This is a genomic window from Anaeromyxobacter sp. SG17, from assembly GCF_022690695.1.
Lineage (GTDB): Bacteria > Myxococcota > Myxococcia > Myxococcales > Anaeromyxobacteraceae > Anaeromyxobacter > Anaeromyxobacter soli.
This window is the reverse complement of the sequence record NZ_JALCYX010000030.1, coordinates 1-51,762: the sequence shown is the minus strand read 5'-3', so window position 1 is coordinate 51,762 and position 51,762 is coordinate 1. Positions and strand designations below refer to the sequence as shown.

The window sequence follows — 51,762 nt, the reverse complement described above, 5'->3', positions numbered from 1 at the left end:
CGAGTCAGCGGGCCTCGTCCGGCGGCGCGCCCGCCGGCGTGCCCATGAGGTCGCGCGTCCCGCCTCGGGCGGCGAACGCGACCCCGAGCAAGGCCACAGGCACGACGTGCACGAGGTGGAAGCCGAGCGCGTAGGCGAGGGCGAGCTCCCGGTCGACGCCGAGCGCCTCCAGCGCGACGACGGCCGCGAGCTCGAAGACGCCGGCGTTCCCCGGCGAGACCGACACCGCCGAGGAGAGCGTCGTCGCCACCACCATGAGCACCGCCACCGTGAGCGAGGCGGGCATGTGCAGCGCGGGGAGGCAGAGGAGCGCGACGAGGGTCTCCGCCGTCCAGCCGAGGAGCGCGGCGGCGAGCGATCTCGCGACGACGCGCGGGTCGCCCGCCGCCGTGAGGCCGCTCCTCAGGCGCGCCCAGGTCCGGGCGAGCCACCCCGCGTGCGCGGCGGCCCCCTCGCGCCGCGCCAGGAGCGCCGCGAGGGCGGCGGCGGCGGTCGCGACGGCGAGGGTGGACCACGCGGCGGAGCGAGCCCAGCCGGGCAGGGGCGCGAACAGGCCGAAGAGCCCGAGCCCGCCCAGGAAGGCGAACGAGGCGGTGAGGTGATCGAGGCCGACGGTGGCGAGGAGCGTGGCGGTGGGGCTCCCGCTCGCGCGCGCGTGCAGGTGGGCGCGGGCGGGGTCGGCGGCGCGCGCCGGCAGCACGAGGCCGAGCGCGTAGCCGCCGACGAGGGCGCGGAAGCTCGCGCCGTAGGTCGCGCGTGGCGCCACGGGACGGACGAGCACGTGCCAGCGCAGCGCCTGCGCCGCGAGCCCGCCCACGTTCGCGAGCGCCGCCGCGAGGAGCAGCGCCGGGTCGGCGCCGGCGAGCGCGCGCGCGACGCCCCGGACGTCGGCGTGACGCAGCCCGAGCGTCACCAGGAGGGCCAGGACGGCGAGCCCGCCGAGCCGCGCGGCGAGGCCACCGCCCGCGGCGCGCGGAGATCGCTCGAGCCGGTCGAGCGTCACGAAGCGAAACCCCGCGGCGCGCCAGCGGCGGACGAGCTCGGGGATCGCCTCGGCCGTCTGCTCCCGGCGTCGCGCCGGCGCGGGGTCGCGCTCGCCGGCCGCCTCGCCGGCGCCGTCGTGGAGCAGCAGGATCTCGCCGCCGCGCATCCGGGCGCAGGCGCGATCCGCGATCGCCGCGGCGCCCGGCCGCTCCGTGTCCCAGACGCCGCGCGTCCACGCGACGAGCACGAGGCCGCGTCTCCGCAGGGCCCGGCGGAGCAGCGCCGACTTGAAGCCGTGCGGCGCGCGGAAGAACGGCGCCGGCTCGACCCCCGCCGCGCGGATCGCGGCGGCGCCGCGGTCGAGCTCCGCCGCGAGGGTGGCCGGCCCCGCGAGGTGGAGCTTCACGTGGCCGTGGCCGTGCTGTGCGACGAGGTGCCCACGCCGGGCCGTCTCGCGCACGAGCTCGGGGGCCGCCTCGGCGGCGCGGCCGAGCACGAAGAAGGTGGCCTTCACGCCGGCGCGGTCGAGGGCGTCGAGCACCGCGCCCGTGTCCGGCCCCGGCCCATCGTCGAAGGTGAGGGCGACCTCGGGGCGATCGCGGCGCCCGGCGCGCAGGCTCGTCCCGCCGGGATCGAACGACGGCCACAGCGCGTCGGCGGCGGCCGCGGCGAGCGCGAGGGTGACCGCCGCGAGCCCGAGCCCCGCAAATGGGCTGCCGCGCACGGCGAGGAGCGCGGCGCCGCCGAGGAGGGCGGCGAGCGCGGCGACGGCGACCGCGAGGAGGGCCTGCTTGCGGAGCGGCATCGGGTCCCCGGAGAATCCTATACGACGGCGCGCGCGATCACCCGAGGTGCCGCTCAGGCCGCGCCGACCGCGCGGTACAGCTCGAGCACCTGGCGCGCCACCCGCGGCCACGCGTACCGCGTCGCGGTGAGCTTGCCGCGCGCACCGTAGGCCGCCGCGAGCGCGCGGTCCGACGCGAGCCGCGCGAGCGCGCGCGCCCACGCCGCCGGGTCGGCCGGCGGGAGGAGCTCTCCCTCGCGCTCGTGCTGCATGACCTCGCGGAAGCCGGCGATGTCCGACGCCAGGACGGGCTTCCCGGCGCTCATCGCCTCGAGGAGCGTCACCCCGAACGACGCGATGCGGGTGGGCGCGCAGTAGACGTCCGCGGTCGCGTACCAGTCCGGCCGGTCGTCACGGGAGACGCCCGCGAACACGATCTCGTCGCGGAGCTCCGGCGGGACCCGGTCCTCGTAGCGGCCGCGGAGCGGACCGTCCCCGACGACGAGGAGCCGCGCGGGCAAGGAGCGGCGGAGGAGGGCGAACGCCTCGATCATCACGTCGAGGCCGTTGCGCGGCTCGAGCCGCCCCACCCAGAGCACGTTGAGGCGTCCGTCGTCGAAGCGTTCGAGCCGCTGGCCCGAGCCGAAGCGCTCCGTGTCCACGCCGTTCGGGATGATGCGGAAGCTGGCGCGCAGCCGCTGCTCGTACGGCCCTGCCGCCGCGTGGGACACCGCGACGGCCGCGTCGAGCCGCTCGAGGTAGCGGCGCTGCCAGAGCTGCGTGAGCGCCCAGGCGCGGCCGGGGCGGAAGTTCGTGTGGAAGGTCCCGACCACCGGGCAGCGCGCGTGGTGGATCGCGAGCCAGGGGAGGACCGGGGTGAGCGGGCAGTGCACGTGCACGACGTCGAACCGCTCCCGCTCGAGCGTCTCGCGCACCGTCCGGGAGAGGCCATAGCCGACGGACACGCGTCCGAAGCCGCCGTTCAGGTACAGCGGGACGCTCCGCCCCACGCGCAGCACGTCCGGTGCCTCGGCGACGCCCGGGCCGCCGGCGGCGCCGGCCGCGGCGAGATCCGGCATCTCGCTCGTGACGATGCGCGCCACGTGGCCGAGGCGGCGCGCCTCGCGGGCGAAGTGGTGGACGTGCTCCTGAACGCCGCCGATGCTCGGGTAGTAGTACTCGGTGACGATGCCGATGCGCATTCGGGGGCTCAGGCCTGCGAGGCGCGGCGGTCGGTGGGCGGCGTCGGGGCGACCGCGTCGCCCGGGTGCAGCTCGCGGCCGAGCGGGCGCCGGCGCCGGAGGATCGGGAGCATCGCGGCGCTCGCTCCCAGGAAGGCGACGACGTCCATCCACGCGACGCGGGCGACCGCGCGGACGACGCGCGCGCGCGCCCAGCGCCGCGAGCGCGGCGGCGGGGCAGGGGCTCGAGGATCGGCGGGTGACATGGTCACCGAGCGTAAGATGTGGCGCTCGCGCCGGCACGTCACGGAGAAGCCGGCCGAGTGGGTTGCGGCCGATCGAGCGGCGTGGCCCCGCCCGAGCGGTCGGGGTCGGGGAGAACGGGGACGGTTCGCGCCCGCGGCGGGGAGATTCTCCCCGACGAGGGACGCCGCCGCTGCCCGGAGGGGGCGCGCGCTCCTGGCGAGCAGTCCACCGCGTGCGGGAACGCGCGCGCCGGTTGACGCCTGCGACAAACCGGATTAAGTCGGGTTCATAAGTTGAACGGAGATTCATCGAATGACCCGCTCCTCAGTCCACCCCCGCCTGCGCGACCGCCTCCGCGAGGAGACCAGCCGCGCCATCCTCGAGGCGGCGGAGCACGAGTTCGCGGGCGAGGGGCTGCACGCCGCGCGCATGGAGCGGATCGCCTCGCGGGCCGGCGTCGCGGTGGGCACCCTCTACAACCACTTCGCGGATCGCGAGGCGCTGCTCGGCGCGCTCGCGCGCTCGCGGCGCGAGCGGCTGCTCGCCCGCGTCGACGCGGCGATCGCGGCCGTGAGGGGCGAGCCGGTCGCGACCCAGCTCCGCGCCTACCTCGAGGCCGTCAGCGAGCACGCGGCGGCCCATGGGCCGTTCCTCACCGTGCTCGTGCAGGCGGGCGAGGGGCCGGCGCGGGCGCGGCCGGCGCGGCTCGGCGACGAGCTCACGGCGCGGGTCGAGGCCGTCGTCCGGCGGGCGATCGCGTCCGGAGAGCTCCGGAAGGACGAGGCCGGCGTGTTCGCGCTCGCCTTCGTGGGCATGGTCCGGATCGTGCTCACCCGCACCATCGAGGAGCACGCACCCTTCGATCGCGCGGCGGCCGCGCTGCTCGAGCTCTTCCTGGAGGGAGCACGCCGGTGAGCACCGCCACGCTCTCCGCGCCGATGGCCGCCGCCCGGCCGGTGCCGAACAAGTGGCTCGTGACCGTCTCGGTGACGTTCGGGACGCTCATGGGCGCGATCGACTCGTCGATCGTGAACGTCGCGCTGCCGCAGATCCGCGGGGCCGTCGGGGCGACGGTCCAGGAGATCACCTGGATCACGACCGGCTTCGTCATCGCGACGGTCATCGTGATGCCCCTCACGGCGTTCCTCGGCCGGCTCTTCGGCCAGAAGCGCGTGTACCTGGCGAGCCTCGTGCTCTTCCTCGCCGGGTCGGCGCTGTGCGGCGTCGCCTCGAGCCTCCCCGAGCTCGTCCTGTTCCGCGCGCTCCAGGGGCTCGGGGCGGGGGCGCTGCAGCCCACCGAGCAGGCCATCCTGCGCCAGACCTTCCCGCCGAAGGAGCAGGGGATGGCGATGGCGCTCTTCGGGATGGCCGTGATGGTCGGCCCCGCGATCGGCCCGACGCTGGGCGGCTACATCGTCGACAACTATCACTGGTCGTGGATCTTCTTCATCAACCTGCCCGTCGGCGCGCTCGGCCTGTTCATGGTCTGGCAGTTCGTGCAGGAGCCGGAGGACATCCGCGCCGCGAACGCCGCCGCGGCGGCCGAGCAGCGGCGGAACCTCGACTGGCTCGGCATCGCGCTCCTCGCCGTCGGCCTCGCCGCCCTGCAGTTCTTCCTCGAGGAGGGCCAGCAGGAGGACTGGTTCCAGTCCGGGCTCATCGTCGCCGCCGCGGCGGTGGCGGTCGTCGGCCTCGCGCTGTTCGTGTGGCGCGAGCTCACCGCGAAGGCCCCCGCCGTGAACCTCCGCCTCTTCAAGGATCCGGTCTTCACCTCCGGGACCCTGATCGGCGCGGTGATGTTCTCGATCCTCATGGCGAGCATGTTCCTCCTGCCGCTCTTCATGCAGGAGCTGCTCGGGTTCACCGCGATGCAGTCGGGGCTCGCGCTCATGCCCCGCGTGCTCGTCATGATGGCGGTGACGCCGATCGTGGGGCGGCTCTACGGCAAGGTGTCGGCGCGGCTCCTCATCGCGATCGGGGTGCTCCTCGTCGCCTACGGCGCCTTCGCGGTGTCGCACGTGACGCTGGCCACCTCCGCCGCGGGCATCACCCACGCGATCCTGGTCCAGGGCGTGGGGTTCAGCTTCCTGTTCGTGCCCCTCACCACGGTCGCGCTGTCGAACGTCCCGCGCATGCGGCTCGCGGACGCGACGGGCCTGAACTCGCTGCTCCGCCAGGTGGGCGCCTCGATGGGCCTCGCGGTGTTCGCGACCTTGCTCTCCCGCTACGGCGTCCACGCGCGCGCCGCCGTCGCGAGCCACCTCACGGTGGACCGGCCCGAGGTGCAGTCGCGCCTCGCGCAGCTCGCGGCGGGGTTCCAGCAGCGCGGCTTCGACCCGGTCGCCGCGCGCGAGGCCGCGCTCCGCGCCCTCGACGGCATCGTCCGGCGGCAGGCGATGGTGCTGTCCTTCGAGAAGGTGCTGCTCCTCACCGGCCTCCTCTTCCTCTGCGTCCTGCCGCTGCTCTTCTTCCTCAAGGCCAGGCGTGGCTCCGGCGAGCCGGTGCACGTCGAGATGGAGATGTAGAAGATGACCCCTTCCGATCCGAAGCTCCACGAGGTCAGGCCGCTCCCCGCGGCGCCTCCCCCGGCGGCCGCCGCGCCCGCTCCGGGGCGATCGCGGCGCCGCGTGATCCTGGGCGGCGCCGCCCTGGCGCTCCTGCTCCTCGGCGGGTTCGCCGGCTGGGAGTACCTGCACCGCGGGGAGGAGGTGACGGACGACGCGCAGGTCGAGGCGGACGTGGTCGCCCTCGCGGCGCGCGTCGGCGGTCCCGTCGCCGAGCTGCTCGTGAAGGACGACGCCCCGGTGAAGGCGGGCCAGCCCATCCTGCGGCTCGACCCCGCCGACTACGAGCTGCGCGTCCGGCAGGCCGAGGCGGAGCTCGCGACCGCGCGCGCCCAGGGTCAGGCCGCCGACGCCCAGGTGGGCGCCGCCCGGGCCACCGTCACCCGCGGGGAGGCCGAGGCGGAGAAGGCCCTGTCGGACCTGCGGCGGGCCGACGAGCTCAAGAAGGGCGAGGCCATCGCGGCGAGCCAGTACGACGCGACGCGCGTGTCGAGCGAGACCGCGCGTGCGGGCGCCGGCGCGAACCGCGCGCAGTACGCCGCAGCGCTCGCGAACGCCGAGCTCGCCCAGGCGCGCGAGAAGAGCGCCGAGGCCGCGCTCGCGCTCGCGAAGCTCCAGCTCGGCTACACGGAGGTCCGCGCTCCCGCCGACGGCGTCGTCTCGCGGCTCGGCGCGCGCGTCGGCCAGATCGTGGCGCCCGGGCAGGTGCTGGGGCAGCTCGTGCCGGATCGCACCTACGTCGTCGCGAACTTCAAGGAGACGCAGACCGGCGCGCTCCGCCCCGGGCAGAAGGTGGAGGTCGAGGTGGACGCCTACTCGGGCCGGACGATCGAGGGGCGAGTCGAGAGCATCTCCGGCGGCACCGGCGCGCGCTTCGCGCTGCTCCCGCCGGACAACGCCTCCGGCAACTTCGTGAAGGTCGTCGAGCGCGTGCCCGTCCGGATCGCCTGGGTGTCTCCTCCGCCGGACCTCTCGCTCCGCGCGGGCCTCTCCGCGGTCGTGACGGTCCACACGCGCTGAGGGGAGGCGGAGGCGGGCGCGGTCGCGTCCGCCGGGGGGCGGGGGGCGGGGGTCGGGGTCGGGGTCGAGGAGGTCGGGGTCGAGGGTCGCCGGTCCTACTGCGCCGTGTACCCTCCGTCGATCACCGCGGTCGCCCCGGTGATTCCCGCGGCGCCGTCGCTCGTGAGGAACAGCGCGTACTCGGCCACCTCGCGCGGCGTGAGCAGCCGCCTGAGCGGCACGAGGGGGTAGATGACCTCCTCGAGGACGCGCTCGAGCGGCACGCCGCGCGTGCGGGCGAGGTCCGCGAGCTGGTTGCGGACGAGGGGGGTCTCCACGTAGCCCGGGCAGAGGGCGTTCACGGTGATGCCGTGCGGGGCGCCCTCGAGGGCCGCGACCTTCGTGAGCCCGATGAGGCCGTGCTTCGCGCTGTTGTAGGCGGACTTTCCCGCGAAGCCGACGAGGCCGTTCACCGACGCGACGTTCAGGATCCGGCCGAAGCCCTGGCGCTTCATCACCGGGAAGGCGTGCTTCGTCGCGAGGAACGGCGCGACGAGCATCACGCGCAGGAGCAGCTCGAAGCGCTCGGTGGGGAACTCCTCGACGGGCGCGACGTGCTGCAGCCCCGCGTTGTTCACGAGCACGTCGAGGCGCCCGTCCTCGGCGACCACCTCCTCGAGGACGGCGCTCACCTCCGCCTCGCTCGTCACGTCGCAGGCGACGCCGCGCACCGCGAAGCCGGCCTCGGCGATCGCGCCCGCCGCCGCGGCGGCGGCGGGGCCGTTCAGGTCCGCGAGCGTCACGCGCGCGCCCGCCTGCGCGAGCTGTGTCGCGATCTCGAGCCCGATGCCGCTCGCGGCGCCGGTCACCACCGCGATGCGACCCTGGATCTCCACCGTCATGGCTTCCCTCCGATGAACGAGCGGCGCACCAGCGCGCGCACCTCGCCGACGATGCCGCGCCGGAACGCGAGCACGCACGCGACGAACACCGCGCCGGTGATGACCGTCACCCACGATCCCACGTCGGCGAGGTAGTTCTCGAGGGTGACGACGAGCAGCGCTCCGACCGACGGCCCCAGCACCGTCCCCATGCCGCCGAGCAGCGTCATGAGCACGACCTCGCCGGAGCGGTGCCAGTGGACGTCGGAGAGCGACGCGAACTGGAGCACCACCGCCTTGAGCGACCCTGCGAGGCCCGAGAGGGCGGCCGAGAGGACGAACGCGAGCAGCTTGTAGCGCGCGACGTCGTAGCCGAGCGACAGCGCCCGCGGCTCGTTCTCGCGGATCGCGCGGAGCACGTGGCCGAAGGGCGAGTGGATGGCCCGCTGGATGAGCCAGAAGCCGGCGAGGAACGCCGCGTAGACGAAGTAGTAGGTCGTGATCGGCCCGTCGAGCGCGAGGACGCCGAGCGCCTTGCCGCGGGGGATCCCCTGCAGCCCGTCCTCGCCCCCGGTCCAGGGCAGCTGGACGACGAGGAAGTAGACGAGCTGCGCGAAGCCGAGCGTGATCATCGCGAAGTAGATCCCGGAGCGCCGGATCGCCAGCGCGCCGAACACGAGCCCGAGCAGGGTCGCGACCGCGGTGCCCGCGAGGACGCCGAGCTCCGTCGGCAGCCCCCAGGTGCGCAGCGTGATCCCCGTGACGTAGGCCGCGGAGCCGAGGAACGCCGCGTGGCCGAAGGAGAGGAGCCCGGCGTAGCCGAGCAGGAGGTTGAACGCGCTCGCGAACAGAGCGAGGCAGAGCACGTTCATCGCGAAGACCGGGTAGACGAGGTACGGCGCGGCGAGGCCCAGCAGCACCATCGCCGCCCACGCCCAGGCCCGCAGCGCGCGGCCGCTCATCGCTGCCTCCCGAACAGCCCGGCCGGGCGGACGAGCAGGACGAGCGCCATCACCACGAACACGACCACGCTCGAGGCCTCCGGGTAGAGGTAGCGCGTGAGCCCCTCCACGAGCCCGATGCCGATGCCGGTGAAGATCGAGCCCGCGATGGAGCCCATGCCGCCGATCACGACCACCGCGAACACCACCATGATGACCGAGCTCCCCATGAGCGGGGTCACCTGGTAGACCGGCGCCGCCATCACCCCGGCGAAGGCCGCGAGCGCCACGCCGAAGCCGTAGGTGAGCGTGAACATGAGCGGCACGTTGACGCCGAAGGCCTGCAGGAGCCTCGGGTTCTCCGTGCCCGCCCGCAGGTACGCGCCGAGCTTGGTCCGCTCGATGACGAACCAGCTCGCCGCGCACACGACGACGGACACGACCACCACCCAGGCCCGGTAGAGGGGCAGGTACATGAACCCGAGGTTCACGCCGCCCCGGAGGGCGGCGGGCACCGGGTAGGTGCTCCCGGAGTTCCCGTAGGCCTGGTGGAACAGGCCCTCGGCGATGAGCGTGAGGCCGAAGGTGAGGAGGAGGCCGTACAGGTTGTCGAGCCCGTACAGCCTCCGCAGGAGCAGCCGCTCCACGGCGACGCCCACGAGGCCCATCGCCGCGGGCACGAGCAGGAGCGCCCAGAAGTAGCCGACCCCGAGGTACGTCGCCGCCATCCACGCGGCGAAGGCGCCCATCATGTACTGCGCGCCGTGCGCGAAGTTCACGACGTTGAGCAGCCCGAAGATGATCGCGAGCCCCAGCGACAGGAGCGCGTAGAACGACCCGTTGATGAGGCCGACGAGGAGCTGCCCGAAGAGCGCCTGCATCGCGCGACGCTACTTCTTCATCACCGCGGGCGAGGCGGACTTCGCGAGCGGGCAGGCCTGCTGCTCGACGGTCGGGAACGCCTCGGCGGCCGGGATCGTCTTCACGATCTCGTAGTAGTCCCAAGGCTTCTTGGACGCGCCCGGCGCCTTCACGCGGGCGAGGTACATGTCGTGGCGGAGGAGCCCGTCGGGCCCGATGCGCGCGTTCTTCGCGAAGAAGTCGTTCACCGGCGTGGCCTTCATCTTCGCCATCACCGCGTCCGCGTCGTCGGTGCCCGCCGCCTGCACCGCCTTCAGGTAGTGCATGACCGACGAGTACACGCCCGCCTGGACCATGGTCGGCATCTTCTTGTGCTTCGCGAAGAAGCGCTCCGACCACTTGCGCGTCTCGTCGTTCATGTCCCAGTAGAACGCGGTGGTGAGGTACATGCCCTTCGCGGTGTCGAGCCCGAGGCTGTGGACGTCGGTGATGAAGACGAGCAGGCCCGCGAGGCTCTGCTTGGGCGTGACGCCGAACTCGTTCGCCTGCTTGATGCAGTTCACGGTGTCGGCGCCGGCGTTCGCGAGGCCGACGATCTTCGCGCCGGACGACTGCGCCTGCAGCAGGTAGCTCGAGAAGTCGGTCGTGCCCGGCGAGGGGTGCCGGGCGAACCCGAGCACCTTGCCGCCCGCGGCCTTCACCACCTTCGTGGTGTCCTCCTCGAGCGAGCGGCCGAAGATGTAGTCGGCCGTGACGAAGTACCAGGTGTCGCCGCCCTGGCGCACCACCTCGCGCCCCGTGCCGTTCGCGAGCGCCCAGTTGTTGTACGTCCAGTGGACGTTGTAGGCGGTGCACTTCTCGCCGGTGAACGCGGTCGTGCCCGGGCCGGAGAGCAGGGTGATGCGCTTCTTCTCCGCCGCGACGGGCATGACCGCGCCCGCCGTGGACGACGAGACCAGGTCGGCGATCACGTCCACCTGCTCCTGGTCGAACCACTTGCGGGCGGTGTTGGAGGCGACGTCCGCCTTGAGCTGGTGGTCGGCCGAGACGAGCTGGACGGGCTTGCCGAGGACCTTGCCGCCGAAGTCCTCGATGGCCATCCGCGCGGCGAGCACGGAGCCCGGGCCGGCGAGGTCGGAGTAGTAGCCCGTCATGTCGGTGAGGACGCCGATCTTGACGACGCCGTCCGAGACCTTGTCGGCGGCGAGGGTGGGCGCCGCGAGCAGCGCGGCGAGGCAGCAGGCGACTCGGGGGATCCGGCTCATGTGCCCTCCTTCGTGGTTGGGCGGCGCTAGACGCCCAGGAAGCGGTGCAGCGACTCCAGCTTTCCCGGGAGCTCGTCCCGGGTGATCGTGTCCACCACGCGCCCGCGCTCGAGCAGCACGTGACGGTCCGCGAGCGGGGCGACGAAGCGGAAGTTCTGCTCGACCAGGATCACCGTGAACCCGCGGTCGCGGAGCGCGCGCACGGCGCGCCCGAGGGCCTGCACGATGACGGGCGCGAGCCCCTCGGTGATCTCGTCGAGGAGGAGCAGCCGCGCCCCGGTCCGGAGGATCCGGGCCATCGCGAGCATCTGCTGCTCTCCGCCGGAGAGCCGGGAGCCGGGGCTCCTCCGGCGCTCCCGGAGGTTCGGGAACATCTCGTAGATCTCCTCGAGCGACATGCCCCCCGAGCGGACGACCGGCGGGAGCGTCAGGTTCTCCTCCGCCGTGAGGCTCGCGAAGATGCCGCGCTCCTCGGGGCAGAACCCGAGGCCGAGCTGGACGATGCGGTGGGTCGGCAGCCCGATGGTCTCGCGCCCGCTCACCATGATCGAGCCCGTGCGCCGCCCCACGAGCCCCAGGATGGCCTTGAGGGTGGTCGTGCGCCCGGAGCCGTTCCTGCCGAGGAGCGTGACGAGCTCGCCCGCGCTCACGGCGAAGTCGACGCCGTGCAGCACGTGGGACTCTCCGTAGAACGCGTGGAGGCCGGCGAGGCGCAGGAGCTCGGGGCGCGCGGGCTCGATCAAGGGGTCGCTCCGATGTACGCCTCGAGGACGGCGGGATCGCGCGAGACCTCGTCGTAGCTCCCCTCCGCGAGCACCGCGCCGCGCGCGAGCACCGTCACGCGCCGCGCGAGGTCCTGCACCACCGAGAGGTTGTGCTCGACGAGCAGCACCGTCCGACCGGCCGCGACGCGCCGGATGAGCGCGACCACGCGGCCCACGTCCTCGTGGCCCATCCCCTGGGTCGGCTCGTCGAGGAGCAGCAGCTCCGGATCGAGGGCGAGCGTGGTGGCGAGCTCGAGGGCGCGCTTGCGTCCGTAGGGCAGCTCGACCGCGACGGTGTCGCGGTCGGCCTCGAGCCCGACCGCCGCGAGGAGCTCGACGGCGCGCGCCTCGAGCGCGTCCAGCGTCCGCTCCGAGCGCCAGAAGTGGAAGGAGGTGCCGAGCGGACGCTGCAGCGCGACGCGCACGTTCTCGAGCGCGGTGAGCGCCGGGAACACCGCGGACATCTGGAAGGACCGGACGATGCCGCGCCGCGCCACCTCGGCGGGCCGCGCGTGCGTGACGTCGTCCCCCTTGAACAGGATCGCGCCGCGCGTCGCAGGGAGGAACCGGGTGAGGAGGTTGAAGACCGTCGTCTTGCCCGCACCGTTCGGGCCGATGAGCGCGTGGATGCTGCCGCGCGCGACGCGCAGCGACACGCCGTTCACGGCGACGAAGCCGGCGAACTCCTTCACGAGGTCGCGCGTCTCGAGGATCGTCTCCTCGGGCATCCGGCCTCCGGCGTGGAACCCAGGTGGAGAGCGAACCTTTACAGCTTGTGGGGTGCGCCGAAACGCCCCAGGGGGAGGGGAGGGTTCTCGATGGCCGCAGGAAGGAGGTCCGCGCGCGGCCCGGCGACGCGGCGCGTCTAGAGCAGTCGCGCAGCAGCCTCTCCGGCGATCCCGCTCGAAAAAAAAACGCGCGGGCCCGGAGGCCCGCGCGCGATGCACGCCGTCCTGTGAAGGTCGGGCCGGCAGAAGCCGGCCCGACCGCGCCGTCAGGGCACGACGGGGTAGCAGAGCGTTGCGCCGGTGGTGCCGAACGACGCCGACACCGTCTTCGCCGCCGTCATCGTGACGGTGCACGTCCCCGTCCCGGTGCACCCTCCGCCCGACCAGCCCGCGAAGGTGTCGCAGGTGGAGCTGGGCGAGGCGGAGAGCGTCACCGTGGTGCCGGTGTCGATCGCCGCCGTGCAGCCGTCGGGCGAGCCCGACGTGCACGCGATGCCGGGCCCGCTCACCGTGCCGTGCCCCAGCCCCGTGGTCGTCACGGTGAGCGTGAACGTGGCGGGCTGGAACGTCGCGGTCACGGTCTTCGCGCTCGTCATGGTGACGGAGCAGCTCGCGCCGTCGACGGCCGTGCAGCCCGTCCAGCTCTTGAAGATCGAGCCGGGGGCGGCCGCGGCGAGGAGCGTGACGGTCGCGCCGTTCGGGACGGTCGTCGAGCACCCCGTCGTCGCGCCGGGGACGCAGGAGATCCCCGGCCCGCTCACGGTTCCGCTCGCGCCGTAGGTCCCCGTGACGGAGACGGTCAGCGGGTACTCGCTCGGCATGAACGCCGCGGTCACCGTCTTCGCGGCCGTCATGGTGACGGTGCAGCTCGTGCCGCTCACGGAGGTGCAGTTCGTCCAGCTCTTGAAGAGAGAGCCGGCGGCGGGCTCCGCGACGAGCGTGATCGTGTCGCCGTTCGCGACGGAGCTGGAGCAGCCGGTCGTCGCGCCGGGCGTGCAGCTGATGCCCGGGCCGCTCACCGATCCGCTCGCGCCCGACGTGCCGGTGATGGAGACCGTGAGCGGGAACTCGCTCGGCTGGAACGTCGCCGTCACCGTCTTCGCGGCCGTCATGGTGACGTTGCAGCTCGTGCCGCTCACGGAGGTGCAGTTCGTCCAGCTCTTGAAGATCGAGCCGGCGGCGGGCTCCGCGACGAGGGTGATCGTGGTCCCCGTCGCGACCGAGGTGGAGCAGCCCGTCGTCGCGCCCGGCGTGCAGGTGATGCCCGGGCCGCTGACGCTGCCGCTCGAGCCGTACATGTTCGAGATGGAGACGGTGAGCGGGTACTCGCTCGGCTGGAACGTCGCGGTCGCGGTCTTCGCGCTCGTCATGGAGACCGAGCAGGTCGCGCCGTCGACGCTCGTGCACCCGGCCCAGCTCTTGAAGATGGAGCCGGCGGCGGGCTCGGCGACGAGCGTGACGGTGGCGCCGTTGGCCACCATCGTCGAGCAGCCATCCGTCGCGCCAGGCTGGCACGCGATGCCAGGACCGCTCACGGAGCCGCTCGCGCCCGAGACGCCCGAGACCGCGACCGAGAGCTTGTACTGGGCCGGCTCGAAGTAGGCCGTGGCGGTCTTGGCGCTCGTCATGGTGACGGTGCAGGTGGCGCCGTCCGAGGTGGCGCACCCGCTCCACCGCCTGAAGATCGAGCTCGCGTCGGGCGTGGCGGTGAGCGTCACCGTCGCGCCGTTCGCGATCATGGCGGAGCAGCCGTCCGTGGATCCCGTGGTGCAGGCGAGCCCGGCGCCCGTGACGGTGCCGCCGGCGTTCGTCCCGGACGTCGTCACGGTGAGCTTGTACTGGGCGGGCTCGAAGTAGGCCGTGGCGGTCTTGGCGCCCGTCATGGTGACGGTGCAGGTGGCGCCGTCGTAGGTCGTGCACCCGCTCCAGCGCTTGAACACGGACGTCGCGTCGGGCGCCGCCGTGAGGATGACGGTGTCGCCGTTCCCGACGATGGCCGAGCAGCCCGCCGTGGAGCCCGTCGTGCAGCTCAGCCCGGGGCCCGTGACCGTCCCGCCCGCGCCGCCGGAGCCGGAGGTCGTGACGGTGAGGGGATACGTGCTCGGCTGGATCACCGCGTTCACGTTCTTCGCGGAGGAGACGGTGACGGAGCACGTGTTGCCGGACGAGCTCGTGCACCCGCTCCAGCTCTTGAACACCGAGCTCGCGTCGGGCGTGGCGGTCAGGGTCAGCACCGTGGACGGCGTCGTGTTGGCCACCACCGCGGAGCAGCCGGTGGTGGAGCCCGTGGTGCAGGAGATGCCCTCACCGGTGATGGTGCCGACGCCGCCGCCGGAGCTGCTCACCTTCACCGTGTAGGTCGAGGGCTGGAAGCTGGCGGTCACCGTCTTCGCGGCGCTCATCGTGAGCGTGCAGTCGCCGAGACCCGTGCACCCGCCGGTCCAGCCCTTGAACACGGCGTCCGTGCCCGGCGCGGCGCGCAGGGTGACGGAGTCACCGCTCGCCACGAGCGCGGTGCAGCCCGTGGTGGAGCCGGTGGTGCACGCGATCGTGCCCGTCCCCACGGGACCGGTGGCGCCGCCGCTCACCGTGCCGGTCGCTCCGCCGATGTTGGACACGGTGAGCTTGTAGCCCGGGACGAACGTCGCGGTGACCGACTGCGCGGCGCTCATCGGGACGACGCAGGTCCCCGTCCCCGAGCAGGCGCCGGACCAGCCCGCGAACACGGAGGTGGCGCTGGGCGTGGCGGAGAGCGTCACGACCGTGCCCTCGACGAGGTCCGCCGCGCAGGTCGCGCCGCAGGCGATGCCGGCCGGATCCGAGGTGACGTCCCCGGTCCCGGCCCCCGCCCGCGTGACGGTGAGCGCGTACAGCGGAGAGAACTTCGCGATGGCGAGGCGAGACTCGTCCACCGTCAGCGTGCAGGGCCCGAGCCCCGCCTCGGCGCAGGCGCCGGACCACCCGACGAACGCCGAGCCGGCCGCCGCCGAGGGCGTGAGGGTGACCACCGTGGGCGCGTCGAACATCGCGGCGCAGGTCGCGCCGCAGTCGACGCCCGCCGGCTCGGAGACGACGGACCCCGAGCCGTTCCCGATGAGCGAGGCCGTGAGCTCCGCGCGGACCGTGATCGCCTGCGTCCGGACGCGCGAGACGGTGGTGAGGGGGTCGACGGCCAGCAGGGCGTCGAACGCGACGAGCACGCGGCCCGCGCGGTCGGAGGAGACGGAGGTCGTGACCCCACCCGTGCCCGTCCCGACGAGGAAGCCCGAGGGGTCGATCACCGCGCCTGCGCTCGTGACGCGAGCCGCGTAGACGTCGAACGCGGTGCCGCTGCGGCGATCGTGCCACGCGACCACGTAGTACGCCCCCTCGAAGCCGACGTCCGGCGTCTGCTGTGCGTCCGCCGCGGCGGCGATCGCGAGGCCGGACGCGTCGAGCACTTGGCCGGACGCGCTGACGCGGCTGCCGAACACGTCGCTCGTCCCCGAGCGCGTGTCGTTCCAGGCCACGAGGAAGCCGCTCCCGTCCGAGGCGATCGCCGGGCGGCCCTGGCTGCTGCCCGCCAGCGAGATCGGCAGGCCGTCGGGGTCCGTCACGGTGGAACCGGCCACGCGCGCGCCGTACACGTCAGGTCTACCCGCGCGGCCGTCGCGCCACGCCACGAGGCAGGTGCCGGTCGCGCACGCGACGGCGGGCTGCGTCTGGTGCAGCGGCGCCCCGGAGATGACGAGGTCCGTGGCGAGGACCGTGCCGTCCGGTGCGACGCGCGCGCCGCGCACGTCGCCGAAGCCGGTCCGGCGGTCCTCCCAGACCACGAGGTAGCTCGTGCCGTCGAAGGCCACCGCGGGCTCGACCTGATGATCGAGCGCGGTGCTGATCGGGATGCCGCCCGGATCCAGGACCGTTCCGTCCGGCGTGACGCGCGCGCCGTAGACGTCGCGCCCGGTGGCGCCGCGCGAGTCCTGCCAGACCACGAGGTAGTTCGCCCCGTCGAACGCCACGCTCGCCTCGACCTGGTCGCCGGCGGCCGCGGAGATGACGATCGGCGCGGAGCCGAGCACGACGCCGGCCTTGCTCACCCGCGCGCCGTACAGATCCTGGCCGGTGCCGCCCCGCGCGTCGGACCAGACCACGAGGTGGTTCGTCCCGTCGGACGCGGCGGCGGGCGCGGCCTGGGAGCCGGTGGGAGGCGGGAACACGTCCGCGCCCGTCTGGTTCACCACGGCGAAATCGGTCGATTCCAGCGCGGCGGGTGCCGGGTCGCCCGCGCCGTTGCACGCGAGCAGCGCGACCACCCACAGCAGCGACAGCAGCGAGAGCTTCCCCCTCATGACGCACTCCTCCCTTTCGGAGCGCCGACCGAGATCCCCGGTTTGGGTGATCCCTTGTCGGTGACGGCGCACCCTAAGTGGACAATTCACGACATGTCCTGATCCCGAACGGGGTGAGTCTAGCGTGACCTGCGACCGTAAGGGAAGAGTGCCGGGTCGCCGCGTGGTTGCTGAGAGGCAAATCCGCGTGGGTGATATCGCCCAGCAACCTTTAGTGAACGCCGGGAGCGTCCGGATCCGCACGAGAACGGGCCGACGCGCGCGTCACGCCGCGGCGCCGCGGCGGGCCGCTCCGGGGACGTGGATTCACGCTGGGTGATTTACACCGAACGTCTCGAGCGCGCAGGCCGGACGGCCGCGCGAGGTTCACGCGTCGCGAAGCTCGGACCTAGCCGGAGAACGCCTCGTCGATGCGCCGCAGCACCTCGGGCGCGAGCTTCACGCCGGACGCCCTCGCGTTCTCCGTCACCTGCTCGGGCCGCGAGGCGCCGATGATCGCGGACGAGACCTCCCGACGTCGGAGCACCCACGCGAGCGCGAGCTGGGAGAGCGTGATCCCGAGCTCGGCCGCGATCGGCCGGAGCCGCTGCACGCCCTCCAGGACGCGGTCGTCGAGCCGCCGCTGGATGAAGGTGCCCATCGTCGCGCTCGCCGCGCGCGAGCCGGGGGGGACGGCGGCGCCGGGCGCGTACTTCCCGGTGAGGATCCCCTGCGCGAGCGGGGACCAGACGATCTGGCCGATCCCGTTCGCCGCGCACAGCGGGAAGATCTCCGCCTCCGGCTCGCGCCAGAGGATCGAGTACTGCGGCTGGCTCGACACGAAGCGCTCGCCGGGGAGCGCCAGCGCCGCGCGGACCTGGTCCGCGCTCCACTCCGAGAACCCCAGGTAGCGGGTCTTGCCCTGCCGCACCGCCTCGGTGAGCGCCGCCATCGTCTCCTCGAGCGGGGTCTCCGGGTCGTAGCGGTGGCACTGGTACAGGTCGACGTGGTCGAGGCGGAGGCGCCGGAGCGAGGCGTCGAGCTGCTTGCGGATCTGCGCGGCGGACAGGCCGCGGTCCGTCTCGGACATGGGAAAGTAGAGCTTCGTCGCGAGGACGTAGGAGTCGCGCGGCACGCCCCGGAGCACCTCCCCGAGGAGCTCCTCCGCCCGCCCGCCGGAGTAGACGTTGGCGGTGTCGATGAAGTTGATGCCCGCCTCGAAGGCGGCGCGGACGCAGCCCTCCGCCTCCGCGCGCGCCACGCCGCCGCCGTAGGTGAGCCACGAGCCGAGCGAGATCTCCGACACGACGAGGTCGCTGTTGCCGAGCTTGCGGTACTCCATCGGTTCCCCTCCGTTGCCGGGCGGCTCCTGCGCGGGCGCCCACGCGGGCGCGGCGCAGAGCGTTCCGAGCCATGAATACGACGCGGAGCGGGCCGACGCACGCATCGTGACCGCGAGGCCCGCGACCCGATGGAGCGGCGAGCCTCCGCGCCTTGACGCGCCGCCCGCCCGCCGCTAGACGAGCGGGTGCATGTCGTCCATCGCCTGCCATCGCCCGCGCCCTTCCGCGCACCCGCAGCCGCGGCGGCAGGTGGCCCCGCGCGCGCCGGGCTCGGCGCGCGCTCGCGAGACGGCCTGCCTCCTCGCCCGCGCCTCGCGCTCCCCGCTGTAGCGAGGGCGAGGCGCCACCCCGGCAGCGTCCCCCGACCGGCGCGTCACGCGCCGGATCCAAGCCACCCCCCGTCGCCCCCGCGCTGGCCGCGCGGGCGACCTCCGAAGGAGCCGTCATGTCCGCGCCCGTCCGCAAGCCCATCCACGTCCTCCGCGCCGATCTCGACCGCCTGCGCGCGCTCGTCGACCAGCACCTCGCGAGCCGCGACGCCGCCGCCGCCGAGCAGCTCGACGCCGAGCTCGACCGCGCGATCCCGGTGGAGGTCGCGCCGCCCGACGTCGTCACGCTCGACGCGCGCGTCGCGTTCGTGGACGAGGCGACGGGGGTGCGTCGCGAGGTCGTGCTCGTCTACCCGCGGGACGCCGACGCCTCCTCGGGCCGCATCTCGGTGCTCGCGCCCATCGGCGCGGCCCTGCTCGGGCTCGCCGTCGGCGACGACATCGCCTGGCCACTGCCGGACGGGCGCGTCGCGCGGCTCCGCATCCTCTCGGTCGCGCAGCCCGCCCAGGCGTCAGCGGCTCCCGCCTCGGCCTGAGCCCTCCGGCGGGTCGCCGATCTGCGCGCGGTACGCGTCGCCGCCGAGCGTGCGATCGAGGATCGGGAAGAGGACGTGCTCCTCGAGCTCGAAGTGCGCGAGCACGACCCCGAGCAGGCGATCCGCGTGCCGGACGAAGGCGCGCGGGTCGCCACCCGCCCGCCGCGCGAGCTCCGCGCTCCAGCGGTGGATGATGTCGTGCTCGTAGCGCATCGACGCGCTGAACGCGGCGGGGCCCTCGCAGGCGTACTTGTCCACGACGGGGTGCAGGGTGCGCTCCTCCCAGGCGAGGTGCGGCCTGAGGCACGCGTCGAGCGCGCTCACGACGGCGCGCATCTCGGCGACGGCGGCGTCCACCTCCAGGCCGGCGAGCGCGCCGACGCGATGGTCTATCGCCGCCAGGGTCTCGCGCAGGCGGGCGCGCTGCGCGCGGAGCGGAGCGGTGACCGCCGGGGGCGACGTGCTCAGCACCGGGCTCCCCGCGCCGCGACGAACCGCGGCATGAGGACGTGGTTCTCGAGGTGGACGTGGCGGAGCACGTCGCCCTCGAGCGCCTCGAGCTCGCTCATGAGGACCCGATAGGAGGAGCAGGCCCACTCCGGCGTCGCGTACCCGTCGGCGAGCGCCCGCATCCGCGCGAGCAGCGTCCCGACCGCGACGTGCTCCTCGTACATGCGCTCGAGCTCGCGGCGGACGAGCGCCGGGTCCGGGCTGCGCGACATGAGCGCCGGGAAGAGCACCTGCTCCTCGTCGTCGAGGTGCGGCTCGAGGGCGTCCGCCAGCTCCGCGAAGGTGAGGCGAAGCTCCTCGAGCTTCTCGTTCCTCGGCCCGTGGACGCGGGCGACCTTGTCCGCGAGGGGGGCGATGAACGGGATCGCCCGCCTCAGGTAGGCGTGGTGGTGCGAGACGATGTGAGCCACGAGCGCGGGGACCGGGAGCGAGCGGGGGTCCGCCTCGAGCGAGGCCTCGCCGCTCGCCGGGAGGGCTGCCTCGAGCTCCGCGAACACCGCGTCGGGGTCGAGCTCCCGGCCCGCGCAGGCCTCCGGGAGGGTGACGTTCCCGTGGCAGCAGAAGTCGATCTGGTGCTTCTGGAAGACGCGGGCGGCGACGGCGTGGTCGGCGACGATCTGGGCGACGGTGGCGCTGCGGTCGAGGTGGGGCATTTCGGTCGTGTTTCCTTTCGGGGCTCCCGAGGAGCACGCGGCGTGCCGCGCGGGAACGCTCGCCGATCGCGCGGTTGTGGGGCGTCGCGGGCGCCGTTAAGCACCGGATTGGAACACCATGGAACGCTCCCTGCCGCCGCTCCACGTGCACGACGCCTGCGAGGTCTGCGGGCTCGACACCGTCGTCCCGCGCATCGCGCGCACGGCCCACCTCGTCGCCGAGGGTCCCGCCATGCAGGCGGCCCTCCGTCGCGCCCACGACTTCGCGGACTCCGACGCGCCGGTGGTGGTGCTCGGCGAGAGCGGCACCGGGAAGGAGGTCGTCGCGCGCGCCCTCCACGCCGCGAGCCCGCGCGGCGCCCGGCCGTTCGTGCCGGTGAACGTGGCGGCCCTTCCGGCGGAGCTGCTCGAGTCGGAGCTGTTCGGGCACGTGCGCGGCGCGTTCACCGGCGCGACCGCCGAGAAGGAGGGGCTCTTCGAGGCGGCCGACGGTGGGACGCTCTTCCTCGACGAGATCGCCGAGATGCCGCTCGTCCTCCAGGCCAAGCTCCTGCGGGCGCTCGAGGACGGCGAGATCCGGCGCGTGGGCGACACGCGCGCGTTCGGGGTGGACGTCCGGATCGTCTGCGCGACGCACCGCGACCTCCCCCAGCGCGTGGCGGAGGGCCGCTTCCGCGAGGATCTCTACTACCGCCTCAAGGTGCTCGTGCTCCGGCTGCCCCCCCTGCGCGAGCGGCGCGAGGACGTCCTCCCCCTCGCGCGCCAGTTCCTCTCGGCGGAGCGGCGCCCTCCCGCGGGCCTCGCGCCGGACGCCGAGCGGCTGCTCCTCGCCTACGCGTGGCCTGGCAACGTCCGCGAGCTCCAGAACGTGATGCGCCACGCGGCGGTGCTCGCCCGCGGCGGCGAGATCCGGCCCGAGCACCTGCCCGAGGAGCTCCTGCGCCCCGCCGCCCGCGCGGAGTCGCCGGCGCGCACGCTCGCCGAGGTCGAGCGCGAGCACGTGCTGCGGGTCCTCGAGGCGTGCGGCGGCTCTCAGGTCGAGGCGGCGCGCGCGCTCGGCATCGGCCGGAACACGCTCTGGCGGAAGCTGCGGGCGTACCGCGAGGGCGAGCGGTAGAGGCCGAGGGCCCGCCTGCCTTGACGGCGGGCCGGGACTCGCTCATGTTGCGCGGCCCATGCCCGTCCTCGGTGGTGCCGTCACGTTCGCCCGGTTCCGGTGGGAGCCGGGCAAGAAGCCTCCCTCAGACACCCGGCGCTGGCTCGCGAAGGGGCTCGCCTCGGGCGCCTTCGAGCCGCTCGATCCCGCCAAGGGCGACGAGGAGCGCGCCGCAGGCTTCGTGGAGCTGGAGGATCAGGACGCGACCTCCTTCGCCTCGATCATCCAGGGCGAGTACGCGCTCTTCGCCTTCCGCGTCGACACGCTCAAGGTGCCGGCCGCGGCGCTGCGCGTCGAGCTGGAGCGCTGGCGCGTGGCGTTCGAGAAGGAGCACGGCCGCCCGCCGGCGAAGCGCGAGAAGGCCGAGCGCAAGGAGGCGGTGCGCCACCTGCTCCGCCAGCGCGCGACCCCCAGCTCGCACGTCCACGACGTCAGCCTGAACCTGAAGGCCGGCCAGGTGCAGATCTGGGCCGCCTCCCGCAAGGCGGTGGACGAGGTCGTGGCCGCGCTCGAGACCGCCCTCGAGGTGAAGCTCGCGCCGCTCACCCCGGCCGCGCTCGCCGCCAGGGCAGGGACCCCGGACGCCGCGCTCGCGCCGACGCCGGAGCTCGTGGGCCTCGAGTCGTCGCGGCGGGAGGTGAGCGATGTCGAGGCGTGAGCAGGCGCGGACCGACGCGGCCTTCCAGCGCGGCGCCGCGGGCGTGGACGGGCTCCCCACCGAGGAGGAGCGCCGCGACGAGGCCGAGGTCGAGAAGGACAAGGCGCGCGAGCAGCTCCTGCGCGGCCGCACGTACCTCGGGCGCGAGCTGCTGACGTGGCTCCTGTGGCGCTCGGAGTCGACGGAGCCCGTGATCGAGCTCGACGGGGCGGGGGTGACGGTCGTCTTCGTCGGCCGGCTCACGCTCCGCGGCATCGCGGGCGACGTGACCGAGCTCGTGGCGCGGGGCGCGCTCGCGCCGTACTCGGCCCAGGTTCGCCGCGCGCTCGACGCCGGCCTGCTCGTGCACCAGGCGCGCGTGCGGCTCGAGCACGCGGAGCGGGTGTACGAGGCGACGCTCGACGCCGAGTTCCTGGACGTGCGCGCCGCGAAGCTGCCCGAGCTCCTCACCGAGGAGGAGGACGATCGGCTGCTCGAGCGGCTCGAGCTCGCCGAGCGGCTCTCCGCGATCGTGGACGCGCTCACCGGCGCCTTCCTGGACGTCCGCACGAGCCGCACCTGGCGCAAGCGGGTTGCGACACTCAAGACGTGGATGCGCGCGGGCGAGGAGGCCTAGCCTCGCCTAGAGCCGTCGCCGGTCGAAGCGGTTCGCCGACGCCCCATCGGCAAGAAGACGAGCTCGCTGCCGAAACTTTTCACGCGATGACGGCTCGCATCGCCTGTGAAAAGACATCCGCTCACGTGGAAGGGGCTCGCCCTCGCGGCGCTCGCCGCGCTCGCGGCGCTCCCCGCCGGCGCCGCCGGGGCATCGCCCGTCACCATCCAGGAGGCGATCCGCGCCGCCTGGCAGGAGAACGCCGGCCTCAAGGCCTCGTCCGCCCAGGTGGAGGCCGCGCGCGCGGAGGCGGCGCGCGCCCGCGCCGGACACCTCCCGACGCTCTCGCTCTCCGGCCGCGGCGTCCGCACCGACGAGCCGATGATGGCCTTCGGGCTGAAGCTCGACCAGGCTCGCATCGGCCAGGCGGACTTCGATCCCGCGCGGCTCAACCACCCCGACGCGGTGGGGGGCTGGGGGGCGAGCGCCGCCCTCAACCTCCCGGTCTTCACCGGGGGCCGCGTGGCGGCGGGCTCGCGCGCCGCCGGCGCCATGGCCGGCGCCGAGGCGGCGAGCCACGAGCGCCGCCGCCTCGAGACCGCCGCCGCCGTCGTGGAGGCCTACTTCGGCGCGCAGGTCGCGGAGGAGGGCGTCCGCTACGCCGAGGACCTCCTCGCGCAGGCGAAGGAGACCGAGCGCTTCGTGCGCCAGCGGAACGCGCAGGGGCTCGCGCTCGACGCGGACCTCGCCCGCGCCTCCGCGTTCCGCGCCCAGGCGGAGGCCGAGCGCGCCGCCGCGCTCCAGCGTCGCGCCTCCGCCCGCTCCGGGCTCGCGCTCGTGGCCGGCGACGCGGTCGGGACGGCCGAGCTCGCGACCCCCGTCGCGGCCCTGCCGCCGCTGCCCGCCGCGGCCGACGCGCCGCCGCCGCCGGAGCGACCGGACCTCGTCGCGGCGCGGCTCCAGCGCGACGCCGCGGACGCGGGCGTCTCCGTCGCGCGCGGGAGCCTGCTCCCGTCGCTGTTCGCGCAGGCCAGCGCCGAGACGATGCGCGAGGGGAGCGACCTCTCGCGCGGGGGCAGCTGGACGACGCTCGGCCTCATGCTGCGCTGGGACCTGTCGCTCGCGGACGCCCAGGGGGCGCGGGCGGCGCAGGCGCGGGCCCGCGCCGCGGACGAGGCCCTCGTCTGGCGCGAGCGGCAGGCGGCCCGCGAGGTCGGGGAGGCGCGCCGGGCGATCGAGACCGCCGACGCCCGGATCCGCTCCGGCGAGGAGGCCGTCGCGGCGTCCGAGTCGGCGCGGAACCTCCGCGCCGCGCGGCATCGCCAGGGACTCCTCCCGCTCACCGACGTCCTCGACGCGGAGGCCGGCCTCGCCGGCGCTCGCGCCCTGCTCCTCGCGAGCCGGCTCGAGGCGCGCGTCGCGCGCGCCCAGCTCGCGCTCGCGCTCAACCTGCCCATCGAAGGGATCACGCCATGAAGATCGCCGCACTCGCCGCGCTGGCGCTGCTCGCGCCCGCGCTCGTCTCCGCCTCGCCCGCCGCCGAGGCCGCCTCCCCGCGGCGCGTCCGGCCCGTCCGCGGCGAGACGACGCCCACGGGCGGCCACCTCGTCCCGGCGAACGTGATCGCGGCCCGGCGCGCGACCCTCTCGACGCGGATCGCCGCGCACGTCTCGGCGCTGCACGTCGAGGAGGGCCAGCGTGTGAAGCAGGGGCAGCTCCTCGTGTCCCTCTCCGCCTCCGACCTGCGCGGGGCGCTCGCCGCGGCCGAGAGCGGCCACGCGGCGGCCGCCGCCCACGAGAAGCGCATCCGCGCCCTCGCCGCGGAGCGCGCGGCGACGCCCTCCGAGCTCGAGATGGCCGTCTCCCAGCGCGCCCAGGCCCAGGCGGCGCTCTCGTCCGCGCGCGCCAACCTGGAGTACGCCCAGATCCGCGCGCCGTTCGCCGGCACCATCCAGGCGCGCCGCGTCTCGGCGGGCGACATGGTCGGCCCCGGCCAGCCGCTCCTCGAGCTCGAGGGCGACACGCTCGAGCTCCAGGCGAGCCTCACGGAGTCGGAGGCGGCCGGGCTCGCGCTCGGGCGAGCGCTCCCGTTCGTCTCGGGGGACGCGAAGGGGCAGGCGGAGATCACCGCCCTCACGCCCGGCGGCGACCCGGTCTCGCACCGGCGCGGCGTTCGCGCGCGCGTGCGGAGCGTCACCGGCGAGCTCCGCTCGGGCGCGTTCGCGCGCCTCGAGGTCCCGGGCGCGGCGGAGGGCGCGCACGGGGCGTGGGTGCCGCGGAGCGCCCTCGTCGAGCGCGGCGATCTCACCGGCGTGTTCGTGGCCGCGGGCGGCAAGGCCGAGCTGCGCTGGCTCTCGCTCGGCGAGGCGACCGGCGACGGCTTCTCGGTCCGCGCCGGGCTCCGGCCCGGGGAGACCGTGATCGACGCCCCGGGCGCGCTGCGCGACGGGGAGCCGGTGGAGGTGCAGCCGTGAAGGAGCAGGGCTACGGTCTCGCCGGGCGCCTGGCGCGCCCGTTCCTGCGCTCGAAGCTCACGCCGGTGATCGTCTTCGCGTCGATCCTGCTCGGCGTGCTCGCCGTGTCGCTCACGCCGCGCGAGGAGGAGCCGCAGATCATCGTCCCGATGGTCGACGTCATGGTGCCCTTCCCGGGCGCCACGCCCTCCGAGGTGGAGAGCCAGGTCGTCACGCCGCTCGAGCGCCGGCTGTGGGGCATCCCCGGCGTGGAGTACCTCTACAGCACGAGCCGGCCGAACGCCGGGTTCATCACCGTGCGGTTCAAGGTGAACGAGCCGCTCGAGCCGAGCCTCGTGAAGGTCCACCAGGAGCTCGGGGCGCACCCGGAGCTGCTCCCGCAGGGCACGATGCCGCCCGTCGTCCGGGCGCTCACCATCGACGACGTCCCGTTCCTCACCGTGACGCTGCACGCCCAGGAGGCGCTCCCGGCGGGCGAGCTGCGCAAGCTCGCCGAGCAGGTCGCCCGGGAGCTCTCCGACGTCGAGCGCACCGCGCAGGTGCGCGTGGAGGGCGGCGCGCGGCGCGTGGTGCGCATCGAGCCGGATCCGGCGAGGCTGCGCACGCTGTCCGTCTCCATCGGCGAGCTGCACCAGGCGCTCCAGTCCGCCCAGGCGCAGCTCCCCGCCGGAGCGCTCGTCGACGGCGGCGCCCGCGTCGAGATCGAGGCGCGCGGGTTCGCGCGGTCGGCGGAGGAGCTCCGGCGCGTCGTGGTCGCGGTGCGCGACGGACGGCCGCTCTACGTCGAGGACGTGGCCCGCGTGACGGACGGCCCCGAGCCCGAGCCCGCCGTGGTGCTCACCGCGTCCAAGGAGCGGCCCGGCTTCGAGCAGGCCGCGACGGTGGTGGTGGCGAAGCGGCCCGGGACGAACGCGACCGAGCTCGCGGAGCGGGTGGTCGCCAAGGTGGACGCGCTGCGCGGCGGGCTCATCCCCGCCGCCGTCGACGCGACGGTCACCCGGAACTACGGCGAGACGGCGGGGGAGAAGTCGAACGAGCTCATCGAGCACCTCCTCATCGCGACGCTCTCGGTCATCGCCCTCATCCTCCTCGCCATGGGCTGGCGCTCGGCGCTCGTCGTGGCGGTCGCGGTCCCGGTGACGCTCGCCCTGACGCTGCTCCTCACCTACCTGAACGGCTACACGCTGAACCGCGTCACGCTGTTCGCGCTCATCTTCTCGATCGGCATCCTGGTCGACGACGCCATCGTGGTGGTCGAGAACATCCACCGCCACATGTACCTGCCCGGCCCGCGCCGGAGCTTCGCGCAGACCGTGCTCGACGCGGTGGACGAGGTCGGGAACCCCACCATCCTCGCCACGGTGGCGGTGATCGCGGCCATCCTGCCGATGGCGATGGTCCGCGGGCTCATGGGCCCCTACATGCGGCCCATCCCGGTGGGCGCGAGCGTGGCGATGGTCTTCTCGCTCGTCATCGCCTTCGTCGTGAGCCCCTGGGCGGCGATGAAGATCTTCCGCAAGGAGGCGCACCTCCCGGACACCGACGCGAGCGGCCTCCACCCCTCGGATCCGGCGCGGGACGCGCCCGAGCCCGAGCGCGACCTGCCCTCGGCCAACCCGGAGACCGCGCCCGAGGGGCGGCTCGCGCGCGCCGATCGCCGCGTCGTGCGGTGGCTGCTCGGGACCGGGAGGGTCCGCGTCGGCTTCCTCGCCGCGGTCGCCGTGCTGCTCCTCGCGGCGACGGCGCTGCTCTTCACCGGCGCGGTGAAGGTGAAGATGCTCCCGTTCGACAACAAGCGGGAGTTCCAGGTCCAGCTCGATCTCCCCGCGGGCGCCGCCCGCGAGGAGTCCCTCGCCCTCGGCCAGCGGGTCGCCCGCCGGCTCCTCGCCGAGCGGGAGGTCGAGAGCGTGCAGCTCCACTCGGGCGTCGCCGCGCCGTTCACCTTCGTCGGCATGGTGCGGCACAGCTTCATGCGCGAGGCGCCGGAGCAGGTGGACCTGCAGGTGAACCTCGTGCCGAAGGGTGAGCGCGACGCCTCGAGCCACGCCATCGCGGTGCGGGTGCGGCCCGAGATCGAGGCCCTCGCGAGGTCGCGCGACGCGCGCGTGAAGGTGGTCGAGATCCCGCCCGGTCCGCCGGTGCTCGCCACCATGGTGGCCGAGGTCTACGGCCCGAGCGCGGCGACCCGCGACCGGATCGCCGGCGAGGTGCGCGAGGCGTTCCGCGCGGTGCCCGGCGTGGTGGACGTGGACTCGACGCTCAACCCCACGGCCCCCAAGCTCGTCGTGGCGGTGGATCGGGAGAAGGCGGCGCTCCACGGGGTCGCGCCCGCGCACGTCGTGCAGACGCTCGCGGCGGCGGGCTACGGGGCGCCGCTCGGCGCGTTCCACGTCGAGCGCGGCGCGGCGCAGGTGCCGCTCGTCCTCCAGCTCGCGCCGGCGCAGCGCTCCCGGCTCGACACCCTCCTCGCGCTCACCGTCCCGGGCGCGCGCGGTCAGGTGCCGCTCTCCGAGCTCGTCCGCGTCGAGCGGACCCGCGAGGCGCCCGAGATCCAGCACAAGAACCTGATGCCGGTCTCCTACGTCACGGCCGACCTGGCCGGAGAGATCGAGAGCCCGCTCTACGCGCTCCTCGCCCTCGACGAGAAGCTCGAAGGCCTCCGCGGCGATCGCGGCGAGCCGGTCGCGCGCTACGGCCTCGCCCACCCGGCCAACACCGAGTCGCCCGCGATCAAGTGGGACGGGGAGTGGCACATCACGCTCGAGGTCTTCCGCGACCTCGGCCTCGCCTTCGCGGCGGTGATGCTGCTCATCTACGTGCTCATGGTCGGCTGGTTCCAGAGCTTCACGATGCCGATCGTGATCCTCGTGCCGATCCCGCTGTCGCTCGTCGGGATCCTGCCGGCGCACGCGCTCGGCGGGACCTTCTTCACGGCGACGAGCATGATCGGCTTCATCGCCGGGGCGGGGATCGTCGTGCGGAACAGCATCATCCTCGTGGACTTCGCGGAGCTGAAGCTGCGCGAGGGGATGCCGCTCGCGGCGGCGGTGGAGGAGGCGGTGCTCGTCCGCTTCCGCCCCATGGCGCTCACGGCGCTCGCCGTGATCGTCGGCAGCGCGGTGATGCTCGCGGACCCCATCTTCCAGGGGCTCGCGGTGGCGCTCATGGCCGGCGCGGTCGCGGCGACCCTGCTCTCGCGCTACGCGGTCCCGGTCCTCTACTACATGCTCGCCCGGCACGGGCGCGCCGCCGAGCTGCAGCGCGAGGGCGCCCGGGGCCGCACCGTCGAGGAGGAGGAGCGCCGGCCCTCGCCGCCGCTCGAGGCGGCGCTCGCGACCGGCACCGACGTGTATTGACGGAGCGCCGGGCGCCGCAGGCGCGCCCCCCGCTCGCGCCGACCAGCCGGCGCTGGCGGGGGGTGCGCTGCTTCTACTCTTCCTCGACCTTGTCCTCCACCCAGCTCATCGCGGCGAGCGCCCGGGGCCAGCCGATGGTGGTGATGGCGAGCCGGACCACGTGGGCGAGGTCCTCGCGCGAGCAGCCGCCCGCGGTCGCGAACCGGACGGCGGAGTGGACGCCGCCCTCCGTGCCGAGGCCCACCGCGATCCCGAGCTTCACGAGGCGGCGCTCGCGCTCCGAGAGCGGCCCGCTCTCGTGGAGTCGCCGGCCCAGCTCCTCGAACGCGGCGTAGACGTCGGGGTGCGAGCTCTTGAAGCGGAGGAAGTTCTCGGGGAGCTTCTGGGCCATCGGTCACCTCGCGGGTCGGAGTTCGCGCCTTCGTACAACGATGTGGACGCCGCCTGCGCGCGGGCGCAGGCGGAAGCCCCGGAAGGGCGGCCCTCCCCGTCCGCTCGGCCGAGCCGCCGAGCGGCGCGCTCCACCGTCCCCCGGGTCTCGCAGCCCGTCAGACGGCGCGACCGGCGTGGCGACGACTGCGCGATAATCGACACGAATGACGGCTCGCCTCTTCCGCTGCATCGCCGGCGCGGTCCTCGTGACCCTCGCGGGCGCGGCGCTCGCCGACGCGGCGCCCGCGCCGGTCCTCGTCTTCGGCGGCGACCGCGACTACCCGCCTTACGAGTTCATCGACGAGCACGGGAATCCCGCCGGGTACAACGTCGACCTGACCCGCGCCATCGCCGAGGTGATGGGGCTCCGGGTCGAGGTCCGGCTCGGCGGCTGGTCGGAGATGCGACAGGCGCTCGACGAAGGTCGCATCGACGCGCTGCAGGGGATGTCGTGGTCGGAGGAGCGGGCGCGGCGGCTCGCGCTCTCCCCGCCGCACACCCTCGTGAACCACGCCATCTTCGCGCGCAAGGGGACTCCTCCGGTGGGGTCGCTCGAGGAGCTGCGCGGCCACGCCGTCGCCGTCCACCGCGCGGGCATCATGGACGAGCACCTCACCGCGCTCGGGCTCGGCGACACCTTGCTCCGCACCGACACCCCCGCCGACGCGCTCCGGCTGCTCGCCTCGGGCCAGGGGGAGTACGCGGTGGTGGCCGCGCTGCCCGGGACGTACATCACGCGGCAGCTCCGGCTCACCAACGTCGTCCCGGTCGCTCGGAACGTCGCCGCGCACCGCTACGGCTACGCGGTCCGGAAGGACGACGCGGCGCTCCTCGCCCGCATCGAGGAGGGGCTCGCCATCCTGAAGCAGACCGGCCGCTACGATCAGATCCGGGAGCGGTGGCTGGGCGTGCTCGAGCCGGGCGTCACCTGGTGGACGTTCGTGAAGTACGGCGCGGTCGTCTTCGTGCCGCTGCTCCTGGTGCTCGGCGGCACGGTGCTGTGGTCGCGCTCGCTGCAGCGCGAGGTCGCAGCCCGGACCGCGTCGCTCGCGCGCGAGATCGGCGAGCGCGAGCGCGCCATGGAGCTCCTGCGCGACAACCAGGCCCAGCTCGTCCAGGCCGACAAGATGGCGGCGCTCGGCGTGCTCGTCTCCGGCGTCGCGCACGAGGTGAACAACCCGAACGGCTACATCCTGCTCAACATGCCCGTGCTGAAGGACGTCTACCTCGACGCGCTCGAGCTCTTCGAGCGGCGCTTCCAGGAGGAGGGCGACTTCATGCTGGCGGGGCTCCGCTACTCGCAGATGCGCGAGGAGCTGCCGGGCATGCTCGACGAGATGCTCGAGGGGGCGCGGCGCATCAAGCGGATCGTGGAGGACCTGAAAGACTTCGCGCGACGCGAGGACGCGCCCCGCCTCGAGCCGGTGGACCTCAACGCGATCGTGCGCGCCGCGGTGCGGCTCCTCGACGCTCGGATCCGGAAGGCCACCCGCCGCTTCGAGCTGACGCTCGCCGATCCGCTCCCGCGCGTGCGCGGCAACGCCCAGCGGATCGAGCAGGTGGTGGTGAACCTCGTCCTGAACGCCTGCGAAGCGTTGCCCGCCCCCGACCGCGCCATCCGCGTGAACACGGAGCACGACCGCGCCGCGGGCGTGGCGCGCGTCACGGTCCAGGACGAGGGGGTGGGGATCCCGCCCGAGCACCGCTCCCGCCTCACCGACCCCTTCTTCACCACCAAGCGCGAGCAGGGCGGGACCGGGCTCGGGCTCTCGGTGTCCGCCGCCATCGTGAAGGAGCACGGGGGCGCGCTGGAGTTCCGGTCGCCTCCCGGCGGGGGGACGGCCGTGGTGGTCACCTTGCCCGTCGTCCCCGAGGAGCGCGCCGCATGACCACCGGCACCTATCCGTCCTTTCCCATCCTCGCGGTGGACGACGAGCCGGCCTGGCTCCGCTCGCTCCGCGTCGCGCTCGGCCGCGCGGGCATCGATCACGTCGAGACGTGCCAGGACGCGCGCGAGGTGCCGGGCCTGCTCGCCGCGCGGCCGTTCGGCCTCGTCCTGCTCGACCTCAACATGCCGCACGTCTCGGGCGAGGATCTGCTCGCGCGCATCGCCGCCGATCACCCGGAGGTGATGGTCATCGTGATCAGCGGGATGAACCAGGTCGAGACGGCGGTGCGGTGCGTGAAGGCCGGCGCGTTCGAGTACTTCGTGAAGACGGAGGAGGAGGATCGACTCGTCGGCGGGGTCCTGCGCGCGGTGCGGATGCTGGAGCTGGAGGGCGAGAACCGCGAGATGGCGAGCCGGGTCCTCTCCGGCGGGCCGAAGCACCCCGAGGCGTTCGAGGCCATCGTGACCAGAGACCGCGCCATGCACGCGGTGTTCGCCTACGTCGAGGCCGTGGCGCGGAGCCCGCGACCGCTGCTCGTGCAGGGCGAGAGCGGCGTGGGCAAGGAGCTCGTCGCGCGCGCCGCGCACGCGCTCTCCGGTCGACCCGGTCCCATGGTGGCGGTGAACGCCGCAGGGCTCGACGACGCCATCTTCGCCGACACCCTCTTCGGGCACGCCCGCGGCGCGTTCACCGGCGCGGACCAGGCGCGGCCGGGGATGATCGAGGCCGCGGCGGATGGGACGCTCTTCCTCGACGAGATCGGCGACCTCGCCGTCGCCTCGCAGGTGAAGCTGCTCCGGCTGGTGCAGGAGGGCGAGTACTTCCCGCTGGGCAGCGATCGCCCCAAGCGCCTCCGGGCGCGCCTGATCGTCGCGACGCACCACGACCTCGCGGCGAAGCAGGACTCCGGCGCCTTCCGCCGCGACCTGTACTACCGGCTCGCCACGCACCAGGTCCGGATCCCGCCGCTTCGCGAGCGCAAGGGCGACGTGCCCCTGCTGCTCGAGCACTTCCTCGCGGAATCCGCGCGCGAGCTCGGACTCAAGAAGCCCACCGCGCCGCGCGAGCTCCCGATCCTGCTCTCCACCTACGCCTTCCCGGGCAACATCCGGGAGCTGAAGGCGATGACCTACGACGCGGTCAGCCTTCACCCCGGGCGAATCCTGTCCATGGAGACGTTCCTCCGGGCGATGGAGCGCGGCGGCGGCCCGGCGCCTGCGCGCGTCGCGGCGCAGGGGGAGCATCCGTTCGCAGGCGTCGACCCGCTGCCGACCATCCACGACGCCGTCGACCTGCTCGTGCGGGAGGCCGTCTCCCGCAGCGGAGGCAACCAGACGATCGCTGCGCGCCTCCTCGGCATCACTCAATCCGCGCTGTCGAGGCGCCTCAAGGCAGCACGAGGCGGATAGCGCCCCGCGAATGGGCATGCGCCGGCGTATGGTCGTGCGCCCGCGCATCGCGCGCGCAACCGGGCGAGATCACGGAACGTCTCTGGGCCGTCGGCGCCGCAGGCATGAGCGGGCGCATGACCATTCACGAACCCGCCGGCGAAGAAGCCCCGGCGTTTCGGGCGGTTGCGCGCGGCGGCCGTCCGGCACCGCGCGTGCTCTCGCTTCCCTCGGGCCGGCGCGAGAGCCGGCCCGAGGGAGACCCCATGACGATCTTCTGGATCCAGTTCGCGCTCGTGCTCGGCGCCATCCTGCTCGGCATCCGCAAGGGTGGCGTCGCGCTCGGGATGATCGGCGGCCTCGGCGTGGCCGTGCTCGTGTTCCTGTTCCGGGCGGCGCCTTCCGAGCCGCCCGTCGCGGTGATGCTCATCATCCTCGCCGTCGTGACCGCGTCGGCGACGCTGCAGGTCGCGGGCGGCCTGGACTACCTCGTCCAGATGGCCGAGCGGCTCCTGCGCGCCCACCCGAAGTACGTGACCCTGCTCGCGCCGCTCTGCACGTTCGTTCTCACCATGTGCGTCGGGACCGGGCACGCCGTCTACGCGCTCCTGCCCGTCATCTCCGACGTGGCGGTGCGCACGAAGACCCGGCCCGAGCGCCCCATGGCCGTCTCCAGCGTCGCCGCCCAGATGGGCATCACCGCGAGCCCCGTCGCGGCGGCGGTGACCACGTTCCTCGGCTACTCGGCGAAGATGGGCACGCCGGTCACCATCTACGACATCCTCAAGATCACCATCCCGGCCGGCATCGTCGGGGTGATCGCTGCGTCGCTCTGGAGTCTCAACCGCGGGAAGGACCTCTACCAGGACCCGGAGTTCCTCGCGAAGCTCGACAGCCCCGCGTTCAGGGAGTCCCTCGACGTCTCCGTGACGACGCTCGGGAAGGAGCTGCCCAGGACCGCGAAGCTCTCGGTCGCGCTCTTCTTCGGCGGCGTGCTGTTCATCGTGCTGCTCGCGCTGCGCGACACCGCCGCGAGCGCCGGGCTCGCGCTGCCGCAGATCGTCCCGCTCGTGGGCGGAAAGCCCGTCCCCATGACGACGATCGTGCAGGTCGTCATGCTCGCCTTCGGCGCGATCATCCTGTTCGCGACGAACGTGAAGGCAGCGGACATCGCGAAGTCCTCCGTGTTCACCGCGGGCATGGTCGCCGTCGTGTCGATCTTCGGCATCGCGTGGATGAGCGACACGTTCGTCTCGGCGAACAAGTCGCTCCTCGTCTCGAAGATCGGCGACATGGTCCAGTTCGCGCCGTGGACCTTCGCGCTCGCGATGTTCTGCGTGTCCGCGTTCGTGAAGAGCCAGGCCGCGACGCTCACGGTGATGATCCCGTTCGGCATGGCGCTGAAGCTGCCGGCGACGCTGATGCTCGGCCTGCTGCCCGCGAGCTACGCGTACTTCTTCTTCGCGTTCTACCCGAGCGACATCGCCGCCATGAACATGGACCGGACCGGGACCACGCGCATCGGGAAGTACCTGCTCAACCACAGCTTCATGATGCCGGGCCTCATCGGCGTGTCGGTCTCGACGTTCGTCTCGTACGGGCTCTCGAAGATCGCGTTCTAGTGCTCCGTGCGCCCCGTCACCCGGTCTCCACGCGCCGTCCGGTCGCCCGGTCGAACCGGTGCACCCGCCGCGGGTCGAACGCGAGCCGCACCGGCGCGCCGGGGGCGGCCTCGAACCCGGCGTCGCAGCGCGCGACGAGCCGCGCGCCGGCGCGCTCCACCGTCACCCACGTCTCGGAGCCCATCGGCTCGACGAGCCAGACCTGCGCCTCGAGGCCGCCCGCCGCGGCGTCTCGAGAGACCCGCAGGTCCTCGGGCCGGAGCGCCACGTCGGCCGGGCCGGCCGGGAGCCCGAGCACCTCCGGCGCGACGAGGTTCACGGGCGGCGTCCCGACGAAGCGCGCCACGAAGGCCGTCGCGGGCGCGCCGTAGATCTCGCGCGGCGTCCCGAGCTGCTCGAGCGCGCCGTCTCGGAGCACCGCGATGCGGTCGGCGAGCGTCATCGCCTCGGCCTGGTCGTGCGTGACGTACACGAACGTCGCGCCGAGCCGCTCGTGCAGCTTCTTCAGCTCGGCGCGGACGCCGAGGCGCAGGGCGGCGTCGAGGTTCGAGAGCGGCTCGTCGAGCAGGAAGACCTTCGGGCGGCGGACGAGCGCCCGGCCGAGCGCGACGCGCTGCCGCTGCCCGCCGGAGAGCGCGCCGGGGCGGCGGTCGAGCAGCGGCGCGAGGCCGAGCAGCGCCGCGACCTCCTCCACGCGCGCCGCGATCTCGCGGCGCGGGCGGCCGGCCACCGCGAGCGGGAAGGCGAGGTTCCGGCGCACCGTCATGTGCGGGTAGAGCGCGTAGCTCTGGAAGACCATCGCGACGTCGCGCTCGCGCGGGGAGAGGTCGTTGACCACGCGCCCGTCGATCCGGACGACGCCGGCGTCCGGCGCCTCCAGGCCGGCGACGAGCGACAGGAGGGTGGACTTTCCGCAGCCCGAGGGACCGACCACCGCGACGAGCTCCCCGTCCCCCACGGAGAGGCTCACGCCGCGCAGCGCCGGGACGGCGCCGTAGGACTTCGCGAGCGACTCGAGCTCGAGGCGCGCGGCCACGCTCACCCCTTCACCGCGCCGGCCGTGAGCCCCGCCACCACCCGCCGCTGGAACAGGACCGCGATGGCCACGACCGGCGCCGTGGCGAGCGTGGACGCCGCCGCGAGGACGACGAAGGGATCGCGGAACTCCCCGCCGAAGAGCGCGAGCGCGACCGGCACGGTGCGGCGCGAGGGGGAGGTGAGGAACGTCACGGCGTAGAGGAGCTCGTTCCAGGCGAACACGAAGACGAGGAGCCCCGCCGTGGCGAGCCCTGGCGCGGCGAGCGGGAGGAGCACCCGCCGGAACGCGCCGAGCGGCGTGCACCCGTCCACGCGCGCGGCGCGGTAGAGCTCGACTGGCAGGGCGCGGAAGGTCCCCGTGAGGAGCCACAGCGCGAGGGGCACGGAGAAGCTCGTGTACGGGGCGACGAGCCCGGGGAGCGTGTCGAGGAGCCGCGCCGCCCGGAGCGCGGTGTAGAGCGGCGCCGCCGTGGCGATGGGCGGGAACATGGAGATGGCGAGCGCGCCGCCCAGGAGCGCCCGGCCGCCGCGCACGCCGAGCCGCGCGACGGCGAACGCCGCCGGGGCGGCGAGCGCGAGGGCGAGCGCCGCGGTGGCGCCGCTCACGAGGAGCGAGTTCAGGACCGCGCGCGCGAGGCCGCCGCCGGAGAGCGCGGCGGCGTGGTTCTCGAGGGTGAGGTGCGAGGGGAGCGGCCGCGCGAGCTCCGCGTCGGGCCAGAAGGAGGTGAGCGCGAGCCAGCCGAGCGGCAGGAGGAAGAACGCGAGGTAGGGGAGGGCGATCGTCCACGCGGAGCGCGGGCTCATGGCGGCGCCTCCCCCGGGCTCCGCTCGCCGAGGGCGGAGAGCCACGCGAGGCCGATCGCCACCACGCCCAGGAACGTGACGAGCGAGATCGCCGCGCCGAGCCCGAAGCTGCCCGCGCGGAGGAGCGTCCGGTACGCGTAGAGCGAGAGCGGCTCGGTCGTGTGGCCGGGCCCGCCCTCGGTGAGGACGAAGACGACGTCGAACACGCGGAAGGCGTCGAGGCTGCGGAACAGCAGGGCGAGCAGGAGCGCGGGGCGCAGGAGCGGCAGCGTGATCGAGCGGAAGACGCGGAGCGCGGACGCGCCGTCCACCCGCGCCGCGCGGGCGAGATCCTCCGGGATCGCCTGGAGGCCGGCGAGCAGGAGGAGCGCGACGAAGGGGGTCGTCTTCCAGACGTCAACGAAGATCGCGGCGTGCAGCGCGAGGCGCGGCCGCGTGAGCACCGCCCCCGCGCCGTCGGGCCAGAGCCTGGCGAGGAGCCCCAGGTCCGGCTGGAGGAGGAGCGCCCAGAGCTTCGCCGCGACGACCGTGGGGAGGATCCACGGGACGAGCACCGCCGCGCGGAGCGCGCCGCGGCCCCGCCCCGCGTGGTGGAGCGCGAGCGCCAGCGGAAGCGCGAGCAGGAGCTCGAGGCCGACCGCGACCGCGGTGAAGTACGCGGTGTTGGCGAGCGCGCCGAGGAAGCGCGCGTCGTGCGCGAGCGCGCGGTAGTTCGAGAGCCCGACGAAGTGGTCCTCGCCGAGCACCGGGACGCGGTGCCGGAGGGAGAGCCAGGCCGTGGCGAGGAGCGGCCCGAGCGCGACGAGCGCGAGCGCCGCCCCCGCGGGCGCCACGAGCGCCGCGCCCACGCGCCGCTCCCCGCGCGCGCTCACCGCGCCACCCCGGCGATGGCGTCCGCCTGCGCCTGCGCGCGGGCGAGCGCCTCCGCGGGCGAGCGCAACCCCGAGACCGCCGCGGAGAGCTCCCCCTGCAGCGCGTCGCCGGCGAGCATGTAGTAGGGCGTGACCGGGCGCGCGCGCGCGGCCTCGACGCGCGGGAGCAGCGCGGCGATGAACGGCGCCGCCGCGCGGATGCGCGGATCCTCGTACGAGGCGCGCCGCGCGGGGTTCCGGCCGTAGGCGATGGCGAGGACGGCGTTCGCGTCGGGCGAGGTGAGGTGCGCGACGAGCCGGGCCGCCGCGGCGCGGCGCGCCGCCGGCGCGCGCGAGGAGATCCCGAGCTGCCAGCCCCCGAGGGCGCCGGGGGCGGGCCCCTCCGCGCCCGGGAGGGACGCGACCCCGACCCGTCCGCGGACCGGCGAGGCGGGATCCTGCAGGAGCGGCCACGCGTAGGGCCAGTTGCGCATGAACACGGCGCGGCCCTCCTGGAAGGCCCGCCGCGCGTCCTCCTCCGCGGCGGTCACCACCGACCTCGGGGAGAGCCCGTCCGCGACGAGCCCGCGCAGGTGATCCAGCGCCTCGCGCGCGGCGGGCGAGTCGAGCCGCAGCCGCTCGCCGTCGAGCGCCGTGCCGCCGTACCCCCACAGCGCCTCGAAGAAGTTGCAGGAGAGCCCCTCGTACTGCCGTCCCTGCCACAGGTAGCCCGCGATCCCGGGCGCCTCCGCCTGCGCGGCGCGGATCGCGGCCGCGAGGGCGGCGTAGGTGCGGGGCGGCTCCGGGACGAGGTCGGTGCGGTAGTAGAGGAGCCCCACGTCCACGTACCACGGCACCGCGTACGTCCGGCCGCCCTGGACGACGGCGCCCGCAGGACCGGCGAGGAACTCCTCCCGCACGCGCGCGGGCGGGAACGCGTCGGAGAGATCGGCGAGCCACCCGGCCCGCGCGAGCTCGGCCACCCAGACCACGTCGAGGACGAGCACGTCCACGTCCTCGCCGCCCGCGCCGAGCGAGGTGACGAGGAGCTGGTGGGCCAGATCGGCCGCGTTGGGGAGGGCCTGCAGCTCGACCTCCACGCCGCTCTCGCGCTCGAAGGCCGCGACGAGCGCGCGGAACGGAGCCGGGTCGGGGCCGAGCGGCTGGTAGCGCAGGACGAGGCGCTGCGCCCCGCGGGCGTCCCCCTCGTGCGACCGGCACCCCGCGGCCAGGGCGGCGCAGAGGAGGACCGGGACGAGGGCGCGGGGAGACGGCCTCACGCGGGGAGCGTAACGGGGGTGGGCGCTTCGGGCGGAGCATCCCGCGGGTGCGGCCCGGGTCGGGGGGTCGGTGCACGCCCCCGGACCCAGGATCCCGCTCCGCACCGCGATCTCGAGAGCGAAGCCCGCGAGGCTCGAGGGCGCGGGCCGGGACGCGCGCTCCAGCGGGGGCAGGGCGGGGCGCTCGCCGCGAGCCCTGGGGGCCGAGGCGGGACCGCGGTCACCCGAGCGCGCCGACGACCACCTTCCACTCGCGGACGCGCCACGAGGTGACGAGCCCGTTCCGGACGTAGGGGTCGGCCCGCGCGAACGCCTCCGCGCTCTCGGGGCCGTCGCCCCGGAACACGAGCAGCGCGCCCTCGGGCGGATCGAACGCACCCGCGAGGACGAGCTTGCCCTCGCGGTGCGCCTGCTCCGCGAGCGCGAGGTGCTCCGGGCGGTGGGGCGCGCGCCGCGCGAGGTAGTCGGGGACGGTGTCGTAGACGAGCGCGTAGAGCGGCATGGGCACCTCCGGTGTCAGGGGTTGAGGAGCGACGTCGTCCAGCCTCGGTCGTCGCGCGTGAACAGGGTCCTGTGGTGGAGCCGGCCGTCGGCGCTGACCCAGAACTCGATCCGATCGGGTCGCAGCAGGTAGCCCCCCCAGAACGGCGGCCGCGGGACGTCGGCGCCGGCGAAGCGCGCCTCGGCGGCCCGGGCCGCCTCCTCGAGGGCCGCGCGCGACGCGAGCGGCTGGCTCTGGCGGGAGGCCCACGCGCCGAGCTGGCTCGCCCGCGGGCGCGTGGCGAAGTACGCGTCCGAGGCGGCGTCGTCGAGGAGCGCCACCTCCCCCTCGGCGCGCACCTGCTCGCCGAGGGCCGGCCAGTGGAAGCAGAGCGCCGCTCGCGGATTGACCGCGAGCTCTCGCCCCTTGCGGCTCTCCCGGTTCGTGAAGAACGCGAACCCCTCCGCGCCGACCTCCTTCACGAGGACGATCCGGACCGAAGGCCTCCCGCTCGCGTCGGCGGTGGCGAGGGCCGCCGCGGTGGGGTCGGCGCTCGAGGCGCCTGCGGCCCGGGCGAGGGCCGCGTGGAAGCGGGCGATGGGGTCGAGCGGATCGGGCATCGCGCGGGAGCATAACCGGGCGCGGGCGAGCGCGACGGGTGGAGGACCGCGACCTCGACCTCGACCCGGGTGCGACCTCGACCCGCCCCCGACCCCCGTCCGCCGCATCCCCTTGCACCTGCGCCCATCCTCCGCCAATTAGACGGCCGTGCCCGCCTCCTCCCTCGACCGCGCGACCGCTCGCCCGGGCCCCCATCGCCGCTGGCTCCTGCTCGTCCTCGGCTGGACCTGCTTCGTCCTGGGGGTCGTCGGAGCGGTGCTCCCGCTCGTCCCGACCACGCCCTTCATGCTCGTGGCGCTGTGGGCGTTCTCGTCGAGCTCGGAGCGGTTTCACCGCTGGCTCTACCACCACCGCGTGTTCGGGCCTCCCCTGCAGCGCTGGCAGCGGGAGCGGGCCCTCCCGCTCTGGGTGAAGCTCGTCGCTGCGGGCTCGATGGCCGCGAGCCTCGCGTACGCCACGTTCGCCCTGAGCGTCCCCGGGTACGCGCTCGCCGCGATGGCGGCGGTGATGCTCGCGGGCCTCGTCTTCGTCGCGCGGATCCCGAGCCGGGCTGCGCGAGGTCCCACTCGATGAACGACGTGGAGGAGAACATGGACGTGAGCTTCGAGGAGGCGGAGGCGGCGGATCTTCCGCAGCTCCGCGCGCTCCTCGCGCAGGCGAACCTCCCCGAGTCGGACGTGGGCGCCTCGAACCAGGTCTTCCTCGTGGCGCGTGCGCCGGGCGGCGCGCTCGTGGGTTGCGTCGCGCTCGAGCGCTACGGGGACGACGTCCTCCTCCGCTCCCTCGCGGTCGTACCGTCGCGGCGGGGAGAGGGCCTCGGCGTGGCGCTGCACGCGCGCGCGCTCGAGCGCGCGCGGAAGCTCGGCGCCCGGACCGTGTACCTGCTCACCACCACCGCCGAGGGGCTGTTCGCCCGCGCCGGCTACGCGCGCATCGAGAGGAGCGCGGTCCCGGCGACGGTCCGGGCGAGCCCGGAGTTCGCCGCGCTCTGCCCGGCGAGCGCGGTCTGCATGATCCGGCGCCTCGGCTGACCGCCGGACCGCCTTCTAGCGGTGGGGCGCAGGCGGCGGGGCGGGGACGGGCTGGGCGGCGGGCGTCGCCGGTCCGCCGATCTGCGTGAGCCCCGTGAACGTCCCGTCCGGCCTGTCGGCGACGTCCGCCTCGAGGCGCAGCTCCGTCACCGAGCCGCCCGAGAGCGCCACCTCGCCGTTCGCCACGAGGTCCGCCAGCCGGAACGCGACGAGGCCGACGTCGGTCATCCGGCCGCCGCCCTCGTCGGTCACCACCCGCAGCGAGATCGTCCGTTCGTCGTACGCGTTCGCCGCGACGACGACGCTGCCCTCGAGGAGCGCGTAGACGCCGCGCCGCGGCGCGCTCTGGAAGGCGCGGCCGTCGGGCAGCGCGAGGGTCACGACGAGGTTCGGCTGGTTGGCGTGCGGGATGCGGCGCGCGAGGTCGAGCGCCACGCCCGTCGGCGACTGGGCGCTACCCTCCGTGTGCTTCGCGAGGCGCGTCAGCGCCCGGTCGAGCTCGAGGCTGCGGCTGCCCGCCCAGGGCCAGCCGTCCGGCCGCGCGGGGCGGACGAGGACGGACCGGAGCCGCACCGCGTAGGGGCGCACCTTGACGCGGTCGAGCTCGGCGAGGGCGATGCCGCCGTCGGCCTCGAGCGCCGCCGCCTCGGCGAACGCCCGCTCGGCGCCGGAGAAGTCGCGCCGCCGGAGCGCCTCGTCGCCCTGGGCGAGGAGCCCGGCGCAGCGCGCGCGGGGCTGGGCGCGGCCGTTCGGGCGCAGCTTCAGGGCGGCGTCGTAGCTCGCCTTCGCCTCCGCGAAGCGACGCTTCGCGAGGAGCGCGTCGCCCTCGGCCGCGTACCGCTCGGACTCCGCGTCCTTCCAGCGCTCGTGCTCGGCGCGGACCGCGTCGAGCCGGGGGGTGACGCTCGCGTCGACCCGCGCCGCGCGCGTGAGGAGCTCGATGGCCTCGGGGAACTGACGGGCCGCGCGGTGGCGCTCCGCCGCGTCGACCGCGCCACGCACCACGCCCGGCTCCACCCGCCGGGCCTCCGCCGCGACGCCCGGGTCGTCGGTCGCCGCGCGCGCGCCTTCCAAGAGCTGCAGCGCCGTGGCCCAGTCGCGCCCGCTCGCCGACTCCTGCGCGCGCCGGAGCCGGAGGTAGCCCACCTCTCGGCCGGAGTCGCGCCGCAGGGTCGCGAGCGCCGCGCTCGTCGGCTCCAGCGCGAGCGCGTAGTCGGACTCGGAGAACGCGCACTCCCAGTCGCGCGCCGCGACGCACGCCTGCGCCCGCCTCGTCGCGTCCTCCAGCGCGGCCGCGCGCGCCTGCCGGTACTTGTCCTGCAGCTCCTTCTTGGACGGATCCTTGCGCACCGCCGCCGCGTACTCGCGCTCGGCGGTCTTCCAGTCGCCGAGCGCGGCGGCGCGGTCGCCGGACTTCTCGTGCGCGGCGCACGCGAGCGCGACGGCCAGGGCCAGGGCGAGGAGCGACAGCGAGCGGCGCGTCATGCGGGGATCTCCGGGGCGCCGGCCGGGCGGCCGGGCGAGCCCACGCTACGGGGAAGCCGCCTCGCTGGGCAAGTCCGCGACCGGCGTGACGTCCGCGCCGCCGCGGCGCGTCGGGATATCGTGGGCGAAGCGGGACCACCGCTGCGCACCGTCCCTCACAGCGGCCCTCGATCTTCGCGCCTCCGGGTCAGACCCAGTCGCGCGGCGTGCGGAGCACCTCGAGGAGCGCCGCCTCGCGGCTGCCCGGGGCGGGCTCGTGGCCGTACACCCAGCGGACGCGCGGCGGCAGCGACATCAGGATCGACTCGGTGCGCCCGCCGGTCTCGAGCCCGAACACCGTCCCGCGGTCGAGCACGAGGTTGAACTCCACGTAGCGTCCGCGGCGGATCTCCTGCCAGCGCCGCTCCTCCTCGCCGTACGGCTCCGCGCGGCGCCGCTCGACGATGGGCACGTAGGCCGCCAGGAAGTCGGACGCGACGTCCTTCGCGAAGGCGAGGTCCCGCTCGAGCGGGCCCCCCGTGTCCTCGAAGAAGATCCCGCCCACGCCGCGGTGCTCCCCGCGGTGGCGCAGGTGGAAGTAGGCGTCCGCGGCGCGCTTGAGCCGCGCGTGGCTCCCCGCCGCGTGCCGCTCGCAGGCCTCGCGCATCACGCGGTGGAAGTGGACGCAGTCCTCGTCGAACAGGTAGTAGGGCGTGAGGTCCGCCCCCCCGCCGAACCAGCCTGCCTCCCCGCGGCGGATCATCCGCACGTTCATGTGCGCGGTCGGCACCATCGGGCTCTGCGGGTGGATGACGACGGACAGCCCGGTCGCGGCGAACGCGACGCCCTCGCCTCCCACCCTGCGGGCGAAGTCGGGGGAGAGCGCGCCGTGCACGTCCGAGAAGCTCACCCCCGCCTTCTCGAAGACGGCGCCGTCCTGGAGCACGCGGGAGATCCCGCCGCCGCCGCCCGGCCGCGCCCACGCGTCCTCGCGAAAGCGCGCCGCGCCGTCCACGCGCTCGAGCTCGCGGCAGAGGGCGTCCTGGGTGGCACGCGTGAACGCGACCATGTCGGCGTAGAGGCGGTCGAGCGCTTCGGGCGGGGCGGGCGTGGGCACGGCGACGAGATGCCGCGCGGACCCGCGCGGTGCCACCTCCCGGCGGGGGCGGGGACGCACGCACCGTCTCGTGCCTTGATGTCGCGAGGCGCGTCCGTGAAAGGGAGCGCGGGGCGGGGGATGCGGGATCGGGTGAACCGGGTGTTCGGCGCCGCGAGCGCGCTCCTCGACCGTTCGCACCGGCCGCGCGCCATCGAGGCGGCGCTCCTCCTCGCCGTCGCCGGCGCGGCGGTCGGGCTCGTGCGGCTCGGCCACCTGGCCGGTGGCGGGCTCCGCGCCGCCGTCGAGATCGACCTCTCCGTCGCGGCGCTCCCGCGCTACGCGCTCTACTCCCTGCTCCGCGGCGTCGCCGCCTATGCGCTCTCCCTCGTCTTCTCCATCGGCTACGGGTACTGGGCCGCGAAGGATCGCCGCGCGGAGCGCGTCCTCGTCCCGCTCCTCGACGTGCTCCAGAGCATCCCGGTCCTCGGCTTCATGCCCGGGCTCGTCCTCGCGCTCGTCGCCGCGTTCCCGCGCTCGCGCGTGGGCCTCGAGCTCGCGGCGATCCTCATGATCTTCACGGGCCAGGCCTGGAACATGACGTTCAGCTTCTACCGCGCGGTGAGGAGCGTGCCGAAGGAGCTCGCCGAGGTCGCCGCCTGGGGGCGCTTCTCGGCGTGGCGGCGCTTCCGCGCGCTCGAGCTGCCGGCGGCCGCCATCGGGCTCGTCTGGAACAGCATGATGAGCATGGCGGGCGGCTGGTTCTTCCTCATGGTGAGCGAGGCGTTCGTGCTCGGCGACCGGGACTTCCGCCTCCCCGGGATCGGCGCGTACATGAGCGTCGCCGTTCAGCGCGGGGACGGCGGCGCCATGATCGCGAGCGTCGTCGCCATGGCGCTCCTCGTCGTCCTGCTCGACCAGCTCGTGTGGCGGCCGCTCGTCGCGTGGTCGGAGCGCTTCCGGCTGGACGAGGGCGGCGCCGCCCTGCCGGCGCGTTCCTGGGTGTACGACCTCCTGCGCCGCTCGCGGCTCGCCGCCGCCCTCCGTCGCCGGCGACGCCCTCCTCGCCCGCCCCGCCGCGCACCGCGCGCGGTCGCCGCGGCGCTGCCGCTCGTCTCCCCGGCGCTGTTCCTCCTCCTGCTCGGCGTCCTCGCGGTGGGCGGGCTGCGCCTCGTCCAGCTCCTCCGGGCGGAGAGCGCGTCCGCCTGGATCGGCGTGGGCCGCGAGGCGGCGATCACGCTCGGCCGCGTGCTCGCCTCGGTCGCGCTCGCGACGCTCTGGGCGGTGCCGGCGGGCATCGCGATCGGGCGCTCGCCGCGGCTCGCACGCGTGCTCCAGCCGGCGGTCCAGGTCGTCGCCTCGTTCCCGGCGCCGATGCTCTTCCCGGCGGTGGTCCTCGCGCTCCGCGCGGCGGGCGTCGGCCTCGGCGTCGCGAGCGTCCTCCTCATGACGCTCGCCACCCAGTGGTACGTGCTCTTCAACGTGATCGCCGGAGCGCAGGCGGTGCCCTCGGATCTCGAGGAGGCCTCGCGCGCCTACCGGCTCGGGCGCTGGCAGCGGCTCCGCGCGCTCTACCTGCCGGCGGTGTTCCCGTACCTCGTCACCGGCTGGGTCACCGCCGCGGGCGGCGCCTGGAACGCGAGCATCGTCTCGGAGTACGTCGCGATCGGGAGGGACACCCTCGTCGCGCCCGGGCTCGGCGCCGCGATCAGCCGGGCCGCCGCGGAGGCGAGGCTCGCGGATCTCGCGGCCGCGGTGACGGTGATGGCGGTCACCGTCGTGGTGTTCAACCGGCTCGTGTGGCGCCCGCTCGGCCGGGTCGCCGAGGAGCGCTTCTCGCTCCAGAGGTAGGGGAGGGCATGGCCGCGAACGCCGCGAACGGACCGCTGTGCGAGCTGAGGAGGCTCGTCGTCGAGTTCCCGCAGCCGCACGGACCGCCGCGCCGCGTGCTCGAGGACGTGGACCTCGAGGTCCGCGCGGGCGAGGTGCTCGCGCTCCTCGGCCCTTCGGGCTGCGGGAAGTCGACGATCCTGCGGGTCCTCGCCGGGCTCCTCGCGCCCACCGGGGGCGAGGTGCGCTTCCGCGGCGCGCCGCTCCGCGGCGTGAACCCGGCGGTGGGGTTCATGTTCCAGGGCGCTGCGCTCTTCCCGTGGATGACCGTGGCGCGGAACGTCTCGGAGGTGCTCCGCGCCGCCGGGACGCCGCCCGCCGAGGTCCCAGCGCGGACCGAGCGCGCGCTGCGGCTCGTCGGCCTCGCCGAGGTGGCGGACGCCTACCCGCGAGAGCTCTCCGGCGGGATGAAGCAGCGGGTCGGCACCGCCCGCGCGCTCTCGCTCGAGCCGGAGCTCCTGTTCATGGACGAGCCGTTCAGCCAGGTGGACGCGCTCACCGCCGAGGCGCTCCGCGCCGAGATCCTGGACATCTGGGCGGCCGCGGAGCGGCGCCCGAGCGCGATCGTGCTCGTGAGCCACGACATCCCCGAGGTCGTGTACATGGCCGATCGGATCGTCGTGCTCGACGCCAACCCGGGCCGGGTCCGCGCCGTGATCGACGACCCGCTCCCGCGCCCGCGCGACTACCGCTCGCCGGGGCTCGCGCAGCTCGTCGACCGGCTGCACGACGTCATCACCGGGATGGAGATGCCGGACGTGCCCGCCGGGGGCGCGCCGGTGGAGGCGCTCCCGGACGCGAGCGCGGGCGACGTGATCGGCCTCGTCGAGTACCTGGACGCGCGCGGCGGGCGGGAGGACGTGTTCCGCATCGCCGCCGAGACCGACAGCCGGTTCGACCGCACCATCAACGCGGTCAACGCCGCCGAGCTCCTCGATCTCGTCGACAGCGCTTCGTCCGGGCGCCCGACGCGGAGCGGCGCGCGATCTGGCGCGAGCGCCTCCTGGGCCTCGGGCTCTTCCGGCAGGTGCAGGACGCCATCGCCCGGAGCCCCGGCGGCCGGGTGGAGCGCGACTTCGTGCTCGAGCTCATCGCGGTCGCCGCGCCGCGCGAGGACTTCGAGGCGGTGTTCGAACGGTTCGTGTCCTGGGCGAGCTACGGCGGCCTCTTCCTCCACGACGCCGCGGCGCAGGTGCTCACCGCGCCCTGAGGGCCCGCGGCGCGGATCCCGGGATGGCCGCTCGCCCGGGGATCGGCCGGGGGGCCCCCGGGGTCCGCCCGCGCCAGCGCCTTGACGGCGCGCGGCGCGGGCTGTTACGACCCGCCGGCGCGCTGGCCGCCCGGTCGCGCGCCCCCGACCATGACCGTCCAGCACGAGACCGCCCGCCGGCGCACGTTCGCGATCATCTCCCACCCCGACGCGGGCAAGACGACGCTCACCGAGAAGCTCCTCCTCTACGGTGGCGTCATCCAGCTCGCGGGCGCGGTGAAGGCGAAGCGCGGCCGCGCGAACGCGGTGAGCGACTGGATGGAGATGGAGCGCGAGCGCGGCATCTCCATCACCACGAGCGTCCTGCAGTTCCCGTATCGCGGGATGCAGATGAACTTGCTCGACACCCCCGGCCACGCCGACTTCAGCGAGGACACCTACCGCACGCTCCACGCGGTCGACGGGGCGGTGATGCTCCTCGACTCGGCCAAGGGCGTCGAGGCGCAGACGCGCAAGCTGTTCCGGGTCTGCCGGCAGCGGGCCATCCCCATCTTCACCTTCGTGAACAAGATGGACCGGCCCGGGCGCGAGCCCTTCGAGCTCATCGGCGAGGTGGAGAGCGTCCTCGGCATCGGCGTCTACCCGATCACCTGGCCGGTGTTCCGCGGCGGCACCTTCGCCGGCGTCTACCACCGCGTCGCGCGGCGGGTGTACCTCTTCGACCCGGCGCACTCCGGGTCCTCCGCGGGCGTGGGGGCCGAGCGTCCGCCGGTGGAGGTCAGCGGCATCGACGATCCCGCCGTCCGGGAGGCCCTCGACGACGCGGGCTATGCCCGGCTCCGCGAGGACGCCGAGCTGCTCGAGGCGGCGGGCGACGACTTCGATCGCGCGCGCTTCGAGGCGGGCGAGCTCTCGCCGATGTTCTTCGGGAGCGCGGTCAACAACTTCGGCCTCGAGGCGTTCCTCGACACGTTCATCGAGCTCATGCCGCCGCCGCGCCCGCGCGAGTCCGACCAGGGGCCCGTGGCGCCGGCGCAGGACGAGTTCAGCGGGTTCGTTTTCAAGATCCAGGCGAACATGGACAAGGCCCACCGGGATCGCGTGGCCTTCCTGCGCATCTGCTCCGGTCGGCTCACGAGGGGCATGAAGGTCCACAACGTCCGCTCGGGCAAGGAGGTGCGGCTGGCGACGCCGACGCAGTTCATGGCGCGCGATCGCACCATCGTCGACGAGTCGTATCCGGGCGACGTGGTGGGTATCCACGACACCGGCGCGCTCGAGATCGGCGACACCCTGACCGGCGGCTCCCGGTTCATGTTCGAGGGCATCCCGAGCTTCGCCCCCGAGCACTTCCGGCGCCTCGCGCTCGTGGACCCGCTCCGCCGCAAGCAGTTCGCGCGGGGCATCGAGCAGCTCGCCCAGGAGGGGACGGTGCAGCTCTACCGGCCGCCCGCGGGCCGCGCCGGCGATCTCGTGCTGGGCGCGCTCGGGCAGCTGCAGTTCGAGGTGGTGAAGTACCGCCTCGAGTCGGAGTACGGGGTCGAGGTCCGCGTCGAGGCGGTGCCCTACCAGCTCGCGCGCTGGGTGAGCCGCGCCGACGGGAAGGCCATCGACGTCGAGGACTTCCCGAGCGGCGTGGAGGGTCTCCTCGTGCTCGACGTGCGGGACCGGCCCGTCGTGCTCTTCGACCGCGAGTGGGCGCTCCGCACGGCGGAGCGGCTCCACCCGGAGCTGCGGTTCGCGGAGACCGCAAGCGGCGTCGTCGTCCGCGCGGCCTGACGGGCCAGAAGAGCCGCCCGCCCCTCGAGGAGCTCGGGGCGGGCGGCGGGTTACTTTCGGTGAATCCGCCCCGCCCGCGGTGGCGAGGCGCACGAGACTGGAGCCGAGACGGGCACCCACAGCGACGAGCGCCGAGGCGTACTGCTTCCGTACGCCGCAGGCGCGAGGAGCGAGGACGCCCGTCGCAGGCCCGGGATCGTGCGCCGCAGCTACATGGAGCGCGCGTCCGCGCCGGCAACAGCCCGCGCCTGCGGCGGGAAGACGGCCGGGGCCTCCTCGCGCTTCGCCGCGCGGCGGCCGATGCGGATGCGGACCTCCTTCTCCGGGATGCTCACCGAGATGCTCACGTAGCTCAGCATGGCGAGCACCACCGCCACGAGGAGCAGCACCGCGGCCATGCCGTAGGCGCCGGCGTACGAGCCGGTCTGGTCGGCGATCTTGCCGGCGAGCGTCGGGCCGAGCACGCCGCCCACGCCCCACGCCGTGAACAGGATGCCGTAGTTGAGGCCGAGGTTCTTCGTGCCCCAGTTGTCGGCCGCCGTCGCGGGGAAGAGCGAGAGGCACGCGCCGTAGCTGAAGCCGACCACCGCCGAGCCGAGGATGAAGGTCGCGATCGTGGAGAAGCTCGCGAAGAACATCATCGCCACGGCCTGCAGCACGCAGACGAGGCCGATGGTGACCACGCGGCCGATGTAGTCGGAGATGATGCCGGCCACGATGCGGCCGCTCGCGTTGAAGATGGCGAGCAGCGCGACGAACACGAACCCGACCTTGATGGAGTTCTGCGACTGCACGGAGACGATCTTCGCCATGTGGCCGATGATCATGAGACCGGCGGTGGCGGCGCAGGCGTACTGGATCCAGAGCGACCAGAACGTGGGGGTGCGCACCATCTCCTGCCACGTGCGATCGGGGCCGACGCCCGCCTTCGCCGCAGCCTTCGCGGGGGAGAGCGGGGTGGGCGGGTTCGCGACGAGCTGCGCGAAGCCGGTCGCCGTCACGAGGAACGCGATGCCGAGGATGCGGAACGCGCCGGCGACGCCGTAGGAGGCGATGAGGTACTTCGAGAGCGGCGCGATGTACACCGGCGCCAGGCCGAAGCCGCCCACCACGATGCCGGTGATGAGCCCCTTCTTCGCGGGCGGGAACCACTTCACCGCGGCCGGCGTCGTCGCCGAGTAGCCGAGGCCGAAGCCGGTCCCGCCGAGGAGCCCGAAGCCGAGCAGCGCGGGCCAGGTCGTCTCGGCAGAGGCGAAGCTCGCGACGATGAGGCCGAGGCCGGTGAGCACGCCGCCCGCGGACGCGACGACGCGGGGCCCGAGCCGATCCTGAAGGCGGCCGGCCGGCACCATCATCAGGGCGAAGCACGCGATCGCGACCGTGTAGGGCAGCGTGGCGGCGGTCTTCGTCCAGCCGAACCCGCCTCGCTCGACGGACTCGACGAGCTGCTTCGAGAAGACGCTCCAGGCGTAGAGGATGCCGAGGGCGAGGTTGAGGCCGGTGCCGGCGAGGACGACGATCCATCCGCGTCGTGACATGTTTGATCTCCTAGAGGCGGCCGGGCCGGAGCTGTCGCAGGCTCGCGATGTTTTCGGGGCCGCAGGCGTGGCGAAAAGAGCACGGGGGCGGCGCGTGTGTCACCTATCGCGCGGGGTGCATATCGACCGGTGAGGTGCACCATATGCGCGAACGGCGACGGCGACATTGGCTCGTCGGGTGCGACCCGAAGGCGCGGGAGAGAGATGCCGGATCGCTTGCCGCGCAGTTGTTTCGTCGCGCCCCATTGGACGCGCACAATGGTGCGTCCACACGCGCAGATTGTTTTCCGGAGACGCAGAATCTTCCGAAGACGCAAATCGTTCGCCGCTCCCCCGGAGGGCGGCGTGACGCCGACTCGGCTCGCGTGCGGCCGCTCGTCACGCCCCTGCGGGCGCGTCCGGGGTCGCGCCGGAGGCGGCCGCGGCGCGGACCGGCGTGCCGGTCGCGCGCTCTAAACGGCCGATCTCGAATCCGCGAACAGGCGAGCGAAGCGAGCCCGCCGGGGCGACGCCGCGGAGGCGGCGAAGCCGCTCGCGGCGTTGCACGGGACCCGGCGAGCAGGGGGCGTCACCGAAGGTGAGCGCGAATCACGAACTGTCGTTCAGCGGAGCCCGTCGCCCTCCACGACGCGCCCCTCCGCGCCGGGGTCGAGCGCGAGGCGCACGAGCGCCGAGGCGAGCGCGGCGCCGGACGTGGACCGCCAGCGCGCGGCGAGCCGGCGCGCGCCGAGCCGGGAGGCGACGGAGAGCGCCGCGTCGGACACGCGCGCGGCGGCGCGCTCGAGCGGGCGCGGCTCGTCGCGATCCGGTCCGGTCACGAAGGCCGGCCGCGCGACGACGAAGGGCAGGCCGCTCGCGCGCAGGTCGCGCTCGAGCCGGGCGCGCGCCGAGAGGTACGCGTTGCGGGTGCCCTCGTGCACCCCCGCGGACGACAGGTACACGAAGCGCGGCCGGGCGCCGCTCGCCACGGCCGCGTCGAGGAGGAGCCGGGTGAGCCCGTAGTCCACCGAGGCGTAGCTCTCCGTGACGCCGTGGCGCGCGGCGGCCCGCGCGCGGCGGCGCGTGGTCCCGAGCAGCGCGAACACGAGGGTCGGCCGGACGCGGGCGAGGGTGGCCGCCATCGCCGGTCCGGCCCAGGGCGTGGAATCCACCTCCGCGCCCAGCGCCGCGAAGCGCGCGCGCCACGCGCCGGCGCTCGCCGAGTCGGGCCGCACGTGCGCGACCGTGCGGACGCCCGCGGCGAGAAGCGCGCGCACGACCTCACGACCGGTGTAGCCGGTGGCACCTGCGACGAAGGCGGTGTGCATGGCGACGACCTCCTGGATGTGGGCGATCATCGCTCCCCTCGGCCAGGGGACGCGCGCCTTCGTGCGAGACCTCCCCGATCGTGCCATGCTGCCTCGCGCCGCGCCCGCATCGCGCGGAGGGAGGGAACGAAACATGGCCGCACTCGTCGTCCTCGCGCTCGTCGCCGCGGTCGCCGTCGGCTGGGTGGTGCTCCACAACGGGCTCGTCACGCGGCGGAACGCGTTCCGCAACGCGTACGGCCAGATCGACGTGCAGCTCCAGCGACGGTACGACCTCATCCCGAACCTGGTCGAGGCGACGCGCGCCTACCTCGCCCACGAGCGCTCCACGCTCGAGGCGGTGGTCGCCGCGCGCAACCAGGCGGTGGTCGCCGCGCGCGCCGCCGCCGCGCACCCGGGGGAGGGCGCCTCCATGGAGCGGCTCGCCCAGGCCGAGGGCGCGCTGGCCGGGCCGCTGTCCCGTCTGCTCGCCGTCGCCGAGGCGTACCCCGACCTGAAGGCGAGCGAGTCGGTGGGGCGCCTCGTCGAGGAGCTCACCTCGAGCGAGAACCGCGTGGCGTTCGCGCGGCAGGCCTACAACGACGCCGTGATGGACTACAACAACGCGCGCGAGACGTTCCCCGGGACGCTCGTCGCGGGCGGGTTCCCGGAGGCGAGGCCGCTCGACATCTCCGCCCCGCAGGCGCGCGAGGCGGTGCGGATCGCGCTGTGACCGCCGCCGGCGCTCCCGGTGACGGCGCGCGGCGGGCGGCCCCGTGACCCGCTCCACGCTCGACTTCTTCGCCGCGAAGGCGTCGGCGAGGCGGCGCACCGCGGTCCTCGTCGCGCTCTTCGCGCTCGCCTGGGCGAGCACGATCGCGGTCGTCTACGCGATCGTGGTCTGGGTCGCCAGCGCCCAGCCGCGGCTCCTCGGCCCCGGCCCGCTCCGCACGCGGGACCTCCTCGGCGTCGCCGGGATCGTGACGCTCGTGACGGCCGGCGGCGCCCTCGTGCACGCGGTCCGGCTCGCGAGCGGCGGCGGCCGTGCGGTCGCCGAGCTGCTGGGCGGGTTCCCCGTGGACCCCGACACCCAGGACGCGGCGGAGCGGCGCCTCGTGAACGTCGTGGAGGAGATGGCGATCGCGGCGGGCGTCCCGGTCCCCGCGCTGTACGTGCTCCCGTTCGAGCGCAACCTCAACGCGTTCGCGGCCGGGTTCTCCCCGGATCACGCGGTCGTCGCGGTGACGCGCGGCGCGCTCGAGGGGCTCACGCGCGACGAGCTGCAGGGCGTCGTCGCGCACGAGCTCTCTCACGTCGTGAACGCCGACACCCGGCTCAACCTGCAGCTCATCGCGCTCGTCGGCGGCCTCACCTCGCTCGCGCTCGTCGGGCGCGCCCTCGTGCGGGCCGGGGCCGGCGGCGAGGGGCGGCGCGGCCGCGGCCGGGGCGGCGCGGCCGGGCTCGCGCTGTTCGGCGCCCTCGTGTGGCTGGCGGGCTCGATCGGCGCGTTCTTCGGGAGCCTCATCCGGGCGGCGGTGTCGCGCACGCGCGAGTTCCTCGCGGACGCCGACGCCGTGCGGCTCACGCGCAACCCGGAAGGCCTCGCGGGCGCGCTCGCGCGCATCGCGCGCGAGGGCTCGCGCCTGTGGTCGCCGGCAGCGCCCGAGGCGGCGCACCTCTTCATCGCGGACGGCCTGGCCGTCCGCCTGTTCGCGACGCATCCTCCCATCGAGGAGCGCATCCGCCGGATCGCGCCGCTCGTCGCGGAGCGCCTCCTCGCCGAGGAGGCGGCGCCGGAGCGCCCGCCCGAGGCCGCCTCCGCTGCGCCGGCCGTGCCCGGCCACGGACTCGCGACGGCCGCCCTCGCCGCCGAGCCCGGGTCGACCCCGGGCGCCGCAGGCAGCGACGTCGCGCGCGCGCAGGCCCTGCTCGCCGCGCTCCCCG

The 51,762-nt window shown here is 74.5% G+C and carries 44 protein-coding genes and 1 pseudogene; 21 read left to right on the top strand and 24 right to left on the bottom strand.

All coding sequences use genetic code 11. The features are described from left to right. Positions 1 to 4 precede the first annotated feature (4 nt). From MNY60_RS12980 to MNY60_RS12970, 3 genes are read right to left on the bottom strand one after another with little or no spacing between them, the layout of a single operon-like run. Positions 5 to 1,789 (bottom strand): lysylphosphatidylglycerol synthase domain-containing protein, encoded by a 1,785-nt coding sequence (locus tag MNY60_RS12980; RefSeq protein ID WP_242356189.1) that lies wholly within the window; start codon positions 1,787 to 1,789, stop codon positions 5 to 7. A 53-nt stretch (positions 1,790 to 1,842) separates the two neighbouring features. Then, positions 1,843 to 2,970, bottom strand: a complete 1,128-nt coding sequence (locus MNY60_RS12975) for a glycosyltransferase family 4 protein (protein WP_242356187.1) — start codon at positions 2,968 to 2,970, stop codon at positions 1,843 to 1,845. 8 nt (positions 2,971 to 2,978) lie between these two features. Further along, a complete protein-coding gene (locus tag MNY60_RS12970) occupies positions 2,979 to 3,221 on the bottom strand; it encodes a hypothetical protein (RefSeq protein WP_242360744.1) in 243 nt (80 codons plus the stop codon). A gap of 286 nt (positions 3,222 to 3,507) precedes the next feature. On the opposite strand from MNY60_RS12970, the gene MNY60_RS12965 reads away from it, so the two are divergent. From MNY60_RS12965 to MNY60_RS12955, 3 genes are read left to right on the top strand one after another with little or no spacing between them, the layout of a single operon-like run. Further along, positions 3,508 to 4,110: a TetR/AcrR family transcriptional regulator gene (locus MNY60_RS12965; RefSeq protein ID WP_242360742.1), complete on the top strand. Its 603-nt coding sequence runs from the start codon at positions 3,508 to 3,510 to the stop codon at positions 4,108 to 4,110. Beyond that, positions 4,107 to 5,720 (top strand): DHA2 family efflux MFS transporter permease subunit, encoded by a 1,614-nt coding sequence (locus tag MNY60_RS12960; RefSeq protein ID WP_242340250.1) that lies wholly within the window; start codon positions 4,107 to 4,109, stop codon positions 5,718 to 5,720. Before MNY60_RS12965 ends, MNY60_RS12960 begins: the two co-directional genes overlap by 4 nt. A gap of 3 nt (positions 5,721 to 5,723) precedes the next feature. Further along, positions 5,724 to 6,779 (top strand): HlyD family secretion protein, encoded by a 1,056-nt coding sequence (locus tag MNY60_RS12955; protein WP_242340249.1) that lies wholly within the window; start codon positions 5,724 to 5,726, stop codon positions 6,777 to 6,779. 95 nt (positions 6,780 to 6,874) lie between these two features. On the opposite strand, the gene MNY60_RS12950 is transcribed toward MNY60_RS12955, so the two are convergent. The 8 genes from MNY60_RS12950 to MNY60_RS12915 all read right to left on the bottom strand — a co-directional run bounded on the left by MNY60_RS12950 (position 6,875) and on the right by MNY60_RS12915 (position 17,850). Further along, positions 6,875 to 7,660: a 3-hydroxybutyrate dehydrogenase gene (locus MNY60_RS12950; RefSeq protein WP_242360740.1), complete on the bottom strand. Its 786-nt coding sequence runs from the start codon at positions 7,658 to 7,660 to the stop codon at positions 6,875 to 6,877. Beyond that, positions 7,657 to 8,601 (bottom strand): branched-chain amino acid ABC transporter permease, encoded by a 945-nt coding sequence (locus MNY60_RS12945; protein ID WP_242360738.1) that lies wholly within the window; start codon positions 8,599 to 8,601, stop codon positions 7,657 to 7,659. The genes MNY60_RS12950 and MNY60_RS12945 overlap by 4 nt, the downstream gene beginning before the upstream one ends. Then, positions 8,598 to 9,461 (bottom strand): branched-chain amino acid ABC transporter permease, encoded by an 864-nt coding sequence (locus tag MNY60_RS12940; protein WP_242340246.1) that lies wholly within the window; start codon positions 9,459 to 9,461, stop codon positions 8,598 to 8,600. Before MNY60_RS12940 ends, MNY60_RS12945 begins: the two co-directional genes overlap by 4 nt. Positions 9,462 to 9,470: 9 nt before the next feature. Further along, a complete protein-coding gene (locus tag MNY60_RS12935; protein ID WP_242340245.1) occupies positions 9,471 to 10,706 on the bottom strand; it encodes an ABC transporter substrate-binding protein in 1,236 nt (411 codons plus the stop codon). 26 nt (positions 10,707 to 10,732) lie between these two features. Continuing rightward, on the bottom strand, positions 10,733 to 11,449 hold the full coding sequence (locus MNY60_RS12930; RefSeq protein WP_242360736.1) for an ABC transporter ATP-binding protein: 717 nt from the start codon (positions 11,447 to 11,449) through the stop codon (positions 10,733 to 10,735). Beyond that, positions 11,446 to 12,198: an ABC transporter ATP-binding protein gene (locus MNY60_RS12925; protein ID WP_242340243.1), complete on the bottom strand. Its 753-nt coding sequence runs from the start codon at positions 12,196 to 12,198 to the stop codon at positions 11,446 to 11,448. The genes MNY60_RS12930 and MNY60_RS12925 overlap by 4 nt, the downstream gene beginning before the upstream one ends. Before the next feature lie 266 nt (positions 12,199 to 12,464). After that, positions 12,465 to 16,529 (bottom strand): hypothetical protein, encoded by a 4,065-nt coding sequence (locus MNY60_RS12920; RefSeq protein ID WP_242360734.1) that lies wholly within the window; start codon positions 16,527 to 16,529, stop codon positions 12,465 to 12,467. A 388-nt stretch (positions 16,530 to 16,917) separates the two neighbouring features. Then, a complete protein-coding gene (locus MNY60_RS12915; RefSeq protein ID WP_242360732.1) occupies positions 16,918 to 17,850 on the bottom strand; it encodes an aldo/keto reductase family protein in 933 nt (310 codons plus the stop codon). 446 nt (positions 17,851 to 18,296) lie between these two features. On the opposite strand from MNY60_RS12915, the gene rnk reads away from it, so the two are divergent. Next, on the top strand, positions 18,297 to 18,716 hold the full coding sequence (rnk, locus tag MNY60_RS12910; RefSeq protein ID WP_242340240.1) for a nucleoside diphosphate kinase regulator: 420 nt from the start codon (positions 18,297 to 18,299) through the stop codon (positions 18,714 to 18,716). Here rnk and MNY60_RS12905 read toward each other — a convergent pair. Together MNY60_RS12905 and ric are read right to left on the bottom strand one after the other, a co-directional pair. Then, positions 18,693 to 19,187: a hemerythrin domain-containing protein gene (locus MNY60_RS12905; RefSeq protein ID WP_242340239.1), complete on the bottom strand. Its 495-nt coding sequence runs from the start codon at positions 19,185 to 19,187 to the stop codon at positions 18,693 to 18,695. The two genes, rnk and MNY60_RS12905, sit on opposite strands and share 24 nt — an antisense overlap. Continuing rightward, positions 19,181 to 19,879 carry an iron-sulfur cluster repair di-iron protein gene (gene ric / locus MNY60_RS12900; RefSeq protein WP_242340238.1) on the bottom strand — a complete coding sequence of 233 codons (699 nt, stop codon included), beginning with the start codon at positions 19,877 to 19,879 and terminating at the stop codon, positions 19,181 to 19,183. The genes MNY60_RS12905 and ric overlap by 7 nt, the downstream gene beginning before the upstream one ends. Before the next feature lie 118 nt (positions 19,880 to 19,997). On the opposite strand from ric, the gene MNY60_RS12895 reads away from it, so the two are divergent. The 6 genes from MNY60_RS12895 to MNY60_RS12870 all read left to right on the top strand — a co-directional run bounded on the left by MNY60_RS12895 (position 19,998) and on the right by MNY60_RS12870 (position 28,118). Further along, on the top strand, positions 19,998 to 20,996 hold the full coding sequence (locus MNY60_RS12895) for a sigma-54-dependent Fis family transcriptional regulator (protein WP_242340237.1): 999 nt from the start codon (positions 19,998 to 20,000) through the stop codon (positions 20,994 to 20,996). 58 nt (positions 20,997 to 21,054) lie between these two features. Further along, complete coding sequence (rdgC, locus tag MNY60_RS12890) at positions 21,055 to 21,693, top strand: recombination-associated protein RdgC (RefSeq protein WP_242340236.1); 639 nt, start codon at positions 21,055 to 21,057, stop codon at positions 21,691 to 21,693. After that, complete coding sequence (locus MNY60_RS12885) at positions 21,680 to 22,309, top strand: hypothetical protein (RefSeq protein WP_242340235.1); 630 nt, start codon at positions 21,680 to 21,682, stop codon at positions 22,307 to 22,309. Before rdgC ends, MNY60_RS12885 begins: the two co-directional genes overlap by 14 nt. A 105-nt stretch (positions 22,310 to 22,414) precedes the next feature. Then, a complete protein-coding gene (locus tag MNY60_RS24295) occupies positions 22,415 to 23,764 on the top strand; it encodes a TolC family protein (protein ID WP_242360730.1) in 1,350 nt (449 codons plus the stop codon). After that, positions 23,761 to 24,762 carry an efflux RND transporter periplasmic adaptor subunit gene (locus MNY60_RS12875; protein ID WP_242339731.1) on the top strand — a complete coding sequence of 334 codons (1,002 nt, stop codon included), beginning with the start codon at positions 23,761 to 23,763 and terminating at the stop codon, positions 24,760 to 24,762. The genes MNY60_RS24295 and MNY60_RS12875 overlap by 4 nt, the downstream gene beginning before the upstream one ends. Then, positions 24,759 to 28,118, top strand: coding sequence for an efflux RND transporter permease subunit (locus MNY60_RS12870; protein ID WP_242339729.1), 3,360 nt, complete (start codon positions 24,759 to 24,761; stop codon positions 28,116 to 28,118). The genes MNY60_RS12875 and MNY60_RS12870 overlap by 4 nt, the downstream gene beginning before the upstream one ends. A gap of 73 nt (positions 28,119 to 28,191) precedes the next feature. Here the strand turns inward: MNY60_RS12870 and MNY60_RS12865 are convergent, their stop codons facing one another. Next, entirely contained in the window at positions 28,192 to 28,509 is a 318-nt protein-coding gene (locus tag MNY60_RS12865) for a carboxymuconolactone decarboxylase family protein (RefSeq protein WP_242339727.1), read from the bottom strand. A 205-nt stretch (positions 28,510 to 28,714) separates the two neighbouring features. On the opposite strand from MNY60_RS12865, the gene MNY60_RS12860 reads away from it, so the two are divergent. The 3 genes from MNY60_RS12860 (at position 28,715) to MNY60_RS12850 (ending at position 33,449) form a co-directional block, all read left to right on the top strand. Further along, positions 28,715 to 30,439: a transporter substrate-binding domain-containing protein gene (locus tag MNY60_RS12860; RefSeq protein ID WP_242339725.1), complete on the top strand. Its 1,725-nt coding sequence runs from the start codon at positions 28,715 to 28,717 to the stop codon at positions 30,437 to 30,439. After that, a complete protein-coding gene (locus MNY60_RS12855; RefSeq protein ID WP_242339723.1) occupies positions 30,436 to 31,848 on the top strand; it encodes a sigma-54 dependent transcriptional regulator in 1,413 nt (470 codons plus the stop codon). The genes MNY60_RS12860 and MNY60_RS12855 overlap by 4 nt, the downstream gene beginning before the upstream one ends. 245 nt (positions 31,849 to 32,093) lie before the next feature. Beyond that, on the top strand, positions 32,094 to 33,449 hold the full coding sequence (locus tag MNY60_RS12850) for an anaerobic C4-dicarboxylate transporter (RefSeq protein ID WP_242339721.1): 1,356 nt from the start codon (positions 32,094 to 32,096) through the stop codon (positions 33,447 to 33,449). Between the two features lie 16 nt (positions 33,450 to 33,465). On the opposite strand, the gene MNY60_RS12845 is transcribed toward MNY60_RS12850, so the two are convergent. The 6 genes from MNY60_RS12845 to pdxH all read right to left on the bottom strand — a co-directional run bounded on the left by MNY60_RS12845 (position 33,466) and on the right by pdxH (position 38,523). Beyond that, positions 33,466 to 34,491 (bottom strand): ABC transporter ATP-binding protein, encoded by a 1,026-nt coding sequence (locus MNY60_RS12845; protein WP_242339719.1) that lies wholly within the window; start codon positions 34,489 to 34,491, stop codon positions 33,466 to 33,468. Continuing rightward, positions 34,488 to 35,291 carry a carbohydrate ABC transporter permease gene (locus MNY60_RS12840; RefSeq protein ID WP_242339717.1) on the bottom strand — a complete coding sequence of 268 codons (804 nt, stop codon included), beginning with the start codon at positions 35,289 to 35,291 and terminating at the stop codon, positions 34,488 to 34,490. Before MNY60_RS12840 ends, MNY60_RS12845 begins: the two co-directional genes overlap by 4 nt. Beyond that, positions 35,288 to 36,163, bottom strand: a complete 876-nt coding sequence (locus MNY60_RS12835; protein ID WP_242339714.1) for a carbohydrate ABC transporter permease — start codon at positions 36,161 to 36,163, stop codon at positions 35,288 to 35,290. Before MNY60_RS12835 ends, MNY60_RS12840 begins: the two co-directional genes overlap by 4 nt. Further along, positions 36,160 to 37,422, bottom strand: coding sequence for an ABC transporter substrate-binding protein (locus tag MNY60_RS12830; RefSeq protein ID WP_242339712.1), 1,263 nt, complete (start codon positions 37,420 to 37,422; stop codon positions 36,160 to 36,162). The genes MNY60_RS12835 and MNY60_RS12830 overlap by 4 nt, the downstream gene beginning before the upstream one ends. 220 nt (positions 37,423 to 37,642) lie before the next feature. Beyond that, a complete protein-coding gene (locus tag MNY60_RS12825; RefSeq protein ID WP_242360725.1) occupies positions 37,643 to 37,924 on the bottom strand; it encodes a YciI-like protein in 282 nt (93 codons plus the stop codon). A 14-nt stretch (positions 37,925 to 37,938) separates the two neighbouring features. Beyond that, positions 37,939 to 38,523: a pyridoxamine 5'-phosphate oxidase gene (gene pdxH, locus MNY60_RS12820; protein WP_242360723.1), complete on the bottom strand. Its 585-nt coding sequence runs from the start codon at positions 38,521 to 38,523 to the stop codon at positions 37,939 to 37,941. Between the two features lie 148 nt (positions 38,524 to 38,671). On the opposite strand from pdxH, the gene MNY60_RS12815 reads away from it, so the two are divergent. Next, a complete protein-coding gene (locus tag MNY60_RS12815; protein ID WP_242360721.1) occupies positions 38,672 to 39,097 on the top strand; it encodes a YbaN family protein in 426 nt (141 codons plus the stop codon). Next, positions 39,094 to 39,555, top strand: a complete 462-nt coding sequence (gene arsN2 / locus MNY60_RS12810) for an arsenic resistance N-acetyltransferase ArsN2 (protein ID WP_242360719.1) — start codon at positions 39,094 to 39,096, stop codon at positions 39,553 to 39,555. Before MNY60_RS12815 ends, arsN2 begins: the two co-directional genes overlap by 4 nt. 15 nt (positions 39,556 to 39,570) lie before the next feature. On the opposite strand, the gene MNY60_RS12805 is transcribed toward arsN2, so the two are convergent. Together MNY60_RS12805 and hemF are read right to left on the bottom strand one after the other, a co-directional pair. Further along, positions 39,571 to 41,040, bottom strand: coding sequence for a hypothetical protein (locus tag MNY60_RS12805; RefSeq protein WP_242360717.1), 1,470 nt, complete (start codon positions 41,038 to 41,040; stop codon positions 39,571 to 39,573). A gap of 187 nt (positions 41,041 to 41,227) precedes the next feature. After that, entirely contained in the window at positions 41,228 to 42,088 is an 861-nt protein-coding gene (hemF, locus tag MNY60_RS12800; RefSeq protein WP_242339735.1) for an oxygen-dependent coproporphyrinogen oxidase, read from the bottom strand. A 180-nt stretch (positions 42,089 to 42,268) separates the two neighbouring features. On the opposite strand from hemF, the gene MNY60_RS12795 reads away from it, so the two are divergent. The 4 genes and pseudogenes from MNY60_RS12795 to MNY60_RS12780 all read left to right on the top strand — a co-directional run bounded on the left by MNY60_RS12795 (position 42,269) and on the right by MNY60_RS12780 (position 46,994). Beyond that, complete coding sequence (locus MNY60_RS12795; protein WP_242355810.1) at positions 42,269 to 43,966, top strand: ABC transporter permease subunit; 1,698 nt, start codon at positions 42,269 to 42,271, stop codon at positions 43,964 to 43,966. Positions 43,967 to 43,974: 8 nt separating this feature from the next. Next, a pseudogene (locus MNY60_RS12790) lies at positions 43,975 to 44,424 on the top strand (ABC transporter ATP-binding protein); the annotation flags it as partial. A 113-nt stretch (positions 44,425 to 44,537) separates the two neighbouring features. Continuing rightward, a complete protein-coding gene (locus MNY60_RS24290) occupies positions 44,538 to 45,215 on the top strand; it encodes an AAA-associated domain-containing protein (protein ID WP_242360746.1) in 678 nt (225 codons plus the stop codon). A gap of 150 nt (positions 45,216 to 45,365) precedes the next feature. Further along, positions 45,366 to 46,994, top strand: coding sequence for a peptide chain release factor 3 (locus MNY60_RS12780; RefSeq protein ID WP_242339697.1), 1,629 nt, complete (start codon positions 45,366 to 45,368; stop codon positions 46,992 to 46,994). Positions 46,995 to 47,203: 209 nt separating this feature from the next. Here MNY60_RS12780 and MNY60_RS12775 read toward each other — a convergent pair whose 3' ends face one another. Beyond that, positions 47,204 to 48,532, bottom strand: a complete 1,329-nt coding sequence (locus MNY60_RS12775) for an OFA family MFS transporter (protein WP_242339694.1) — start codon at positions 48,530 to 48,532, stop codon at positions 47,204 to 47,206. Between the two features lie 602 nt (positions 48,533 to 49,134). Continuing rightward, positions 49,135 to 49,869, bottom strand: coding sequence for an SDR family oxidoreductase (locus MNY60_RS12770; protein ID WP_242360715.1), 735 nt, complete (start codon positions 49,867 to 49,869; stop codon positions 49,135 to 49,137). Between the two features lie 103 nt (positions 49,870 to 49,972). On the opposite strand from MNY60_RS12770, the gene MNY60_RS12765 reads away from it, so the two are divergent. Both MNY60_RS12765 and MNY60_RS12760 read left to right on the top strand, forming a co-directional pair. Then, positions 49,973 to 50,551 carry a LemA family protein gene (locus MNY60_RS12765; protein ID WP_242339690.1) on the top strand — a complete coding sequence of 193 codons (579 nt, stop codon included), beginning with the start codon at positions 49,973 to 49,975 and terminating at the stop codon, positions 50,549 to 50,551. A 43-nt stretch (positions 50,552 to 50,594) separates the two neighbouring features. Beyond that, the coding region (locus MNY60_RS12760; RefSeq protein ID WP_242360713.1) for a M48 family metallopeptidase at positions 50,595 to 51,762 on the top strand (1,168 nt) is incomplete at its 3' end.

Coding starts and splice junctions, on each gene's coding strand:
- MNY60_RS12950 (WP_242360740.1), bottom strand. CDS start 7,660: ATGACGGTGGAGATCCAGGGTCGCATCGCGGTGGTGACCGGCGCCGCG.
- MNY60_RS12945 (WP_242360738.1), bottom strand. CDS start 8,601: ATGAGCGGCCGCGCGCTGCGGGCCTGGGCGTGGGCGGCGATGGTGCTG.
- MNY60_RS12925 (WP_242340243.1), bottom strand. CDS start 12,198: ATGCCCGAGGAGACGATCCTCGAGACGCGCGACCTCGTGAAGGAGTTC.
- MNY60_RS12850 (WP_242339721.1), top strand. CDS start 32,094: ATGACGATCTTCTGGATCCAGTTCGCGCTCGTGCTCGGCGCCATCCTG.
- pdxH (WP_242360723.1), bottom strand. CDS start 38,523: ATGCCCGATCCGCTCGACCCCATCGCCCGCTTCCACGCGGCCCTCGCC.
- MNY60_RS12885 (WP_242340235.1), top strand. CDS start 21,680: ATGTCGAGGCGTGAGCAGGCGCGGACCGACGCGGCCTTCCAGCGCGGC.
- MNY60_RS12855 (WP_242339723.1), top strand. CDS start 30,436: ATGACCACCGGCACCTATCCGTCCTTTCCCATCCTCGCGGTGGACGAC.
- MNY60_RS12895 (WP_242340237.1), top strand. CDS start 19,998: ATGGAACGCTCCCTGCCGCCGCTCCACGTGCACGACGCCTGCGAGGTC.
- arsN2 (WP_242360719.1), top strand. CDS start 39,094: ATGAACGACGTGGAGGAGAACATGGACGTGAGCTTCGAGGAGGCGGAG.
- MNY60_RS12825 (WP_242360725.1), bottom strand. CDS start 37,924: ATGCCGCTCTACGCGCTCGTCTACGACACCGTCCCCGACTACCTCGCG.
- MNY60_RS12780 (WP_242339697.1), top strand. CDS start 45,366: ATGACCGTCCAGCACGAGACCGCCCGCCGGCGCACGTTCGCGATCATC.
- ric (WP_242340238.1), bottom strand. CDS start 19,879: ATGCCCCACCTCGACCGCAGCGCCACCGTCGCCCAGATCGTCGCCGAC.
- MNY60_RS12770 (WP_242360715.1), bottom strand. CDS start 49,869: ATGATCGCCCACATCCAGGAGGTCGTCGCCATGCACACCGCCTTCGTC.
- MNY60_RS12860 (WP_242339725.1), top strand. CDS start 28,715: ATGACGGCTCGCCTCTTCCGCTGCATCGCCGGCGCGGTCCTCGTGACC.
- MNY60_RS12875 (WP_242339731.1), top strand. CDS start 23,761: ATGAAGATCGCCGCACTCGCCGCGCTGGCGCTGCTCGCGCCCGCGCTC.
- MNY60_RS12765 (WP_242339690.1), top strand. CDS start 49,973: ATGGCCGCACTCGTCGTCCTCGCGCTCGTCGCCGCGGTCGCCGTCGGC.
- rdgC (WP_242340236.1), top strand. CDS start 21,055: ATGCCCGTCCTCGGTGGTGCCGTCACGTTCGCCCGGTTCCGGTGGGAG.
- MNY60_RS12935 (WP_242340245.1), bottom strand. CDS start 10,706: ATGAGCCGGATCCCCCGAGTCGCCTGCTGCCTCGCCGCGCTGCTCGCG.
- rnk (WP_242340240.1), top strand. CDS start 18,297: ATGTCCGCGCCCGTCCGCAAGCCCATCCACGTCCTCCGCGCCGATCTC.
- hemF (WP_242339735.1), bottom strand. CDS start 42,088: ATGGTCGCGTTCACGCGTGCCACCCAGGACGCCCTCTGCCGCGAGCTC.
- MNY60_RS12940 (WP_242340246.1), bottom strand. CDS start 9,461: ATGCAGGCGCTCTTCGGGCAGCTCCTCGTCGGCCTCATCAACGGGTCG.
- MNY60_RS12805 (WP_242360717.1), bottom strand. CDS start 41,040: ATGACGCGCCGCTCGCTGTCGCTCCTCGCCCTGGCCCTGGCCGTCGCG.
- MNY60_RS12965 (WP_242360742.1), top strand. CDS start 3,508: ATGACCCGCTCCTCAGTCCACCCCCGCCTGCGCGACCGCCTCCGCGAG.
- MNY60_RS12865 (WP_242339727.1), bottom strand. CDS start 28,509: ATGGCCCAGAAGCTCCCCGAGAACTTCCTCCGCTTCAAGAGCTCGCAC.
- MNY60_RS12980 (WP_242356189.1), bottom strand. CDS start 1,789: ATGCCGCTCCGCAAGCAGGCCCTCCTCGCGGTCGCCGTCGCCGCGCTC.
- MNY60_RS12955 (WP_242340249.1), top strand. CDS start 5,724: ATGACCCCTTCCGATCCGAAGCTCCACGAGGTCAGGCCGCTCCCCGCG.
- MNY60_RS12915 (WP_242360732.1), bottom strand. CDS start 17,850: ATGGAGTACCGCAAGCTCGGCAACAGCGACCTCGTCGTGTCGGAGATC.
- MNY60_RS12775 (WP_242339694.1), bottom strand. CDS start 48,532: ATGTCACGACGCGGATGGATCGTCGTCCTCGCCGGCACCGGCCTCAAC.
- MNY60_RS12840 (WP_242339717.1), bottom strand. CDS start 35,291: ATGAGCCCGCGCTCCGCGTGGACGATCGCCCTCCCCTACCTCGCGTTC.
- MNY60_RS12920 (WP_242360734.1), bottom strand. CDS start 16,529: ATGAGGGGGAAGCTCTCGCTGCTGTCGCTGCTGTGGGTGGTCGCGCTG.
- MNY60_RS12975 (WP_242356187.1), bottom strand. CDS start 2,970: ATGCGCATCGGCATCGTCACCGAGTACTACTACCCGAGCATCGGCGGC.